The sequence below is a fragment of the Streptomyces sp. NPDC057623 genome, assembly GCF_042800355.1.
Lineage (GTDB): Bacteria > Actinomycetota > Actinomycetes > Streptomycetales > Streptomycetaceae > Streptomyces.
The window spans coordinates 1-56,321 of the sequence record NZ_JBHVGZ010000032.1 but is presented as its reverse complement, the minus strand read 5'-3'; the positions used below and the strand labels follow the sequence as shown (position 1 = coordinate 56,321).

Sequence of the window (56,321 nt, the reverse complement as noted above, 5' to 3'; positions counted from 1 at the left end):
CGCGCCGCCACCTCCAGGTCGGTGCCGTGGGTCGCGAGGGCCAGGTGCCGGGCGCGTTCGATGGGGTCGGAGGCCGCCGTGGACAGCGCGGCGTGCGCGGCCCGGCGCTCCTGCGCGGGCGCCTCCGCGTACAGCGCGGCGGAGATCATCGGGTGCGCGAACCGTACGGCGGGACCCTCGGGCTCGGTGGCCAGCAGCCCGAGCTCGGCGGCCTGGGCGGTCTCGGCCTCGGCGTTGTCCCGGCCGGCCGCGTGCAGCAGCGCCAGCGTGGGACGGGCGCCCGCGCTCGCCACGAGAAGGGTGCGGCGGGCCTCCTCCGACAGCATCTCCAGGCGGTTCAGCACCAGGGCGCGCAGCGAGGTGGGCACCGGCAGCGGCTCGCCGGGGCGGGGCGGGGTCGGGTTCTCGGCCAGGGCGCGGCCCAGTTCGAGGGCGAACAGGGCGTTGCCGCCGCTGGTGCGGTGGATGTCGCGGACCGTGGAGCGGGGCAGGCCGGTGTAGCCGCGGTGGTCGAGCAGCGCCGACAGCTGGGCGCGCGAGAGGGGGCCCAGCCGTACGGCGAGGGTGTCCGGCGGGGACGCGCGTAGATGGCGGTCGTACTCCTGGCCGTCGGTCCGCACCGCGCACAGCATCCGCACCGGGGTGTCGCCGAGGCGGCGGGCGGCGAAGCCGAGGAGCTCGGCGCTGGCCGGATCCAGCCACTGGAGGTCGTCGGCGACGACGAGGACGGGCCCGGTGTCGGCGAGGGCGCGCAGGGCGGACAGTACGGCCAGGCGCAGCGCGAGACCGTCGCGCTGGAGGGTGGATTCGCCGCGCCCGGTGAGCGCCGACTCCAGGGCGGTGCGCTGGGCGGCGGGGAGCCGCTCGGACACCTCGTCCAGGACCAGGCCGAGGAGGTCGGCCAGGGCGAGGAAGGGAAGATGGGATTCGGACTCCGTGGGCGAGCAGCGCAACACGGTGCGCGCGGCCCCGCCGTATTCCCCGGCCAATGCCCGCAGGACCGTCGACTTCCCAATTCCGGCGGGTCCGTGAAGCAGCACGCTGCCGCCCCGCCCGAGCTGCTCACGCGCCGCCGTGAACAGCTCCTCCCTGCCGATGACCTGGTCGGGGCGGCATCTGGCAGGCTCCTTGAAGTCCCGTCGCACGGTCACCGCTCCCCTCCGTGTGTCGTGTCCGGGCCAATATTAGGCAATGGATCTTTGAAATTCGGACTGACGACGTGGTGAGGCAAATAACAGCCGTGGAGGGCTTGCGATCGTCATGGGGAAATTCAAGGCGCGGATGAATGAATGGGCGGTCGTCGCAGTGGGCCGGACCACGGGCCGGGGACCCGCCGCGACTACGGCAGCACACCCGCCCGGCGCGCCGCCACCACCGCCTCACCGCGGGTGTGGGCGCCCAGTTTCCGCATGGCCGACCGCAGATAGCCCTTGACCGTCTCGGCACGCAGTCCCAGCCTCCCCCATAGCCTCAAGGGCATGGGGGGACCCCCACGGCGGCGGCCGCGTTCGTCGAACCGGCGGCCACGCACGTCAGCACGTCCACCTCTCGCGGTGCCAGCCGCGCGCCGTCCCGGCAGCCGTTCGGCGTGGGCACGGGCCCCTGCGCCAGCAGGCCGCAGACCTCCAGGAGCTCCGTGCGCAGGGCGGGATCGGCGATGCGCGGGGCCAGGGCGCGCAGCGCCGCGTGCGCCTCACGGACCTGCTCCCACGCCGCACCCCGGTCGTCGTACGGCGTCGTCCGCGGCCGGGCCGCCTCCAACAGGCCCCGCACCTCCTCCCGCACCACCAGCGACTGCTCCACGTCCCGCGCCGCCTCCACGGCCGCCGTCAGCGTGCGGTCGCCCTGGGGGTGCCCCCATGCCCTTAAGGCATGGGGGAGGCTGGGCCGGCGCAGGGCGCCGTACAGGACACCGCGCACCCGGCGCCGTACGACCACCGGGACCGCCAGCACCGAGCGCAGGCCCTCCGCGGCGACCGCGGCGTCGTACTCGTGGCTGATCTGCCGGGAGACGGAGTAGTCCGTGACCGCGCAGGGGCGGGCGAGGGCGACGGCCTTGCCGCCCAGGCCGTTGCCGTCGGTCACCGCGAGTCTGCACAGGGACTCGGTGGTCGTGCCGTTCAGTTCGCTGATGCGCATCCGCGGATGCCCCGGCTCCACCATGCCGCCGAAGGCGACCGGCAGTCCCGTCGAGCGGCGCAGGCGCACCAGCGCGCTCCCTATGTCCACCGATGCGGCCGCGTCCACTGCCACGTGCTCGCCCTTTCACCCGCTGTCTCCCGAGCGCACACCCCCGTTCGGGGGTAGTGAGACCCACGTCACGGATTACACGATGACAGAGAGCCGCCCGGCAAGGTCCGGTTACTAGGAGGACAGATGACGACGGGGACGGAGCTGTTCCGCAGTGCGCGGAACTTCCTGCTCGACCACCGCGAGGACTATGCGACCGCCTACGAGGGCTTCGACTGGCCCCGGCCGGACCGTTTCAACTGGGCGCTCGACTGGTTCGACGTCATCGCGGCCGGAAACGACCGTCTCGCGCTGCACATCGTCGAGGAGGACGGCAGTGAGGTCCGGCTGACCTTCGCCGAGATGGCCGAGCGGTCCGACCGCGTCGCGGGCTGGCTGCGCGCCCGCGGCGTCCGGGCCGAGGACCGCGTCCTCGTCATGCTCGGCAACCAGGCCGAGCTGTGGGAGACCGCCCTGGCCGCGATGAAGCTGCGCGCCGTCGTCATCCCGGCCACCCCGCTGCTCGGTCCGGCCGACCTGCGCGACCGGGTGGAGCGGGGCCGCGTCCGGCATGTGCTGGTGCGGGCCGAGGACACCGGGAAGTTCGACGAGGTCCCCGGCCGCTACACGCGCGTCAGTGTCGGCGGGGAACGCGAGGGCTGGCAGACGTACGAGGACGCGTACGCCGCCTCCGCAGAGTTCACCCCCGACGGACCGACCGCGTCCGACGACCCGCTGATGCTGTACTTCACCTCCGGCACCACCGCCCGCCCCAAACTGGTCGAGCACACCCACACCTCGTACCCGATCGGGCACCTGGCCACCATGTACTGGATCGGCCTCAAGCCCGGCGACGTGCATCTGAACATCTCCTCGCCCGGCTGGGCCAAGCACGCCTGGTCCAACCTCTTCGCCCCGTGGAACGCCGAGGCGACCGTCTTCATCCACAACTACACGCGCTTCGACGCGGCCCGGCTGATGGCCGAGATGGACCGCGCGGGCGTCACCACGTTCTGCGCCCCGCCCACCGTCTGGCGGATGCTCATCCAGGCCGACCTGAGCGCCCTGCGCACCCGGCCGCGCGAGGTCGTGGCGGCCGGTGAGCCCCTGAACCCCGAGGTCATCGAGCAGGTCCGGCGTGCCTGGGGCGTGACCGTCCGGGACGGCTTCGGGCAGACCGAGACGTCCGTCCAGGTCTCCAACAGCCCCGGCCAGCCCCTGAAGACGGGCTCGATGGGCCGCCCCAGCCCCGGCTTCCGTGTCGAACTCCTCGATCCGGTCTCCGGCGCACCGGGCGCCGACGAGGGCGAGATCGCCCTCGACCTGTCCGCCCGCCCCGTCGGCGTGATGACCGGCTACCACGGTGACGCCGACCGTACGGCGGAGGCGATGGCCGGCGGCTACTACCGGACCGGGGACATCGGTTCGCGGGACGCCGACGGCTACATCACCTACGTCGGCCGCGCGGACGACGTGTTCAAGGCATCCGACTACAAGATCTCCCCGTTCGAGCTGGAGAGCGCCCTGCTGGAGCACGAGGCGGTGGCCGAGGCGGCCGTCGTGCCCGCGCCGGACGAGCTGCGGCTCGCGGTGCCGAAGGCGTACGTCGTCCTGGCGGAGGGCTGGGAGCCGGGACCCGACACGGCCAAGGTGCTGTTCGAGCACTCCCGTGAGGTCCTGGCCGCGTACAAGCGCGTCCGCCGCCTGGAGTTCGCGCCGCTGCCCAAGACCGTCTCCGGCAAGATCCGCCGCATCGAGCTGCGCGAGGCCACGGCCGCCGGGTCGGACGCCGAGTACCGCGAGGAGGACTTCCGGTGACCTCACAGCCGTCGTACACCCACGGGACGAGCGGGACGGTCCTGCTCGGCGACACCATCGGGGCCAACCTGGACCGGGCCGTCGCGGCCTGGCCGGACCGGGAGGCACTGGTCGACGTACCGTCCGGGCGGCGCTGGACGTACGCCCGGTTCTCCGCCGACGTCGACGAGCTGGCGTACGCGCTGCTCGCGAGCGGGATCGCCAAGGGCGACCGGGTGGGCATCTGGGCGGTCAACTGCCCCGAGTGGGTCCTGGTCCAGTACGCCACGGCCCGCATCGGCGCGATCATGGTGAACATCAACCCGGCCTACCGCACCCACGAGGTCGAGTACGTGCTCAACCAGGCCGGGATCTCGCTGCTCTTCGCGTCCGTCAGCCACAGGACGAGCGACTACCGGGCGATGGTCGAGCAGGTGCGCGGCAGGTGCCCGCGGCTGCGGGAGACCGTGTACATCGGCGACCCGAGCTGGGAGGGGCTGATCGCGCGCGGGACCCCGGTTCCGTACGAGGAACTCTCCTGCGACGACCCGATCAACATCCAGTACACGTCGGGCACGACGGGCTTCCCCAAGGGGGCCACCCTCTCGCACCACAACATCCTCAACAACGGCTACTTCGTGGGCGAGATGATCGCCTACGGCGAGCAGGACCGGGTGTGCATCCCCGTGCCCTTCTACCACTGCTTCGGCATGGTCATGGGCAATCTGGCCGCCACCTCCCACGGCGCCTGCATGGTGATCCCGGCCCCCTCCTTCGACCCGAGGGCCACGCTGGAGGCCGTCCAGCAGGAGCGCTGCACCTCCCTGTACGGCGTCCCGACCATGTTCATCGCGGAGCTCGACCTGCCCGACTTCGCGTCGTACGACCTCTCCTCCCTGCGCACCGGGATCATGGCGGGCTCGCCCTGTCCGGTGGAGGTGATGAAGCGGGTCGTCGCCGAGATGCACATGGCGGAGGTCTCCATCTGCTACGGCATGACCGAGACGTCCCCGGTGTCCCTCCAGACGCGGCGGGACGACGACCTGGAGCACCGCACGTCCACCGTCGGCCGTGTCCTGCCGCACATCGAGGTGAAGATCGTCGACCCGGCGACCGGCGTGACCCGGCCGCGCGGCACGGCGGGCGAGCTGTGCACCCGCGGATACAGCGTGATGCTCGGCTACTGGAACGAGCCCGACAAGACCGCCGAGGCCGTCGACGCCGGACGCTGGATGCACACCGGTGACCTCGCCACGATGCGCGAGGACGGCTACGTCGAGATCGTCGGCCGCATCAAGGACATGATCATCCGGGGCGGCGAGAACATCTACCCGCGCGAGATCGAGGAGTTCCTGTACGGCCATCCGAAGATCGCGGACGTCCAGGTCGTCGGGGTCCCGCACGAGCGGTACGGCGAGGAGGTGCTGGCCTGTGTCATCCCGCGCGACACGGCTGATCCGCTGACGCTGGAGGAGCTACGGGCCTTCTGCGACGGGCAGTTGGCGCACTACAAGATCCCCAGCCGGTTGCGGATCCTCGACTCGTTCCCGATGACGGTGTCCGGGAAGGTGCGGAAGGTGGAGCTGCGGGAGAAGTACGCGGCTCCCTCGGCCTAGTCCCCGCCCAGCCCTCTGCCCGGCCCCCCGTCCGGCTGGTCGCGGCGCATGCAGACCCGCGGCCACCGGTCGAGGCCGAGTTCCGCCTCATGGGCGCGGATCCTCCGCAGCCCCGGCGTGAGCTCGGCCTCGGCCAGTACGCGGAAGCCCAGGCGGGCGTAGTACGGCGCGTTCCACGGGACCTCGGTGAAGGTGGTCAGGGTGAGGGCGGTGAGGTCCTGCTCGTGGGCGCGGTCGGCGGCGTACGTGAGGAGGGCGCGGCCCACGCCCCGGCGGGCGGCGTTCGGGTGGACCGAGACCTGCTCGATGTGCAGGGCGCCGTCGACGGGCTCGCAGACCAGATAGCCGACCGGGTGGTCATCCGCCCCGCGGGCGACCCAGGCGCGGCCCGCCCGGCGGTAGCGGTCCAGGGCGTCCAGGGCGGGTGGCTCGTCGTCGGCGATCTCCGCCATGCCGAGCTCGCGGAAGGCGGCGCCGGCGGCGCGCTCGATGTCCTGGAGGGCCGGGAGCTCGTCGGGCGTGGCCGGGCGGATGCGCATGGGCCGAGTGTCCGCCGGCGGGGGCGCCGGGCGCGAGCGGATGAGGACAGGGGCTACCGGGCGCCCGTCGCGTCCAGTTCGTCGGCGAGGCTGTTGACCGGCTGGGGCGTCCCCGTGAGGTCCAGGACGAACAGGGGGACGCCCAGCGAGTCGGCGCGGGCGCGGGCGTCGGGGGCGTATCCGGCGAGGGAGAAGTAGACGCAGGCCGCGGACTCCGTCATGGCGGTCAGCCACAGGCACTCCACGTCGCGCAGGGACGCGGGAGCCACGGTCGGGTCGACCTGGGCGAGCAGCCCGTGCGCGGCGATGCCGATGCCGGTCGGCGGCCGCTGGTCGGCGCGGCGGATGTCCCGGTAGCCGAGCCAGCGCAGATACACGGCGGCCGCCGTGACCGCGTCGCGGGCCGTGCGGATCGTGATCGGCTGGAAGACACGGCGCGGAGCGGGCGCCTTCCGCTGTGCCCGGTCCGCGTCCTCGCCCGCCGCTGTCGCCGCGACCGGAACGCGCAGCACCGCCCCGCAGGGGCAGCCCAGCTCCGGACGGGGCCACTCGTCCTCGCGGCCGCACCCCGCGCAGCGCACGCCGACCCATTCCTCGTCCCAGGAGCGATGGGTGACGACCGTGGCGGTCCCCTGGGGATCGAGCGTCGGCGCGACGGGCGCCCCGCACGCGCACGGGTACACGGGCGCCGCGTACTGATGCTCCCGCCGACAGGCCGGGCAGCGCACCGACACGCTCTCGGACATGGCCCACTCCTGGACGATCTCGCATCGGGACAGCGCTCCCATCGTCCTCCAGGCGGTGGCCGGTTGTCCGCCCCTTGACGGTCTTCACCCACCCACTTACATTGCTTCCAGATAGTAGAAAAGTATTTCCGCAATGCGGAAATACTGTGGAACAGACATCGTCACGGAATTGCTCACCGCGGGGCGCGACGGGAGTGCGAATCCGACAGCCGAAGCAGGAGTACTCAATGGCTCGTATGACCGCTGCCCGAGCGGCAGTCGAGATCCTCAAGCGCGAGGGCGTCAGCAACGCGTTCGGCGTGCCGGGCGCGGCGATCAACCCCTTCTACGCGGCGCTCAAGGCCTCCGGTGGCATCAACCACACCCTCGCCCGCCATGTGGAGGGCGCCTCGCACATGGCCGAGGGCTACACCCGTACCCACCCGGGGAACATCGGCGTCTGCATCGGCACGTCCGGCCCCGCCGGCACCGACATGATCACCGGTCTGTACTCCGCGATCGGCGACTCCATCCCGATCCTGTGCATCACGGGCCAGGCGCCGACCGCCGTGATCCACAAAGAGGACTTCCAGGCCGTCGACATCGCCTCGATCGCCAAGCCGGTCACGAAAATGGCCGTGACCGTCCTGGAGGCCGCCCAGGTCCCCGGCGTCTTCCAGCAGGCCTTCCATCTGATGCGCTCCGGCCGTCCCGGCCCGGTCCTGATCGACCTCCCGATCGACGTCCAGCTGACGGAGATCGAGTTCGACCCGGACACCTACGAGCCCCTCCAGGCGTACAAGCCGGCCGCGACCCGCGCCCAGATCGAGAAGGCGATCGGGATGCTGAACGCGTCCGAGCGACCGCTGATCGTCGCGGGCGGCGGTGTCATCAACGCCGACGCCGCCGAACTCCTCGTCGAGTTCGCCGAGTTGACCGGAACCCCGGTCGTCCCGACCCTGATGGGCTGGGGCCTGCTGCCCGACGACCACGAGCTGAACGCCGGCATGGTGGGCCTGCAGACCTCGCACCGCTACGGCAACGCGACGTTCCTGGAGTCCGACTTCGTCCTCGGCATCGGCAACCGCTGGGCCAACCGTCACACCGGCAGGCTCGACGTCTACACGGCCGGCCGGAAGTTCGTCCACGTCGACATCGAGCCGACCCAGATCGGCAAGATCTTCGCGCCCGACTACGGCGTCACGTCGGACGCCAAGGCCGCTCTGGAGCTGTTCGTCCAGGTGGCACGGGAGTTGAAGGCGGCCGGCAAGCTGCCCGACCGCTCCGCGTGGGCCGCCTCCGCGCAGGAGAAGAGGGCGACCCTCCAGCGCCGTACGCACTTCGACGACATCCCGATCAAGCCGCAGCGCGTCTACGAGGAGATGAACAAGGTCTTCGGACCGGAGACCCGGTACGTCTCCACCATCGGCCTCTCGCAGATCGCCGGCGCGCAGATGCTGCACGTCTTCCGGCCGCGGCACTGGATCAACTGCGGCCAGGCGGGCCCGCTCGGCTGGACCGTCCCGGCCGCGCTGGGCGTGGCGAAGGCGGACCCGCAGGCGCAGGTCGTCGCCCTGTCCGGCGACTACGACTTCCAGTTCATGATCGAGGAACTGGCGGTGGGCGCGCAGCACAAGATCCCGTACGTGCACGTCCTGGTCAACAACGCCTACCTGGGCCTGATCCGCCAGGCGCAGCGGGCGTTCGACATCGACTTCCAGGTCAAGCTGGAGTTCGAGAACATCAACTCGCCCGAACTGGGCGTCTACGGCGTCGACCACGTCAAGGTCGCCGAGGGCCTCGGCTGCAAGGCGATCCGCGTGACCGACCCGGGCGAACTGGGCGCCGCCCTGGAGCAGGCCAAGAAGCTCGCCGCCGAGCACCGGGTGCCGGTCGTCGTCGAGGCGATCCTGGAGCGGGTCACCAACATCTCCATGTCGACCACCAACGACATCAGCAACGTGGTCGAGTTCGAGGAGCTCGCGACGGAGCCGGAGCACGCGCCGACGTCGATCAGGACGCTGAAGGTCTGACGCGACTCGACGTACCGAGGGGCGGTCCAACCATGCGGTTGGGCCGCCCCTTTCGTGCTCCCCCGTGCCGGGGCCCGCCGCCCCCGTGTCGGCGGGCCCCGTGTGATGAGAGTGTTGCCCGCCGCAGGGGGCGGTTGAAGCCCCCTGGCGTGTTTTCAGAGGTTGATTTGAGGGTTCCGCAGCCGGCGCAGGGCCGCCTCGACACTGTCCCGCCGCTGGTGTTGAACGCGATGGCGGCCTGGGGAGCGTGGCGACGGGCGCTCGGCCAAGGACGCGGCGAGGGTGGGCTCGGCGGACTCGTCGAACACGACCGGCGTCATCGTGGCGTCGACGCCGGGTATCGCCTGCGGGTCGTCACCCACGACAAGTACGGAAGGAATGCGGTCAACCCATGGAGCGCCGAAGAGCGCCGGGTACGGGACCGTCCGTACCCGGCGCTCTTCAGCCGGTGAGGTATGCGGTGGTGACCGTCCGACGGTGCGAGGCTGGGCGCGACAGAACGTTCGCGCCGCCGGACGGGGTCTCCATGGCTCGGGACCGCGGCGGCAGCGACGGAACCGGGGCCCCTTCCCTCTGGTCGAGAAGGAGGTCCGGACCTTCACCACCGCACTGGCTCGCACGCCGCCGCGGTCCTCACGTTGCCCGCGCCCCTCTCCGGTCGACCACCCCTCATCCGGGTCGATCGGCGGCGTGGCGCGGGCGGTGCGTCCGCTCATGACCTCCTGTCAGGAGACGGACGCAGCTTCGGGGTTCAGTCCTCGCGCAGGGCGCGGACCGCCTCCTCCACGCGCTTGCCGTACTCGGGGTCGGCGGCGTGGAAGTGGGCCAGGTTCTTCTCGATCACGTCGTCGCGGGAGACCTGGGACAGGCCACCGGCGATGTTCGCGACCAGCCGGGACCTCTCCTCGGCCGACATCAGCCGGTACAGCTCGCCGGCCTGGAAGAAGTGGTCGTCCTTGGTGTGCAGAGGGGCCTCGTGGGTGCCGGTGTGGCCGGTCACCGCCAGCGGGGCCGACAGGGGGCGACCGCTCTCCACCGGGCCGTCGTAGGAGTTCGGCTCGTAGTTCTTCGCCCCGCGGCCCTGGGAGTTGGCCGCCATGAGACCGTCGCGGCCGTAGTTCTGCGCGGTCGTCGCCCTGGGGGCGTTCACCGCGAGCTGCGTGTGGTTGACGCCCAGGCGGTAGCGGTGGGCGTCCGCGTACGCGAACAGGCGGCCCTGGAGCATCTTGTCGGGCGAGGGGCCGATGCCGGGGACGAAGTTGTTCGGGGAGAACGCGGCCTGCTCGACCTCGGCGAAGACGTTGTCCGGGTTGCGGTCCAGGGCCAGTCGGCCCACGCGCCGCAGCGGGTAGTCCTTATGCGGCCAGACCTTGGTGAGGTCGAACGGGTTGAAACGGTAGTCGGCCGCCTCGGCCGCCGGCATGAGCTGGACGTAGAGCGTCCAGGACGGGTGCACGCCCCGCTCGATCGCCTGGAGCAGGTCCGTCTGGTGGGAGTTGGCGTCCTTGCCGGCGAGCTCGGCGCCCTGCTCGGCGCTCAGGCAGCGGACGCCCTGGTTCGTCTTGAAGTGGTACTTGACGAAGAAGGCCTCGCCGTCGGCGTTCGTCCACTGGTAGGTGTGCGAACCGTAGCCGTTCATGTGGCGGTACGACGCCGGGATGCCGCGGTCGCCCATCAGCCAGGTCACCTGGTGCGTGGCCTCGGGGGCGTGCGCCCAGAAGTCCCAGACGTTGTCCGGCTCCTGGCGGCCGGTGAACGGGTCGCGCTTCTGCGAGTGGATGAAGTCCGGGAACTTGATCGGGTCCTTGATGAAGAACACCGGGGTGTTGTTCCCGACGAGGTCGTAGTTGCCCTCTTCGGTATAGAACTTGACCGCGAAGCCGCGCGGGTCACGCACCGCGTCCGCGCCGCCGAGGCTGTCGGCCACGGTGGAGAAGCGCAGGAACACCTCGGTGCGCTTGCCGACCGCGCTCAGGAAGTCGGCGTGGGTGAAGCCGGTGACGTCGTCGGTCACCTCGAAGTGGCCGTACGCGCCGGAACCCCGGGCGTGCACCACGCGCTCCGGAATGCGCTCGCGGTTGAAGCGCGCCAGCTTCTCCAGCAGGTGCTGGTCCTGGAGCAGGAGCGGGCCGCCGACGCCGGCGGAGGCTGAGTTCTGGTTGTCGGCGACCGGGGCGCCGGACTCGGTGGTGAGCACGCGCTTCGACATCGTGGACCTTCCGTGCGGGAGCACTTGCGTGCGGGTGGCAGCGGAAAACTCTTTCCGCTTGATGGAGCCTAGAAGTGGGAGAATCTGAGCGTCAACAGTTTGTTGAAGTTGTTTGCGGTGATTGATTCCGGGCGGCGCCCCGCCTGGGCGCGACAGGACAGGTGTCAGCGAGGACGCCGCCCGGAAGTCTCGGGGTGGGGTCGGACCCGGGTCAGACCTGGGCGCCGGAGAGGCGCTCCACGGCCCGCAGCAGGGCCGAGTGGTCCAGGCCGCCGTCGCCCTGCGCACGCAGGGACGCGACCAGCTGGGCGACCGCGGCGCCGACCGGGAGGGCGGCGCCGACGTTGCGGGCGGCGTCCGTGACGATGCCCATGTCCTTGTGGTGCAGGTCGATCCGGAAGCCCGGCTTGAAGTCGCGGTTCAGGAAGTTGTCCTTCTTCCGCGTCAGCACGGTCGAGCCCGCCAGGCCGCCGTTGAGGACGTCCAGGGCGGCCTGGAGGTCCACGCCGGACTTCTCCAGGAAGACCACGGCCTCGGCGCACGCCTGGATGTTCACGGCGACGATCAGCTGGTTGGCCGCCTTCACGGTCTGGCCCGAGCCGTGCGGACCGCACAGCACGATGGTCTTGCCGAGCGCTTCGAGGATCGGCTTCGCGGTGTCGAAGTCGGCCTGCTCGCCGCCGACCATGATCGACAGTACGGCCTCGATGGCGCCCGCCTCGCCGCCGGACACGGGGGCGTCCAGGACGCGGATGCCCTTGTCCTTCGCCACCTTCGCGAGGTCGACCGAGGTCTGCGGGGTGATCGAGGACATGTCGATCAGCAGCGCGCCGGACCTCGCGTTCTCCAGGATGCCGTCGGGGCCGTAGGAGATGGCCTCGACCTGCGGGGAGGCCGGCACCATCGTGATGACGACGTCGGCGTCCCGCACGGCCTCGGCGATCGAACCGGCGACGGTGCCGCCCGCGGCGGCCAGGCGGTCCAGCTTGTCCTGCTCCAGGGTGAAGCCGGTGACCTGGTAACCCGCCTTGATCAGGTTCTCGGACATGGGGGAGCCCATGATGCCGAGACCTATCCAGGCGATCTTGGGGAGGTTGCTCATGATGGGGGTACCTCTCTGAACTGCTGTGGTGCGTCAGGGAATGGATGCCGGTCAGCGCTGATCAGCCCGTCCGGCGTGTGAGGGCGAGGCTCGTCAGCGGGCGGCGCGCCGCTCCGCGGGCAGCCAGCCGAACGCCTCCGCGCTCGGGCGGTCGCCCGGCTTGTACTCCAGCCCGACCCAGCCCTCGTAGCCCGCCTTCCGCAGCTGGTCCAGCAGGTCCTCCAGCGGCAGCGTCCCCGTGCCCGGCGCGCCGCGGCCCGGGTTGTCGGCGATCTGTACGTGGCCGGTCTTCGACGCGTACCGCTCGATCACCGCCGGCAGGTCCTCGCCGTTCATGGACAGGTGGTACAGGTCCATGAGGAACTTCGCGTTGCCCAGCCCCGTGGCCTCGTTGACCTTGTCCACGATGCCGACGGCGGCCGGCGCGGACACCAGCGGGTACAGCGGCGACTCGGGCTGGTTCAGCGCCTCGACGAGGAGGATCGCGCCGATCCGGTCGGCCGCGCGGGCCGCGAGGGCCAGGTTCTCCAGGGCGAGCGCGTCCTGCTCGGCCGGGTCCACGCCCTCGACGCGGTTGCCGTACAGGGCGTTGAGCGCCTTGCAGCCCAGGGCGGCCGCGAAGTCCGCCGCCACGTCGATGTTGGCGCGGAACCGCTCCGACTCCTCGCCCGGAACGGACAGGGCGCCACGGTCGGGACCGGGCAGCTGACCTGCGTAGAAGTTCAGCCCGGTGAGCTGGACGCCCGCGTCCTCGATCGCCCTCTTCAGGGCGTCGAGCTCGGACTGCTCGGGGGTGGGGGAGTCGATCCAGGGCCACCACAGCTCGACCGCGGTGAAGCCTGCCGCGGCGGCGGCCGCGGGACGCTCCAGGAGCGGGAGTTCCGTGAAGAGGATCGACAGATTGACGTTGAAGCGCTGCTCTGCGGCTGTATCCGATTCAAAGCCTGGCATGTCGCCGGCGCTCCCTTCCGTGTCGAGATTCCATATTGCGGAAGTTAGTTTCTGCGTAATGGAAGATTGCCGTCGGGTGTCCAAGGTTGTCAAGAGGGCTCGGCGGAAGGCGGCGCCGCGCGTTAGGTTGACCGCGTGCGATTGAGAGTGGAGTTCACGACCGAGCCCTTCGACCTCGACGAGGCGCCCGCGCACGCGCTGGCGGCCCGCGAGGTCATCGAGGCCGCCGAGCTCGACGCGGTGGACGTCGGTCCGTTCGGCAACACGGCGGAGGGCGGTGCGGACACCGTGCTCACCGCCGTGGACGCCCTGCTGCGCAGGTCCCTGGAGGCCGGCGCCACCCGGATCTCCCTCCAGATCAACGTGGTCGGGGAGGGTGAAGCGTGACCGGCGCCGGGGACGAGACCTTCATCGCGGCCGTGAAGCCGCTGGTCGACGCCATGGGCGGCGAGATACTCCCGCCGGACGAGGCCGGCCCCGAGGACGTCGTCCTCTCCTGGCAGGGCGCCGACGTCGTCGCCGTACGCCTGCCCCAGCTCGCCGACTCCCTGGACCACATCCTGGCCGCCATGGAGCGCAGGAAGGGCCGGCCGCTGGCCGACCTGGACCGCAAGGCCAAGCAGGAGGTCGTACGGATACTGGAAGCGCGGGGCGCCTTCTCCGTGCGGCACGGCGTGGAGACCGTGGCGAGCGCCCTCGGGGTGAGTCGCTTCACGGTCTACAACTACCTGAACCGGGACAAGAACGCCTGAGGCGGCCCGTCGGGTTTCGACACCGCGAATTTTCAACAAAGTGTTGACGTCTCGTCGTCGTAGGGCGTTAGCTATCGGCACGCCCGTTCAGTACGAAGGCCCTTCGCGGCCACGGAGGCTCCCGTGACGTCGAATTCCACGCCCCCGGGCCTGGCCCGGTTCAACGCCCTGGAGGAGCACGCGGCCCACGCCGCGCTCCACGAGGCGTGCGCCGCCACGGCGTGGGCGAAGCGGCTGCTCGCCGCCCGCCCCTACGCCGCCGTCGACGACCTCTACGCAGCCAGTGACGCCGCCATGGCCGAGCTGACCGCCGAGGACCTCCAGGAGGCGATGGCCGGGCACCCGCCGATCGGCCGCCCCAAGCCGGGCGACCCGGCCTCGGCCCGGGAACAGCGCGGCATGGCCGGCGCCTCCGAGGAGCTCAAGACGGAGATGCTCGAACTCAACCTGGCCTACCAGGACAGGTTCGGCCATGTCTTCCTGATCTGCGCCACCGGCCGGACCGGCGAGCAGATGCGCGACGCGGTCAAGGAACGGATCGGCAACTCGCCGGAGCAGGAGCGGGAGATCGTCCGCACCGAGCTGGGCAAGATCAACCGTATCCGGCTCGCCCGGCTCGTCGACGAAGACTGATCTTCGACGAAGACCGACCTTCCAGGAAGACCGAAGAGGACGCCTGACCATGAGCACCAGCACCACCGCATCCGTGTCCACACACATCCTGGACACCAGCATCGGCCGCCCCGCCGGGGCCGTCGCCGTCCAGCTCTCCGCCCGCTCGGGCCGGGATGCCGACTGGCAGACGCTCGGCGGCTCCGCGACCGACGCGGACGGGCGGTGCAAGGACCTCCCGGCACTGCCGGAGGGGACCACACACGTACGGCTCGACTTCGCGGTGGAGCCGTATTTCGAGAAGAAGCAAGCCGATGCGCAGCAGGACGCCCCCGCGAATCGGGACAGCGGTGCCGTGTTCTTTCCCGAGGTGGCGATCACCTTCGCCGTGAAGCCCGGGGAGCATTACCACGTACCGCTGCTGCTCAACCCGTTCGGCTACTCCGTTTACCGAGGGAGCTAGCAGACATGACACTCAATTCCCGCCCTGCCCGCCCTGTGATGCTGGGACAGAACCAGTACGGCAAGGCCGAGAACCGAGTCGTGAAGATCACGCGGGACGGCGCCACCCACCACATCAAGGACCTGAACGTCTCCGTCGCGCTCTCCGGCGACATGGAGGAGGTCCACTACTCCGGCTCGAACGCCAACGTCCTGCCGACCGACACCACCAAGAACACGGTGTACGCGTTCGCCAAGGAGTACGGCATCGAGTCCGCCGAGCAGTTCGGCATCCACCTCGCCCGCCACTTCGTCACCTCGCAGGAGCCGATCCACCAGGCCCGGATCCGGATCGAGGAGTACGCCTGGGAGCGGATCGCGGCCTCCGACGCCAACTCGCAGTTCATCGGCGCCGACGAGGTCAAGCACTCCTTCGTCCGCAAGGGCCAGGAGACGCGGGTCACGCAGATCACATACGACGGTGAGAAGTGGGAGGTCGTCTCCGGCCTCAAGGACCTCGTCGTGATGAACTCGACCAACTCCGAGTTCTGGGGCTACGTCAAGGACAAGTACACGACGCTCAAGGAGGCGCACGACCGCATCCTGGCCACCCAGGTCTCCAGCCGCTGGCGGTTCAACTGGACCGACGACGAGCAGCGGATGCCCAACTGGGAGAAGTCCTACGAGCAGACCAGGAAGCACATGCTCCAGGCCTTCGCCGAGACCTACTCCCTCTCGCTGCAGCAGACCCTGTACCAAATGGGTTCGCGGATCATCAACAACCGCAGCGAGATCGACGAGGTCCGCTTCTCCCTCCCGAACAAGCACCACTTCCTGGTGGACCTGGAGCCGTTCGGGCTGAAGAACGACAATGAGGTGTACTTCGCCGCCGACCGCCCCTACGGCCTGATCGAGGCCACCGTCCTGCGGGACGGCTGCGAGGCGAAGATCCCGATGGACCTCACCAACCTCTGATCCACCCCCCTTTCGGCACCCGTGACCGGGGAACCCGCCTCCCCGCGGACCCGGCTCCCCGGTCACGGCACTCAAAACTCCCGGGGTCCTGCCGTGCCCTCTCCGATTCAGCACAACTCCCGTGAAAAAGGGGCGAACCATGGCAGCAGCCCAGCGCATCGTCATCGAGAACTGTTCGATCGCGACCGTGGACGCGCAGGACACCGAGTACGCGACCGGGCACGTCGTCATCGCCGACAACCGCATCGAGTCGCTCGGCGCGGGCAAGGCTCCCGAGGGCCTGGACAACGTCGTACGCCGCATCGACGCCACCGGGCACCTGGTCACCCCCGGCCTGGTCAACACCCACCACCACTTCTACCAGTGGATCACCCGGGGCCTGGCCACGGACCACAACCTCTTCGACTGGCTCGTCGCCCTCTACCCGACCTGGGCGCGCATCGACGAGCCGATGGTCCGCTCGGCCGCGCAGGGCTCGCTGGCGATGATGGCCCGCGGTGGCGTGACGACCGCCATGGACCACCACTACGTCTACCCGCAGGGCTCCGGCGACCTTTCCGGCGCCATCATCGGAGCCGCCCGCGACATGGGTGTCCGCTTCACCCTGGCCCGCGGCTCCATGGACCGCAGCGAGAAGGACGGCGGACTGCCGCCGGACTTCGCCGTCGAGACCCTCGAAGGCGCGCTGGCCGGGACCGAGGAGACCGTCAGGCAGCACCACGACGCCTCCTTCGACGCGATGACCCAGGTCGCCGTCGCGCCCTGCTCCCCCTTCTCCATCTCCACCGAACTCCTCAGGCAGGGGGCCGAGCTGGCCCGCCGCCTCGGCGTGCGCATGCACACCCACGGCTCGGAGACCGTGGAGGAGGAGAAGTTCTGCCACGAGCTGTTCGGCATGGGCCCGACCGACTACTTCGAGTCCACCGGCTGGCTCGGCGAGGACGTGTGGATGGCGCACTGCGTCCACATGAACGACTCCGACATCGCCGCCTTCGCCCGCACGAAGACGGGTGTCGCGCACTGCCCGTCCTCCAACGCCCGCCTCGCCGCCGGCATCGCCCGCGTCCCCGACATGCTCGCGGCCGGCGTCCCGGTCGGCCTCGGTGTCGACGGCACCGCCTCCAACGAGTCCGGTGAACTGCACACCGAACTGCGCAACGCGCTGCTCATCAACCGCCTCGGCGCCCACCGCGAAGCCGCCCTGAACGCCCGGCAGGCGCTGCGGCTCGGGACGTACGGCGGTGCCCAGGTCCTCGGCCGCGCCGCCCAGATCGGCTCGCTGGAGCCGGGCAAGCTCGCCGACCTCGTGCTGTGGAAGCTGGACACCCTCGCCCACGCCTCCATCGCCGACCCGGTGACCGCCCTGGTCTTCGGCGCGGCGGCCCCGGTCACGGCTTCCTTCGTCAACGGCCGCCAGATCGTGGAGCACGGACGGCTCCTCACGGTCGACGAGGACGCGATCGCCCGCTCGACGCGGGAAGAAGCCCAGCGCCTGGCGAGGATCGCCGCGCGGGCCTGACCCGGTTGAAGAACTCCGGTCGGGAGGGACGGCTCCCGACCGGTAGCCGTGGACCCGAGCGGGGTCCATGGCGGCCGTCTCCGGGGCGCGCGTGAACGCGTGCGCCCCGGAACGGTCTCCGTTTCCCCCAGAACGGGCCCGTCCCCGGTCCCGCACGACCACTCGCACCACCTCCAAGACACCCACGTCAGAGCCGACGTGTTACCCGACCGGAGGAGAGCCGCAGTGTCCGCCCAGCCCGTTTCGCCCCACCCCGTCGACGAGAAACTCCCCGCCCTGAGAATGGCGACCACCGGTCTGCAACACGTGGCCGCCATGTACGCGGGAGTCGTCGCCCCGCCTCTGATCGTCGGCGCGGCCATCGGCCTGACCGCCACCGACCTGACCTTCCTCACCGGCGCCTGTCTGTTCACCGCGGGCCTCGCCACCTTCCTGCAGACCCTCGGCATCTGGAAGATCGGCGCCCGGCTGCCGTTCGTCAACGGCGTCACCTTCGCCGGTGTCGCGCCCATGACGGCGATCGTCGCCTCCACCGAGGACAAGTCCGACGCCCTGCCGGTCATCTTCGGCGCGGTCATCGTCGCCGGCCTGCTCGGCTTCCTCGCCGCCCCCTTCTTCAGCAAGGCGGTGCGCTTCTTCCCGCCGGTGGTGACGGGCACGGTCATCACACTGATCGGCATCTCGCTGTTGCCCGTCGCCTTCGGCTGGGCGCAGGGCCCCGACCCCGCCGCCCACGACTACGGTTCCGCGACGAACCTGGGCCTTGCGGCCGGGACCCTGCTGATCGTCCTGCTGCTGCGCCGTTTCACCACGGGCTTCGTCAAGCAGATCGCCGTACTCCTCGGCCTGGTCGCGGGGACGCTGATCGCGATCCCCTTCGGCGGCACCGACTTCGGCCCCGTCGCGGACGCGGATGTCATCGGCTTCCCGACCCCGTTCCACTTCGGCGCCCCGCAGTTCCAGCTGGCCGCGATCATCTCGCTGTGCGTGGTGATGGTGGTGTCGATGACCGAGTCGACGGCCGACATGCTGGCGCTGGGCGAGATAGTCGACCGCCCGGCCGACGAGAAGACCATCGCGGCCGGTCTGCGCGCCGACACCCTCGGCTCGGCGATCAGCCCCCTGTTCAACGGCTTCATGTGCAGCGCCTTCGCGCAGAACATCGGCCTGGTCGCGATGACGAAGATCCGCAGCCGGTACGTCGTCGCCGTGGGCGGCGGTTTCCTGGTGCTGATGGGCCTGTGCCCGATGGCCGCCTCGCTCATCGCGGTCGTACCGCGCCCGGTCCTCGGCGGCGCCGGTGTCGTCCTCTTCGGCTCGGTGGCGGCGAGCGGCATCCAGACCCTCGTCCGGGCCGGCCTCGACAAGGACAACAACGTCCTGATCGTCGCCGTCTCGCTGGCCGTCGGCATCGTCCCGATCGCGGCGCCGGAGTTCTACCACGCCTTCCCGGAGACGGCGCGGATCGTGCTCGACTCCGGCATCTCGACAGGGTGTGTGGCGGCGGTCCTGCTCAACCTGGTCTTCAACCACCTGGGCAGGGGCGGCCGGGACGCCCATGACGTCACCCATCCGATGGAGGCGGGGGAGGAGATCACCGGGACGGCGACCCGGGCCCCTGCCACGCCATGAGGTTGGCGAACAACTCGGCCTGCTCGACGGCGTCGTCCAGCGCATGGTGGGTGTGACGGCGCCTCGACAGCAGTTCGCGCGGCATCGTGCCCTTGGCCACGGCCCGCAGCGGCAGCCCGGCCTTGGTGGCGTACAGCGTCTTCATGTCCAGGCAGCCGGAGTGCCCGAAGGGGCTCGCTCCGGTGAAGCGGACCAGGTACCAGTACAGGAACGTCCAGTCGTACGACGCCGGGTAGCCGCACATCACGGGCTGCGCGGTGTCGCTGACCTCGCGTACCCAGCGCGTGAACTGGGCGAGTGCCAGGGCGGGGTCGAGGCCCTCCCGGCCGAGGCGTTCACGGTCGAGTCCGCTGACGGCCAGCGCCTGAGGCACGAACTCCTCGCTGATCGGGCGCAGTTCACGGTAGAAGGTGTGCCTCTGAGGGTCGGCCGCCGTGAACCCGTCGGCGTCCTGCACACCGGCGACCGCCGCGCCGAGGCTCAGCATCGAGTACGGACCGGGGATCGGGCCGTCGGCCTCGATGTCGACGGAGATGTAGAGACTGGGTCTGATACGTCGTGCAGCCATGGAGTGGGAGCTTCCCAGGTGGCCGGGGCCCTCCGCATCCGAATTCCGCTTAGGCTTCTGCTTCGGTCAACTCCAGGTTGACCAGGGGTTCAGGGGTTCAAGGGGTTCAGGGGATGAGGGGGGAAGCGGGCCGATGAGCAACGCTACCGAGGTGTTCCAGCCACTCCAGGCGGACGATCCGCCCGTGGTGGCCGGATACCGCCTCGCCGCCCGGCTGGGCGCGGGCGGCATGGGTCGGGTCTATCTGTCGCACACGCAGGGCGGCCGACCGGTGGCGATCAAGGTGGTACGGCCGGAGCTGGCCGACGACCCGGCCTTCCGGCGCCGGTTCCGCCGGGAGGTGGAGGCGGCCCGACGGGTCCGTGGCGCCTATACCGCCGAGTTGATCGACGTCGACGCGGACGGCGTACCGCCCTGGCTGGCCACGCTGTACGTGCCCGGGCCCTCCCTGACGGAGGCCGTCGCCCGGCGTGGCCCGCTGCCGGTGCCCGCGGTGCTGTGGCTGATGGCGGGGGTGGCCGAAGCACTCCAGGCCGTCCATGGCGCGGGCATCGTGCACCGCGATCTGAAGCCGTCGAACGTGCTGCTGGCCGCCGACGGGCCCCGGGTGATCGACTTCGGCATCTCGCTGGCCGCCGACCTCAGCTCGCACACCGCCACGGGCTCCACCGTCGGTACGCCCCACTTCATGGCCCCCGAGCAGGCGGCCGGGGGCGAGGTCACGGCCGCGACCGACGTCTTCGCGCTGGGCCAGACGGCGGCGTTCGCGGCACTGGGCCGGCCGCTGTACGGGGACGGCTCGGCCGTCGGCGTGCTCTACCGGATCGTGCACGACGAACCCGACCTGTCCGTGCTGCCCGAGCAGCTCCGTCCGCTGTTCGCCCGCTGCCTGGCCGCCGCCCCTCAGGAGCGCGCCACCCTGGCGGAGATCGTCGAGTGGTGCCGGCGACGGCTCGGCGCCGACGCCGAAGCGGGTGCGGGGCCGACCGTCTGGCGGGACGTCATGGGGCCGGAGGTGACGGTTCCGTCCCCGGTGCCCGCCTCCACCCGGGTGCTGCACACGCGGCCCCTGGTCGTCACGCAGCCGCAGCCGCGGCAGGCGGGGCCCGACGAGCGGCGGGCGGGCAGACGGCGTACCGCGCTGATCACGACCGTGGGGGTGGCGGCCGGGGCGCTGCTGCTGACAGGTTTCGCGTGGATGGTCTCGGACGCGGGGGACCGGTTCCGCGACTGGGTCGCGGGTGCGTCCGGCACACCGGGCCCGGGGCAGTCGTCGAGGGCGTCGGGTTCGGGGTCGGCATCCGCGTCCGAGCCGACGTCGGAGAACCGCACGGAGGAGTCGGGAACCGATGGCCGGACGCCGGAGGCGTCGAAGCCCTCCGCGACCGCGTCCGCGTCACCGCGGGTCCTCACCGAGGCCCCTGTGCTGCTGAACACGGACACGTCACTGAGCTTCGAGAAGCCGCTCTGGCGAGAGGACCGCAAGGGGGACATCCGCCTGGACTGCCAGGACGACGGCTGCGCGATGGAGAGCGATACGAGCGTGTTCCTCCAGATGTTCGGCAGTTCGGGGACCACCCTCGACGAATGCCGTCTCATGCTCGGTGGCGCCGACCGCCACCGCTGGACGCTGGCCTCGATCGCGGCCGGCACCGAGATCTGCGTCAAGCACTCCTCCGGGGACATCGCGCTGCTCGTGGTCCAGACGAAGTCGACGGCGCTTCCGGAACTCGGCTTCCTGAGCATGGATATGACGGTCTGGAAGGACGCGGCCTAGCCGCCCCGTGACCACACGCACTCGCCCCGGCGGAACTCCAGGAGTCCTGCCGAGGCGAGTGGTGTCACATGGCGGGTGCCGCTGTGGCGCGGGTCAGCGGGTGAAGGTCACCCGGTTCTCCTTCAGGGAGCCACAGTTGGAGCCCGTCACCTGCACGTACACGTTCTTGATGTGACCGCCCCAGTCGACGCAGTGCCCCTTGCCGTACACGTAGGTCGGTCCGGCGTACGAGGTGTACTGCCCGTAGTCCTCGTCGTACTCCTCGGTGTCGGACACGTAGATCCACGCCGACATGTCAGCGGCGGCCCCCGGGTTGTTGCGGATGGTCGCCACACAGTTCTCGCCGTTGGAGGCGTTGTACGTCAGGTAGATGGTGCCCAGCGAACCGACGGCCGCCGAGTTCACCGTCTTGTAGCCGCTTCCGCAGACCTTCTGCGGGGTGGTGTTGGGCGCGGCGGAGGCGGGCGCCGCCAGGGCGGCCGTGGATCCCACCGTCAGGGCCGCCAACGCGGCAGCGGACAGGACAGAACGCGCGTATCGCATATTTCCCCCTGGTATCCATTGGAGGTGGTTGCTCCTGCATGATGTGACCCACGGGGTATGCGAATGGTTGTGCTCGGTTCTGACGCTTCCTCAAGACCGCCGGTGGCGCGGGAGTCGGCGTGACTACAGCCCGAACAGGCTTGGGTCCATGGCCAGTTCCTTGAAGTAGTCCTGTGGGTTGGCGACCATCCTGCGCTCCTTGAGGTCCAGCAGACCGCCGACCGCCGTGAGTTCGGCGGCCACCGTGCCGTCCGCCTTGCGAACGGTCTGCTCGATACGGAACGTCTTGCCACCGGACCACTCGAAGGCGCAGGTCACGTCGATCTCGTCACCGGCGAGGAGCTCCCGCTTGTAGCGGATGGTCGTCTCCAGCGCGACGGGACCCACGCCCTTGCTCATCAGGCCCGACTGGCTGATGCCCGCGGCCCGGAGCAGCGACCAGCGGGCGTGCTCCGCATAGTTGATGTACACGCTCTGGTTGACGTGCCCCTGTACATCCGTCTCGTAGCCGCGGACGGTGACCCGGACGGAAAACGGCTCGCTCACTGCTTCCCCCTCTCGCCTTCGATGCCCTGGGCACCGATCTTGGCATGTCTGTCACGCACGGCGCGGGGAAGCCAGCAGATATCGCGCTCTTGTGCGAGGCTCGGTGTACTCGCCGACCTGCCACCCCGCCCTTTCCAGTGTGGCGGCGCAGGCCCGCAGACGCGCGCTGTCCGGCTCGTGCACGGCGACCGCCTCCGGCTGAGGGGTGGCCCGCACCCGGTAACCCGCCTCGGAGTCCTGCTCGGCCGGACGCTGCCCGGCAGCCTCCAGGGCGAGCGCGGCGGCCCGCACCAGATGCGTACGCTCCCAGCCGCACGGCCGGTCCGTCGCCCCGTCCGGATTGGTCATCCGGCGCAGCTCCAGCAGCCCCTGCCAGGCGCTGTGCACCTCGCGGACGCGGGCGGGCCCCGGCTTCGGCGGGTCCTCCTCGCCGCCGATCCGCGCGGCGAACGCGCCGCCGGCCGCGGGAACCTCGGCTTGCGCGGGTGCCGGCGGCTGCGCCTCCCGTATCCGATGCCCCGCCGGCGTCAGAAAGTGATCGTGCGGCGGCCGCGGGTGCCGGAAGGCGAGACCCCGCTTCACCAGCGCGGCGAGCTGCGCCTCCGTACCCCTGAGCCGCCCGGTGACGGGATCGGCGGCATCGATGACACGCCGCTGGGCGGCGGTCGGCGGTCGCGTCACGGCGTGCTCCTCCCCGGGCTGCGGGGTCCCGGCCGCACCGACCCCTGCCGGGTGGGCGCGTGTGCCCCGTCTGCCGGGAAGACTACGTCCCGGGTCTGACATTCCAGCCGGCGATCACCGGTCGCCCGTGCTCCGTACCCAGCCGGCACACCGTCCCCGTCGCCAGCTGGAACAGTGCGCCGTCCGCCGCCGGCAGCCCGAGCCGCCGGGCCGTGAGCACCCGCAGGAAGTGTCCGTGCGCCACGAGCACCACGGCGCCCTCCACCCGGGCGAGCGCGGCGTCCGCCTTGGCCAGCATCCGGTCGGCGCGCCGCCCGACCTGCTCCGGACTCTCCCCGGGGTGGTCGGGCGGCCCGGGCGCGACCCCGTCGGTGAACAGGAACCACCCCGGCCGCTCCCGCTGGATCTCGACCGTCGTGACCCCCTCGTACCCGCCGTAGTCCCACTCCCGCATGTCGGTGTCGACCGACACGTCGCGCACGTCGTGCAGCCCGATGAGCTCGGCGGTCTCCCGTGCCCGGCGCAGAGGGCTGACGAAGGCGGCCCCGACGCGGTGCGATCGGATCAGCGGCACCAGCCGCCGCGCCTCCTCGCGTCCGTGCTCGGTCAGCGGCACGTCCGTCCACCCGGTGTGCCGCCCGGACCGTGACCACTCGGTCTCGCCGTGCCGGACCAGAAGGAGATCACCCACGTGCGCGCCCTTCCCGCTCGCCTCCCAGCACCGTGCCACAGCGCTGCCGACGGCCGCAGGGCGGACTGGGCCGGACGGCGCCGTACCCCGGCGCCCGGCTCAGACCCCCGGCAGGCCCTGCACCGACTGTGCGAGCTGTCCGACCGCGACGACGAGCGGGGTCACCGGCTGGACGAACTCGTTCAGCCGGTCGAGGGCGCGCCGCAGGACGGTCGGCTGCGGTTCCTCCTCCTCGAGTTCCTCGCGCAGCCGGCGCAGTTCCCTGCTCGTGGCGTCGGGGTCGGCGAGCGCGGCGCGGTGTTCCTCCAGCAGCCGTTCGACGACGGCCAGGAGCTGGGCGGTACGAGCGGCCTGCTCGGGGTCCTGCGTCTGGAAGGAGACCGCGCCGGAGAACGCCTGGGCGCCGTCCCCCACGGCCTGGTTGCCCACGTACTGGGTGCCGCCGCTGATCATGACGCCCTTGTTGACGGGAGGGTCCTGGCGCCCGTCGTCGTTTCGCATGAGAAGTCTCCTACTTGTCGGAGCCACCCGCGGTGCTGAGCGCGGAGGCGCCGGACTGCTGCGGGAGGTTCTGGTTGGCGGTCGCTCCCGCGCCGATCGCCTGGTTGCCGATGATGCTCGTGCCGCCCTGCTGGATGAGCCCCTGGTTGAGGATCGTCTGCTGCTGGGCGCGGAAGTCGGTGATGTCGTAGCCGCGCGCGTCGAGGAACTCCCGGATGGCGGCCAGGGTGTGGCGTTCCACCAGGGAGATGATCCGGCCGGCGTCCACGACCTGGAAGTAGTTGTGGTAGTTGGGGCTCAGCGCCATCTCCCGGACGCTCACCCGGGCGCCGTAGTCGAAGACCGGGTCCTGCTCCATGGCCTTCAGCTCGTCCACCATGCGCCTGGTGTGCCGGGTCTCGAAGCGGGCGTGGCGCAGCGCCCGCAACGGCGCGGCGAAGAACGCGCCGCCGGTGCGGGCAAGCGAGGCCAGCAGCAGGCCGCGCCTGCCGTCGGCGCCGAGCGGGCCGCGCAGGCGGTCCACGACGTGGTAGTCGGCGGCCACCGGGCCGAGGATGTGGTTGTCGCAGTGCAGATGCAGCGTTCTGCCCGCGGTCGAGAAGTGCAGGAACGCGCTCGGCACCACGTCCCCGCCCCACATCGGGACGTGCACCGCCAGATAGTGGCGGACGGTCCCGGTCGGACGCAGCATGATCTGCTCGACGTCTTCGGCGGACAGCCGGACGGTCGGGGTGATGCTGCGCTCCGCCTCGATGAACCGCTCGTCGTCACCGATGGTCGTGCCGCTCGCGAAGACGCGGTCCTCGATGACGAGGGAGCCGAGCGCCTCCTCGTCGGACTCCGCCGCCCCGACGTCGTCGCCGGCGCCGCGCTCGGCGACCGCGTGCAGTCGTGCGCGGACGTGGTCGACGAGTTCGGCGACGGTGAAGGGCTCCGGCTCGGCGGGGCGCGCGGTCGCGCCGACCCGCTCGTCGGCGGGCAGGAGCGGCACCGCCAGCGACCACTTGGAGCTGGTCTCCGAGTAGCCGACGAACGGGGTGTAGCCGCTGTACACGGTGACGTTGCCGACCTGGGCCTGCTGGATGGCCGCGAGCCGCTCGGCCATCCACCGCTTGCGGGGCACGGTGGGGCGGGGCCGCCGGGCGAAGGTGTCGCGGGTCATGGTGGTGCGCAGCAGCTGGTCGACGTCCCGGTCATGGTCCACGACCGTCAGATGTGCGAACGCCACCGCCGCGATCGATGCCACCACGCCCGGCACCCCGCCCAGATAGGCGCCGAGCAGCCAGCCGGCGAAGCCCGACACGGGCAGCGACGAGATGAGGGAACCGAAGTAGAAGCCGATCAGGGCCACCACCGCGGTCGTGACGGCCCCGGCCACCAGCGCCTTGCTGCCGGGCTGGTGGTGGCCGCGGGTGGCCAGGCTCGGCTGGGCGCCGGGGCGTCGGGTGGTCGACAGCAGCAGCGCGACGTACAGGAGCCACAACGGCGCGAGCAGCGCCACTGCGGCGAACGCCGCCGTCAGCCGCAGATCGCGGTGGTGGCGCAGTTCCTGAGCCGACAGGCAGTGGCGTGCCACCGCCACCAGGTCGACGTCGGGCGAGGGGGCCACGGCGCTGGCCTCGTCGGCCAGGACCTCTTCCACCACCCGGTCGGCGAAACGTTCGTCCACGTAGGCCGCGGCGCACAGATAGCGGGTGACGTCACCCGGTGCGCTCCCGACCGGCATGCGGACCTGGGGCGTCGTCATGCCGAGCCCTCCCTTTCTCCTCCTGGCCGGTGGCGTCCGCCGGGCGGCGGATCCCGGGGCGCGCGTGCGGGGCAGCCCCACGGTGAGCAGCGCGAGCAGCACGCCGACCGCCAGGCCGAAGACGAGGGCCGAGAGCATGAGGTCCTTCAGCAGGGTGCCGGCCGGTGCGAGTTCCTCGTCGGAGAGGAACGTCTGGAGCAGGCCGAACCGCAGCAGGGACGCGAACGCGGGCGCCAGTACACCTGCCGCGAGGCAGCGGAACCAGCCCGTCCGGTGGCGGAGGAGACGCCCTGCGAAGAAGGCGAGCCCGGCGAGCAGCACCGCGACGCAGACGTCGTCGATGACCAGGAAGGTCACGCTGCCGTAGTCGCCGGTGGAGTACTGCCAGCCGGGCACGAACGCCGCTTCGAGGAGCCTGCGCAGAGTCTCGTCCCCGGAGTTCTCCATGTAGAACTTCTCGACGTAGAAGTCCCAGACCGATTGCTGCGCCCACGGGGTGCCCGCGGCGAGAACCAGCAGGACCAGCAGGCCCGTTCGGAAGCGTAAGTGCGATGGCGCGCCGGATTCATCTCGACCGGATTCACCGCGAAGCGACAAGAACACCTGCCGGTTCCCCCATCCCTGATCCCGGAGATCAGTGGCCGCACTCTATGGCATCCCCGTTCTCTCTGATCGTGAATCAGCGAACATCGACAAGCCCGGCTCAACCGCCCCGCGGGCTACTGCCGGTACCCGCTGAGGAACCGCCCGATCCGTCCGATCGCCGCCTCCAGGTCGTCCGCGTAGGGCAGGGTCAGGATCCGGAAGTGGTCCGGGGTCGGCCAGTTGAAGCCCGTGCCCTGCACGACCTGGATCTTCTCCCTCAGCAGCAGGTCCAGGACGAACTTCTCGTCGTCATGGATCTTGTACACCTCGGGGTCGAGGCGCGGGAACGCGTACAGCGAGCCCTTCGGCTTCACGCACGACACACCGGGGATCTCGTTGAGCTTCTCCCAGGCCACGTTGCGCTGTTCGTACAGCCGGCCGCCCGCGGTGGTCAGATCGCGGATGGACTGGCGGCCGCCGAGGGCGGCCTGGATGGCGTACTGGGCGGGCGCGTTGGCGCACAGGCGCATGGAGGCCAGCATCGTCATGCCCTCCAGGTAGTCCTTGGCGTGCTGCCGCGGGCCGGTGACGACCATCCAGCCGGAGCGGAAGCCCGCCACCCGGTACGTCTTCGACAGGCCGCAGAAGGTGAGGACCACCAGGTCGGGGGCGAGGGCCGCGACCGAGTGGTGCACGGCGTCGTCGTACAGGATCTGGTCGTAGATCTCGTCGGCGAAGACCATGAGGCCGTGGCGGCGGGCGAGGTCGAGGATGCCCTCGAGGATCTCCTTGGGGTAGACCGCGCCGGTCGGGTTGTTCGGGTTGATGATGACCACGGCACGCGTGCGGTCCGTGATCTTCGACGCCATGTCGTCCAGGTCCGGGTACCAGTCGGCCTGCTCGTCGCAGAGGTAGTGGACCGCCTTGCCGCCGGCGAGGGTCGTCACCGCCGTCCAGAGGGGGAAGTCCGGGGCGGGGATGAGGATCTCGTCGCCGTCCTCGACCAGGGCCTGTACGGCCATGGAGACCAGCTCGGACACGCCGTTGCCGAGGAAGACGTCGTCGACGCCGACCTCCAGGCCGAGCGTCTGGTAGCGCTGGGCCACGGCCCGGCGGGCGGAGAGGACACCGCGCGAGTCCGTGTAGCCGTGCGCCTGGGGGAGCATCCGGATCATGTCCTGGAGGATCTCCTCCGGCGCCTCGAAGCCGAAGAGCGCGGGGTTGCCCGTGTTCAGGCGCAGCACGCTGTGGCCCGCCTCCTCCAGCGCGTTCGCGTGCTCGATCACCGGGCCGCGGATCTCGTAACAGACTTCGCTCAGCTTGCTCGACTGCCGGAACTCCATGCGCGCTCGCCTCTCCGGTTTCGTGTGTTACTTGGTTTTACCAAGTTCGAGCTTGGAAAGTCCAACAACATGTCTAGACTGCGCCACATGTCACCTCGCCGAAGCTACGACCAGTACTGCTCCGCCGCGCGGGCGCTCGACCTCGTCGGCGACCGCTGGACCCTGCTGATCGTCCGGGAGCTGCTGGCCGGCCCGCGGCGCTACACCGACCTGCACGCCGATCTTCCGGGCGTCAGCACGGACGTGCTCGCGTCGCGGCTGAAGGACATGGAACGGGACGGCGTCAGCACGCGCCGCCGGCTGCCGCCACCCGGCGCGGCCTACGTCTACGAACTCACCGCGCGCGGGCGGGAGTTGCTGCCCGTCCTCCAGGCGCTGGGGGAGTGGGGGCAGGCCGAGCTGGGCGAGCGGCGACCGACCGACGCCGTGCGCGCGCACTGGTTCGCGCTGCCGCTGACGCGGGCGCTGGACGGGGAGGGCCTGGTCGAGGTCCGGCTGGAGGAAGGGGACTTCCATCTGTACGTCGGCGCGCAGGACGGGCCGGTCTACGGCGACGGACCCGCTCCCGGTGAGCCCGACGCGCGACTGGTCCTGGACTCCGTCACGAGCGAGGCCGTCGCGCGCGGGGAGCTGAGCGTGACCGACGCCGTACGGGGCGGGCGTGTCGAGGTGACCGGCGAGGGCACGCTCGCGAAGGCGCTCAGGGAGGCGTGAACGGCGAAGGGGCCCACCGCCCTCGCGGTGAGCCCCTTGTGTGGGAGTGTCAGGCGCCCGGCGGCACCCGAGACGGCCGTCCAGTCCCACGGGTCAGCGCGTAACCGCCGATGCCCGCGAGCGCGGCCAGCACACCGCCGATCGCGGTCCACACCCAGCGATCCGACCACCATCCGGAGGCCCAGCCGTCGTCGGGCTCGATGCTGGAGAGCACCGCCGAGGCCGACGAACTCTCCTCGTCCTCCTGCGACTTCACGGCCACACCCGGCACGAGCGGCTCCGCCAGCGACCCGTCCACGGCGGCCGAACCGCCGATGTCCTCGGAGTCGACGCGGATCTCGGCGCCGACCGGCAGACCCAGGTCGGAGGCGGGCACGTCCACGGCGGTCAGCCGGATGTAGTAGGTGCCCGGCAGCGGGTCGTCGGCCCACTGCTCCGACCAGGCCCGCACGGTGCGCAGCACGCAGGTCAGCTCGACCGAGGCGCTGTTGGCCGCGGCGGTGCGCGTCTGGGCGCCGTACTGGCAGGCCTGACGGCGGCGCAGACCGTCGTACACGTCGATCTGCCAGGTCTCGGCGGCGTGCGTGTCCGGCAGCTTCACCGTCGCCTTGACGGTGGGGCGCTGTCCGGCGTCCGCCGGGAACGACCAGTACAGGTAGTCACCGGTGGAGGCGCTCGCCGTGGCCGTCTGCCCCTGCCCGACCTCGGTCGCCGTACGGAAGGAGGTGCCCGCCGTGGTCGGCGCGCCGCCCTCCTCCGAGGCGCTCGGCGACGGCGAGGAGTCGGCCGCCGCGGGACCCGCCGCCAGCCCCAGCGCCAGCAGGGCGCCGCTCAACACTCGTGTGATCCGCATCAGTTGGTCCTCCAGACCGCGAACCGCCAGCGCGACAGCCAGCCCCAGACGAGACCGGCGAGGAAGCCGGTGAGGATCAGCGCGCCCAGCAGCCACCAGCCGCGCCCGAGGCCGAAGGAGGCCACGTCGCTCGACGTCGACGGCCCGTCCACGACGTCGACCGTCAGCTCCAGCGGCAGACCGGGCGTGGCCTGCACGCCGGAACCCGCGGAGAAGGACTGGGTGACCTGGAGGCACACGGTCTCGGCGGGCGCGGAGTCCTCGTCGTCGCCGTCGGCCTCCGCCTTCGGGTAGCGCAGACCGGTCGACACGACGTCGGTGCGGCCGTTGCCCGCGGCCTCGCCGCGCACGATCTCCCGGCCGCGCTCGGTCACAGCCCGCAGCAGCACCCCGTAGGAGGGGTTCACGGCGCGGTCGGCCGACACGCTCACGGACGTGCGCAGCTCCTGGCCGGGCTCGACGTCCACGCGATACCAGCGCTGCTGCCCGAACTCCTCACGGTCGGTGTACAGGCCGGACTTCAGCGTCGGCGCCTTCGCGCACTGGGCCGCGCCCGTCGTCGCGACCGGCGTCACCACCGGATCGGCCGCCCGGTCCACCAACTGGTTGACCTTGTCGGCGAGTTCGTCGGTGTGCTCGACCGAGGTGAAGGTGCCGCCGGTCGCCTCGGCGATGCAGCTGAGCTGCTGGCGCAGCTTGGTGTTCGGGACCAGGCCGAGCGTGTCGATGGTCAGGCCGATGCCCTTGGCGGCGATCTCCCGGGCCACCTCGCAGGGGTCGAGCGGGGCGCAGGTGTCCTCGCCGTCGCTGATCAGCACGATGCGCTTGGAGCCCTCGCCGCCGTCCAGGTCCTCGGCCGCCTTCAGCAGGGCGGGACCGATCGGCGTCCAGCCGGTGGGCGTCAGGGTCGCCACCGCGGTCTTGGCCTCGGTGCGGTCCAGCGGGCCGACCGGGTAGAGCTGCGCGGTGTCCTTGCAGCCCGTCCTGCGGTCGTCGCCCGGGTAGTTGGCGCCAAGGGTGCGGATGCCGAGCTGGACCTCTTCGGGCGTCGCGTCCAGCACCTCGTTGAAGGCCTGCTTCGCCGCGGCCATCCGCGACTGGCCGTCGATGTCCTTCGCCCGCATCGAGCCGCTGACGTCGATCACGAGATCGACTTTCGGAGCGGTTGCGGTGGTCTCGTCGGCGCTCGCCCCGGCCGGGAAGGCTATCCCGGCCGTGAGCGCGGCGAGCAGGGCGCAGACCCCGGCCGCCAGCCGTTGTGTTCTGATCATCGGCGGATCCTATTGATCAGAGGTGTCCGGCTCCAAACGAGGTCGGACCGCCTGCCGGACCGCCCGCCGGACCACTGGTCAGAACGCCTCCGCGACCAGCGGGTTGGGCAGCTCGGCCCACTGGTCCCCGGGCGTCCCCGGCGACAACCGCATCAGCGTCAACGCCTTCGTGGGCAGCGCCTCCCCGCGCAGCGCGGCCAGGTCCACGGTCTCCGGCAGATCCCGTACGGCTGCCTCCAGCGCCCCGCGCAACGCCGTGCCCGAGCCCGCCGTGCCCGCCAGCGACCCCGCCACCAGTGAGCCGAACAGCTTGCGGCGCAGGGTCGGCACGTCGTCCGTGACGATCCGGCCCGTCAGCTCCGGCACCGGGATGCCGTGCCGGGCCAGCCGCGCCGGGCTGACCCGGATGTCGGCGAGGTCGCGGTAGACCAGCCGGACCGGGGCGCCGTCCGCCGACAGCACCACGAGCAGGTTCTGGCCGTGGGCCTCCAGCGCCACCCCCAGCTCCAGCAGCCGCAGCCCCACGGTGAGCGCCAGCCGCGTGAACCCGGCCGACCACGCCGGGGATCGGGGCAGCTCGGTCGTGGCGAGCGCGGCCACCGGCACGACCCGCTCTCCCGGTCCCGCGTACTCCTGCGGTGACTCGCGCAACACCGCCGCCAAATCGGGGGAGTTGGCCGTCGCGGCGCCCAGCGTGCGGGTGACGTGCAGCAGCCCGCCCAGGCGTGCCGCCAGTTCCTCGGCGAAGTCCGACAGCGTGGCCGAAAGGCCGATGGAGTACACCGAGATGTCCCGCACCGAGGACGTCAGCCGGGCGCTCAACGCCGTTTTGACGTGGGGACCGCCCGGGAGGGCGAGCGTCCGCAGGGACATCAGCGGGTGCGCGGCGATCCCGTCGCCGGCCGGGTCGCAGGGACGCTTGAGCACATGCTCGGCCTGCCACGGATGCACCGGGATCAGCAGCCGCTCCCCGTCCCGCGTCCGGTCCCGCATCGCCTCCGGCCACCGGCCCGTCACCAGGCATTCGTCCGCCCGCACCGGCACCACCCCCAGCGTCACCACCGGCCGGTGCTCGGGGCTGTACGCCAGCTGCTCGGCGGCCGAGAAGCCGGGCCGCGAACGGCAGTTGGGATGGAACGGGTGCCCGTCGACCACCCGCTGCTCCCACTCCCAGTCCCTCGCCGGCCACCCCTCCGGGTGAGCCCCCTGCCCGGCCCGCGACAGCGCCAACGAGGCGACGCTGTGGGCGAGTTCGGTGGCGAAGGCCGAGCCGTGCGGTACCCGGAGGTCGGTCAGCAGCCGGGCCGGATCGCCGTACGACGTCCGGTCGAGTCGTACGGCGGTGGTGTACGGGTCGGTGGCGTACGGGTCGGCGTGCGGGCCGTGCAGCCGGCGGCCGTCCGAAAGGCGCAGGGTGAGGCCCTCCCGGCCGGGATCGCGCCGGGCGATCCAGGGGAGGGGCTCGTGCGCGAGGGCACGCCACAGCCGGGTCAGAACGGCCGCTCGCGCGGCGGGGAGCTCGGCGGCGTACCGCGACGCGAGTTCGGGGCGTGCGTCGGCCAGTTCGGCGGCGACCTCGGCCTCGGCGCTGGAGGGACGGTGCACGGGCGGGCTCCTCGGGTACGAGTAGGACGTCGGGCCAGGCGCCGACGACAGACATACTGATCGTCTTCCCGTCTGAACGGCCTGTAGAGACCGTCGTGAACGGACAAGTCGAGACCGTCCGGAACGGGACCGTGGTGACTGTCCCGAACGGACCGTAGAGAACGAGTGGATCGCGTGCACCTCAACCCTCCACCCGCCGCCGACGTCGCGGAACGCGCCGACGCCCACGCGGTCGCGCCCCTGCTGAACTGCCTGCTGCGTGAGGTGGCCGAACCGCACGGGCAGTCCGGCGGGCGGCGGGTGTACCGGCTGCCCGGCTCGGAGCGGCTGCTGCGGGTCCTCGGTGAACGGCGGCCCGCCGAGCCCGAGGTGCGCACGGACGGCACCTGGCGGCGCGTCGGGCACACCGAGCTCGTCAAGCTGGTGGCCGACGAACTGCGCCGGCACACCGGACTGTCCAACCACGAACTGCCCGCCGAGATGATCGACAGCCGGGACGCCGTGGCCGCGTTGCTCACCGCACGCGCGCGTGCGACGCCGCCGGACGACCGCTACCTCCGCTCCGAGCAGTGCCTCCTCACCGGCCACCCCCACCACCCCGCCCCCAAGGCGCGGGGCGGCGGTCCGGTCGGGGCCTGGCTGCCGTACGCCCCCGAGGCGCACGCCCGCTTCCCGCTGACGCTGCTCGGCCTGCGCGAGGACGTGGTCGTCGAGGAGGGCGACACCTCCGCCCTGGACGCTCTCGGCGAGGCCCCGCCCGGCTACCGGCTGCTGCCCGCGCACCCCTGGCAGCTCGACCTCGTCGGCCGGGAGCTCGCAGAGGCGTTCGCGGACGGCAGGCTCGTGCGACTGGGCACGACCGGCTTCGACGCCTGGCCGACGGCCGCGATCCGCACGCTGTACGCCCCCGAGCGCGATCTCTTCCTGAAGTTCAGCCTCGATGTGCGCATCACCAACGACATCCGCCGGCTGTGGCGCCACGACCTGCTGAAACTGCGCCGCACCGACGCCGCGGCCACGGCGGCCTTCGCCACCGGCCCCGCGGCCTGGCTGAGCGACCGCGGCTACCGCACCGCCGGCTTCGCCTTCGAGGAACTCGCGGTCCTGGTCCGCGACGGGCTGCGGGGCAGCCTGCCGCCGGGCGCGACGCCGCTGCTAGCCGCCGGGCTCGTCGAGGGCTTCGAGGGCAGCCCGCTCGCCGACGCCGCGGACCCGGCGGCCTGGTGGGAGGCGTATCTGGCCCAGGTGGTCCCGCCCGCCCTCGCGGCCTTCGCCGAGCACGGCGTCGTACTCGAAGCGCACCTGCAGAACACGCTGGTCGCCGTCGACCGCGACGGCCTCCCCGCGCAGGCCCTGTTCCGGGACGCCGAGGGCGTGAAGCTGCTGCCGGACGTGTCCCGGGCGGCGGGCTGGGAGCGGCTGGTGTACTGCCTGGTCGTCAACCACCTCGTCGAGATCGCCGGCGCCCTCGTCGAACACCACCCGACCCTGGACCCCTGGCCCGCCGCACGCCGCGAGCTGACCCGCCACGACCTCCCCGAGATCCCGGCCCTGCTGTCCGCCCCCACCCTCCCCGGCAAGACCAATCTGCTGCTGCGCTGGACGGGCGCGGACGGCGCCGCCGCCCGCTATCTGCCGCTACCGAACTCCCTGGCGGGCAGAGGGAACGAGAGGTGACGCCTCCTTTGATGGAGTGTCAGGTCGCTTTCCGGATGGGGTGGAACCCTTCGAGGCGGCGCACGGCGTATCCGTCGAGTGCAACCCTCGGCGTTACGGGTTAGAAGCCGAGCAACAGTGGATAAAGCGGAGTAAAATGGGTACGGTCCGGCTGAGTTGCCGATCACGCACGGTGTGTCAATGCCCATGTGCCGCAACTGAAAATCCCCGAGGCAATAGCGATGAACCCGTCCGTCGACCCACCCGGCGGCGAATCACGTGGCCGCCCGCCCGTTCCGCCGCCGCCCCCGCCGCCCGCGTGGCAGATCCGGCCCGAGCCCGATACAGAGGGCCCACCGGTTCCCCTTCCGCCCATGCCGCAGTCGCCCCCGCCGGGAGCACCCCCTCACTTCTCCTATGACGTCACCCGGTACCTGTGCGCGGCGATGCATACCGATATCGGGCTCGCGCGCAAGGCCGTGGCCCGAATCGTGCACGAGCCGCGGCGTGCGGCGGCTTCCTCGCCCGGCGTGGACCTCGGTTGCGTGTTGCGACACGCTCTGGCCGCCCGTACCCGCCAGGGGCGGCGGGACGTCGTACTCCTCCTCCTGCTGATCCTCATAGTGATCACCATGCCCTTCACCGGAGGTGTGTCCCTCTTCCTGGGGCTGCTCGTGGCCTGGGCCATCGTGGCCGCCGAATTGCTGTCCGTGTACTACGGCGTCGTCTCCCGGAAGTTGAAACGGGAGAACTTCGACCCGAGGCAGTCCCCCCGGCCACCGACGGCCAAGGACGCCGCACGACTTGAGACGATCGAACTCCGGGACAGGGGCAATGTCGTGGTCTCCTCCCGCTTCGAGCCCTTCGTCGGGCACGGCGAGACCTACAGAACCTGGTCGTTCGCTCTGAACACCGGACGTGCCGATGCCGGCAGGCAGGTCATCCCGTTCACCATCCATGACCTCAACGCCCATATCTCCGCCCGGGTCCAGGCGCTCGAGCTGCCGGGCATGGACGTCGCCGACGTGCTCTTGGTCAACGGGGCCGACCTGCTGATCGGAATCGACGACCGAACCCGTGCCGAGGTGCTGCGCAACCTGGCCGGACCGCCCGGAGCACAGGTTTCGGACGCCCTCCTGCGTGAGCTGCGCGAGGACGGCAAGGGCCGCGCGCGGCCCTATCTCGCGGTCCGGGTCACCGGGTGGAGCGGCGAACTGGTCATCACCTTGTTCCTGAGGTGCGCGCTGCTGTCCGGTCGTGACATCGCGTTCATCGAGGGAAGCAACTGTCTGCTCCCGCCTGTGCGGGAGAAGTACCGGACGGTGGACAGGCTGCTGGACGCGCCTACCTTCCGGCAGTGGTGCCGACTGGTCGGTGAGGCGGGTGCACGCACCCCGATCCTGCTGGTCCGCGCGCCCTTCACGCTCCTGAGAGACCTCTTCGCACCGCTCGAGAGGCACCGCGCACAACGCAGGCAGGAGCGCTCGATCCGCATGCGCACCTTCGACTACGGCTCGAAGTTCAGCCTTCGGGAGCAGGCGAGCGATCGGTTCTTCCACCGGTACTTCCAGTCACTGGACCGGGAGTTGTACGCCAAGACGATCGAGCACCGTGTTCTGGACGCCCTGGTGCAGTTTCTCGAGGACCACAACATCGACTCCAGCGACCTGATCCAGCGCCAGACCACCATCTACAACTCCGGTCTGTTCGCGGGGCGTGACATCTCCATCAAGCGTTCCAGCGTGCGCGCCGGAGGCGGCGGCCTGTTGCGGAACCCGCAGCCCACAAGGCAGAGGTGACGTGATGTCGAATCGCGGGGCACATGAGTCAGCGAGTCACGTCAGCGGTATTCAGGCCGGGCGGGACGTGCGCATCGAGCGGAGCACGCTCGCCTTGGGTCACGCCACGGTGACCGGAACTCCGACGCCGGCAGAGCATGCGGCGGCCGTCGCGGAACTGCGCACCGCGGTCGGTGTTCTGCTGGACGAACTCCGCCGCAACCAGGATCAGTACGAGGACGGGGCGGAACTGGTCGAGGCCGCCGAGCAGGTGCAGGCGGAACTCGCCCGCGACGAGCCGCGCCGCAACACCCTCCTGCGCTGGCTCGGTTTCATCGCCCCCGGCGTCCACGCGATCGCCGCGGTCGCGGCGGACGTGACCGCGATCCAGCAAGGCGTGGATGCCTTGTTCTAGACCGGCCGCCGTCACGCTTGGTTACTATGTCATTTCATGCCGGACGCCGGAGGCAGGGGCCTGGGAGCTGGTCGTGGAATATAAGGCAGACGACGTGTGGGGCCTTGGAAGATGTTGAGAAAGGTCACCGCCACCCGCTATATCGAGCCACTGCGGTCCGGCGGCTCCGTGCCCGGAGTCGTGGAGGCCGACGACCTGGGCACCTATGTCGTGAAGTTCACCGGGTCCGCGCAGGGCCGCAAGGCGCTGGTCGCCGAGGTGATCGTCGGGGAGCTGGCCCGCGCTCTCGGGCTGCGCTTCCCCGAGCTGGTCCTGGTCCACTTCGACCCCGCGATCGCCGCGAGCGAGCAGCACCAGGAGGTACGGGAACTGCACGCGGCCAGCGCGGGAGTCAACCTCGGTATGGACTTTCTGCCGGGCGCGAAGGACTTCACCCCGGAGGTCGCCAGGGCCTTCCGCGTGGATCCGCTGGAGGCCGGACGGATCGTCTGGCTGGACGCCCTGACCGCGAACGTCGACCGTACGGTCCACAGCTCCAACCTCATGGTCTGGCCCACGCTGGGGACCGTTCCGCCCCGCCTGTGGCTCATCGACCACGGCGCCGCGCTCGTCTTCCACCACCGCTGGGACGGCTCGGATCCGGAGAAGGCGTACGACTTCCGTCACCACGCCCTCGGCCACTACGCCCCCGACGTGCGCGCGGCCGACGCCGAGCTGGCGCCGAAGGTCACCGAGGCACTGCTGCGGGAGGTCGTGGCAGAGGTCCCGGACGCGTGGCTGAGCGCCGAACCGGGCTTCATGAGCCCTGGAGAGGTCCGCGACGCCTACATCGCCCACCTCCACGCGCGCGTACAGGCATCCTCGGCCTGGCTCCCCACCGACTTCCCCACCCGGGAGGAACTCGCCGCCGAGGAGGCCCTCCGGGCGGCGAGGACACAGCAAGGCCGGCCGAACTGGCTGAAGCGGGTGCCCGACCTGCACGGCAAACCGGCCGCGGAACAGGATTGGTCGGTGCACCTCGGATGAGTGGCCGTGTCGAGATCGAGTACTGCACCCAGTGCCGTTGGCTGCCGCGCGCGGCCTGGCTGGCGCAGGAACTGCTCACGACCTTCGAGGCGGAGCTGACCGAGCTGGCGCTGAAGCCCGGCAAGGGCGGCGTCTTCGTCGTCCGCGTCGACGACGACGTCGTGTGGGACCGCCGCGAGCAGGGCTTCCCCGAGCCGACGGCGGTCAAGAGGGTCGTACGCGACCGAGTGGCCCCGGGGAAGTCCCTGGGCCACTCGGACACACCGGCTTCCTGAGGGCTCAGCCCTTGAGCTGCTCGTACGCCGGCAGCGTCAGGAAGTCCGCGTAGTTGTCGTCGAGGGAGACCTCCAGGAGCAGGTCGTGTGCCTGCTGCCAGTGGCCGGCCGCGAAGGTCTCCTCGCCGATCTCGGCGCGGATGTTCGCCAGTTCCTCGGCGGCGACCTTGCGGGCCAGCTCCGGGGTGGCCTGCTCGCCGTTCTCGAACTCGACGCCCGCGTTGATCCACTGCCAGATCTGGGAGCGGGAGATCTCGGCGGTGGCCGCGTCCTCCATGAGGTTGAAGATGGCGACCGCGCCGAGGCCGCGCAGCCAGGCCTCGATGTAGCGGATGCCGACCTGGACGGCGTTGACCAGGCCCGGGTACGTGGGCTTGGCGTCCAGCGAGTCGACGGCGATCAGGTCGGCCGCCCGGACGGAGACGTCCTCGCGGAGGCGGTCCTTCTGGTTGGGCTTCTCGCCGAGGACCTTGTCGAAGGACTCCATGGCGATCGGGACCAGGTCGGGGTGGGCGACCCAGGAGCCGTCGAAGCCGTCGCCGGCCTCGCGGTCCTTGTCGGCGCGGACCTTCTCGAAGGCGACCTTGTTGACCTCGGCGTCCCGGCGGGACGGGATGAACGCCGCCATGCCGCCGATCGCGTGCGCGCCGCGCTTGTGGCAGGTGCGGACGAGGAGTTCGGTGTACGCGCGCATGAACGGGGCGGTCATCGTCACCGCGTTGCGGTCCGGCAGGACGAACTTGGCGCCGCCGTCACGGAAGTTCTTGACGATCGAGAACAGGTAGTCCCAGCGGCCGGCGTTCAGCCCGGAGGCGTGGTCGCGCAGTTCGTAGAGGATCTCCTCCATCTCGTACGCCGCCGTGATCGTCTCGATCAGGACGGTCGCGCGGACGGTGCCCTGCGGGATGCCGACGTAGTCCTGCGCGAAGACGAACACGTCGTTCCAGAGGCGGGCCTCCAGGTGCGACTCCGTCTTCGGGAGGTAGAAGTACGGGCCCTTGCCGAGGTCGAGCAGACGCTGGGCGTTGTGGAAGAAGTACAGGCCGAAGTCGACGAAGGCGCCCGGCACCGGCCGGCCGTCGACCTGGAGGTGACGTTCGTCGAGGTGCCAGCCGCGCGGGCGCATGACGACCGTGGCGAGCTCCTCGTCGGCCTTCAGCGCGTACGACTTGCCGGACCTCGGGTCCGTGAAGTCGATGTTGCGGGTGTAGGCGTCGGCCAGGTTGACCTGACCCAGGACGACGTTCTCCCAGGTCGGCGCGGAGGCGTCCTCGAAGTCCGCGAGCCAGATCTTCGCGCCCGAGTTGAGCGCGTTGATGGTCATCTTGCGGTCGGTGGGGCCGGTGATCTCGACCCGGCGGTCCTGGAGCGCGGGCGGGCACGGGGCCACCCGCCAGGAGTCGTCCGCGCGGATCGCGGCGGTCTCCGGGAGGAAGTCGAGCGTGGAGGTGCGGGCGATCTCGGCGCGGCGCTCCGCACGGCGGGCGAGGAGTTCGTCACGCCGGGGCGTGAACCGGCGGTGCAGCTCGGCCACGAAGGCCAGGGCCGCGTCGTTCAGGACCTCCTCCTGCCGGGGCAGGGGCTCGGCGTCGACGATGGCCAGCGGGGACGGCGCTGGTGCGGACATGAGCTGTCACTTCCTTCAGCGAGCTACGAAGACGAGCGGTCGAGCTGTCTGGCACCGGGTGCCAGTCTTCCCGGGTACGGCTGGGAACGCCCGTGGAGCAGACGGGTGCTTCTGAACAGTGGATACTAGTTTCCTCATGGTGGAAGTTCAATCGTTTGTTGATGTCGAGATTCTCTGAGTCGAGGCAACGTGGCTCTGGGTGCCACCGCACTCACTCAAGGTGGGTGAGATCGGCCTCCGTGTCGATGTCGTACGGCCGGGCCACGTCCCCGCACTCGACGAGCCTGATCGCCTCCTCCCGCTCCTTCAGATAGGCGCGTGCCCCTCGATCGCCGGTCGCAGTCGCCGCGACGCCCGCCCAGTGGGCGGCGCCGAAGAGCACGGGATGGCCGCGTACGCCGTCGTAGGCGGCCGAGACGAGCGACGTCTCGCCCTCGTACGCGGCGAGCACGCGCGCCACCGCCTCCGGTCCGATACCGGGCTGGTCGACGAGCGAGACGAGCGCCGCCCTCGCCTCCGTGCCGGCGAGCGAGTCGAGTCCGGCGCGCAGGGAGGAGCCCATCCCCTCGGACCAGTCCGGGTTCTCCACCAGGACGCAAGTGCCGAGCTCCGCCTGCTCCCGTACGGCGGCGGCCCGCGCGCCCAGCACCACGTGCACGCGGGCGCAGCCGGCCGCGCGCAGCACCGCGACGGCGTGCTCGACGAGGGGGCGGCCGCGATGCCGGAGCAGCGCCTTGGGGCGTCCGCCGAGCCGTCGGCCACCTCCGGCGGCGAGCAGCAGACCGGCGACGAGGGGGGCTTGTTTCTCCGTCATACGTCCTGCATACCTGACGCCGGCGGAGCCGCCGCGCCACCTTGGGCTGAATTTCGGTCCGCACGGTGGCGCGCCCGGCGACGGTGGCGTTTACTGACCCGCGTCCCCGGCGCCCGACCACCGTCAGGGGGGCTCGACGGGGGATGCGTACCGCTGGCGCACAACGGCGTGCGAGGGGGAGTGCTTTGTTGCGGAGCTTGGGGCAGAGGCCGGTGACGGGCAGCGACGAGGATCTGAGGGTGGTGGAACTGCGGACGGCGGTGTCCCGCCTGCGCCGCGAACTCGCCGCGCATCCGGCCGAGTTCTCCGACCGCGGTATCGCCGAGGACGAACTCGCCGCGCTCGCCGCGATGACGATCGACGGCGCCCCCGAGATCCCGCGTCTGCGCCGGTCGTTGCTGTTGATCGCCGGGGCGATCGGGTCGGTGAGCGCGCTCGCCAGGGGGCTGTCGGACGTACGTGACGCGGTGGACCTGTTCGGGGAGCCACCGCGCCGCTGACCCGCCGTCGGGGCCTGCTCAGATGTCGACGACCAGTTCGTACCCGCCGCTCTGCATGTCCTCGCACAGGGCGTGGACGACGTCGAAGCGCTTGCCGAACTCGGCGGAGCCCTGCCAGGCCCGCAGCGAATCGAGATCCTTCCAGGCGGCGAAGGACACGAAGGAGTTCGGGTTCCGCAGGTCCCGGATCAGACGGGCTCCGAGGAACCCCTCGTTCGTCTCCTTGGTCCAGGTGAGGAACTCCCGCCAACGGTCGACGAACTCGTCGGCGTTCCCCTCTTTGACCTGCCACTTCCCCGAGGACCAGTGCTTGCTCTCCTGCAGCATGGTGGACACCTCGCTCCGCTGCCGGTCCCCCTGCTTCCAGGCTAGCCCCGGGTCCGCCCCGCGTCCGGTGCGGACCCGGGGCTGAGCCTCGCCGGGGCTAAACCGTCGGCCCGGAGCTCGCCAGTGCCTCCGACAGCTCCGACGCCACCTGCTGGAGCACGGGCACGATCTTGTCCGTCGCGGCCTCCGTGACCCGTCCCGCGGGCCCCGAGATCGAGATGGCGGCGGCGGTGGGGGAGTCGGGCACGGAGACGGCGAGGCAGCGGACGCCGATCTCCTGCTCGTTGTCGTCGACCGCGTAGCCGGCCCGGCGTACGTCCGCCAGGGCGGCCAGGAAGCCCTCCGGCGTGGTGATCGTCTTCTCCGTCGCGGCGGGCATGCCGGTACGGGACAGCAGCGCGCGCACCTCGTGGTCCGGGGTGTTCGCGAGCAGCGCCTTGCCCACCCCCGTGGAGTGCGGGAGCACGCGCCGGCCCACCTCGGTGAACATGCGCATCGAGTGCTTGGACGGCACCTGGGCGACATAGACGATCTCGTCGCCGTCGAGCAGAGCCATGTTGGCGGTCTCGCCGGTCTCCTCGACCAGCCGGGCCAGGTAGGGCCGGGCCCAGGTGCCCAGCAGCCGGGACGCGGACTCGCCGAGGCGGATCAGACGCGGGCCGAGGGCGTAGCGGCGGTTGGGCTGCTGGCGGACGTATCCGCACGCCACGAGCGTGCGCATGAGGCGGTGGATGGTGGGCAGCGGCAGCCCGCTGCTGGCGGACAGCTCGCTCAGGCCGACCTCGCCGCCGGCGTCCGCCATCCGCTCCAGCAGGTCGAAGGCGCGCTCGAGGGACTGGACGCCGCCACTGTTGTTGGCTTTGGCGGCGTCGGTGGTGCTGGCGTTGGACGTCGGCACGGCGCGTTCCTTTCGGGACCGGTGGGAAGGGCAGAAGCCTACCCGCCAGTCGGTTGACTCCCCGCTTGTGCGTAGCTACGTTCTGCTTGGCGAAATTGTAATTCCACTTTGTGGAAACGTACAGAGAGTGCGAGACGGGTGCACTGTGGAGAAGTGTGCCCTTGACGGCGCGGGAACGGGAGTGAAGACTCCTTCAACAGAAAGTTGAATTCCACTCCACGGAAGTCAACGGCGGCAGAGAGGGGTCCGGGTGTCCGACGCTGAACTGGTGCTGCGCTCGACGCGGGTCATCACCCCGGAGGGGACACGGGCCGCCTCGGTCCTGGTCGCCGCCGGCAAGATCACGGCCGTACTCGGGTACGACGCCGAAGTCCCGTCCGGTGCCCGGCTGGAGGACCTCGGCGACGACGTCCTGCTGCCCGGCCTGGTCGACACGCATGTGCACGTCAACGACCCGGGCCGTACCGAGTGGGAGGGCTTCTGGACCGCCACCCGCGCCGCGGCGGCCGGCGGTATCACCACCCTCGTCGACATGCCGCTCAACTCCCTCCCGCCGACCACGACGGTCGACAACCTGCGCACCAAGCAGGACGTGGCCCGCGCGAAGGCACACATCGACGTCGGCTTCTGGGGCGGCGCCCTGCCCGACAACGTCAAGGACCTGCGCCCGCTGCACGAGTCCGGCGTCTTCGGCTTCAAGGCCTTCCTGTCGCCCTCCGGCGTGGACGAGTTCCCGCACCTCGACCAGGACCGGCTGGCCCAGTCCCTGGCGGAGATCACCTCCTTCGGCGGCCTGCTGATCGTGCACGCCGAGGACCCCCACCACCTCGACGCCGCCCCGCAGCAGGGCGGCCCCAGGTATGCCGACTTCCTGGCCTCGCGCCCGCGCGACGCGGAGGACACGGCGATCGCCCAGCTGATCGCCCAGGCGAAACGCCTCCACGCGCGCGTGCACGTCCTGCACCTGTCGTCCAGCGACGCGCTGCCGCTGATCGCCGAGGCCAAGCGGGAGGGCGTACGGATCACCGTCGAGACCTGCCCGCACTACCTCACCCTCACCGCCGAGGAAGTCCCCGACGGCGCCAGCGAGTTCAAGTGCTGCCCGCCGATCCGCGAGTCGGCCAACCAGGACCTGCTGTGGCAGGCGCTGGCCGACGGCATGATCGACTGCGTGGTGACCGACCACTCGCCGTCCACGGCCGACCTGAAGACCGACGACTTCGCCACGGCCTGGGGCGGCATCTCCGGACTCCAGCTCAGCCTGGCGGCCGTGTGGACGGAGGCCCGCAGGCGCGGTCACGGCCTGGAGGACGTGGTCCGCTGGATGTCCGCGCGGACGGCCGAACTGGTCGGGCTCGACGACCGCAAGGGCGCCATCGCGGCGGGCCGGGACGCCGACTTCGCCGTCCTCGCGCCCGACGAGACGTTCACCGTGGACCCGGCCGCCCTCCAGCACCGCAACCGCGTGACGGCGTACGCGGGCAAGACCCTGCACGGCGTCGTGAAGTCCACCTGGCTGCGCGGCGAACGCATCGTCGCGGCCGGCGAGTTCACCGACCCGAAGGGGCAGCTCCTCACCCGCGCCGCCCACTGACCTCCCGCATCCGCACCGGCCGACTCCAGAAAGGCAGACCCACCACCGTGACGGCGATACCCAGCTTCACCGGCGACGCGAACCCCTACGGAGGCGGCGACCCGTACGCGGACTACCGCACCGCCGACTTCCCGTTCACCCAGTACGCCAACCTCGCCGACCGCCGACTGGGCGCCGGTGTCATCGCCGCCAACGACGAGTTCTTCGCCCAGCGCGAGAACCTGCTGGTGCCCGAGCCGGCCGAGTTCGACCCCGAGCACTTCGGCCACAAGGGCAAGATCATGGACGGCTGGGAGACCCGCCGGCGGCGCGGCGCCTCCGCCGAGCACCCGTGGCCGACCGCCGAGGACCACGACTGGGCGCTGGTCCGCCTCGGCGCGCCCGGCGTGATCCGCGGGATCGTCGTCGACACGGCCCACTTCCGCGGCAACTACCCGCAGGCCGTGTCCGTCGAGGGCACCTCCGTGCCCGGCTCGCCGTCGCCGCAGGAACTGCTGGCGGACGACGTGAAGTGGACGACGCTGGTGCCGCGCACGCCGGTCGGCGGGCACGCGGCGAACGGTTTCGCCATCGCCGTCGAGCAGCGCTTCACCCACCTGCGGGTCAACCAGCACCCCGACGGAGGCATCGCGCGCCTGCGCGTGTACGGCCAGGTCGTACCCGACCCCGCGTGGCTGTCGGTGCTGGGCACCTTCGACGTGGTCGCCCTGGAGAACGGCGGACAGGCCGAGGACGCCTCCAACCTGTTCTACTCGCCCGCCTCGAACACCATCCAGCCGGGCCGCTCCCGCAAGATGGACGACGGCTGGGAGACGCGTCGACGCCGCGACCAGGGCAACGACTGGATCCGCTACCAGCTGGTGGCGCAGTCCCAGATCCGGGCGATCGAGATCGACACGGCATACCTGAAGGGCAACAGCGCCGGCTGGGCCTCCGTCTCGGTGAAGGACGCCGACGACAGCGGGGCCGGTGAGTGGACGGAGATCCTGCCGCGCACCCGCCTCCAGCCCGACACCAACCACCGCTTCGTCCTGCCGACCCCGGCGGTGGGCACGCACGCGCGCGTGGACATCTTCCCGGACGGCGGCATCTCCCGCCTGCGGCTGCACGGCTCGCTGACGGAGCAGGGAGCGGCGGGCCTGGCGGCCCGGCACCAGGAGCTGGGCGGCTGACGGGCCCGGCCCGCTGAACCCGTGGGGCGCGCCGGCCGGAAAGCACCGGCGCGCCCCACGTCCTGTCACGCGGCGTGCCCGCCGTCCACCGCGAACTCGGTGCCCGTCACGTAGTCCGCCCCGGCCAGGTAAGCGACCGTCGACGCCACCTCGTCGGCGGTGCCGAAGCGGCCCAGCGCGGTCATCGCCGCCTGGCCGGCCGCGTACGGGCCGTCCGCCGGGTTCATGTCGGTGTCGATGGGACCGGGGTGGACGATGTTCGCCGTGATGCCGCGCGACCCCAGCTCGCGCGCCAGGGCCTTCGTCAGGCCGATCAGGGCCGACTTGCTGGTCGCGTAGAGGGTCCCGCCGGGGCCTGGCACCCGCTGGGCCATACAGCTGCCGATCGTGATGATCCGGCCCCCGGCGGTCATGCGGGCGGCCGCCGCCTGGGAGGCCAGGAAGACGCCCCGGATGTTCACCGCGAGGACCCGGTCCACATCGGTGAGCGCCAGCCCTTCCAGCGGGCCCAGCACGCCGAGGCCGGCGTTGTTCACCAGCACGTCCAGGCCGCCCAGCGCCTCAGCGGTACGCTCCACCGCGCCCGCCGCCTCGTCCGCGTCGGCGGAGTCCGCCCGCAGGGCCACGGCCCGCCGGCCCAGCGCCTCCACCGCCCGTACGACCTCCTCGGCCGCCTCCTTGCCGTTCACGTAGGTCACGGCGACGTCCGCGCCCTCCCGCGCGAGCCGCAGGGCCGTCGCCGCGCCGATGCCGCGACTGCCGCCGGTGACCAGGGCCACCTTGCCGCGCAGGGTTCCGTGAGTGTCTGTCGTGGTCGCGTAGGTCGTTGTCATGTGTCCATCCCAGCGCCGCGCGAGCGCGAGTGCTGGCGGTGAACGGACGCCGAGGTCCGGGGGCGAAACCCGGTGGAGCTCCCGGCGACGAGTTGCGGGTGCCGGTGGGGTCTGAGGTGATGACAGCAGACCTCACCCCGGAAAAGAGGCACCTCTCATGGGCAAGCTCGTTTCCACCCTCTTCGTCACGCTCGACGGTGTCTACCAGGCGCCCGGCGGTCCGCAGGAGGACACCCGCGGCGGCTTCGAGCACGGCGGCTGGAGCTTTCGGTACGCCGACGACGACTTCGGCGGGTTCATGAACGACGTCTTCGGGCGCCCGGGCGCCTTCCTCCTCGGACGCCGTACGTACGACATCTTCGCGGCGTACTGGCCCAAGGTGACCGATCCCGCGGACCCGGTCGCCACCAAGCTGAACGCGCTGCCGAAGTACGTGCCCTCCGCGACCCTGGCGGACCCCGGGTGGGCCGGCACCACCGTGATCGGCGGTGATCTGACCAAGGAGGTCACCGCCCTCAAGGAGCGCACCGACGGCGAGCTCCAGGTGCACGGCAGCGGCGCCCTCGTCAGGTCACTGCTGGACCTCGGCCTCGTCGACACCCTGCATCTGCTGACGTTCCCGGTCGTGCTCGGCACGGGCCACCGGCTGTTCACCGAGGGGGCGGTGCCCACCGCGTTCCGGCACACCGGCGGCAGCGTCACGAGTACCGGCGTCGCCATCAACTCGTACGACCGGGCGGGCCGCCCCGAGTACGGCTCGTTCGCACTGCCGGAGGATGCCTGACCCGCCGTACCTCGCCTCACCCCGCGTCCGACATCTGTGGGGGGTACGCGGGGCGAGGAGCCGGGTGTCCGGGAGACCGCCGACGGAGGCTGGAGGTCCGGCTGAACGCGGACCGGACCTCCAGCTGATCGCGCGGTTCCGTGGTGCGACCTCGGGTCAGGGGCTCAGCAGCCGTAGTTGACCAGGTCGAAGGACTCGTAGTGGTCGGCCGTGTAGTAGTCCTCCTGGTTCTCCTCGCCGGTGACGATGCGGCGAGCTCCGCGCGTGGAGGAGCCAGGAGTGATGACGGTGTACTCGTGGTAGTACCCGGCCGACTGGCTGGGCAGGATGCCTTCCCGGTTCTGGAAGACCGTGCCGTCCTGCGAGTACGGGTAGGGGCCACCCTGCTCGATCAGGTCGAGCGTGTCGTGTGCCTGGGAGGGCAGGTCGCTGTAGCAGATGCTGCCGACCGCGGCGGCCGCCGGCGTGGCGGTGACGGTGCCGCCGACGAGCAGGGCGGACAGGACGGCGGCCGCGGCGCCGATGCGGGTGATTCGTGGGGGGAATCTCATGCCCCCATGATGACGCGCGTAGACGCTGGCATGTCAATGACAACCTCGTAGATTTTCCCGTCAAGTCCGATGAGTTTTCGGGAAGTTAACCTGGCGCCCGACAGCTCCATGAGGCCTGCACGACCGGGGTGACCACGGCAGGCCCCACTGCCCCGCCCCTAGAGCGGGTTGATGCTGTACAGCGGAAAATACGAGCTGATCCTCCCCTGCGCGTAGTCCTCGGCCAGCTGCGGCACCTGGTCGAAGTCGTACAGCGCGGTCGAACCCTTCGGGGCCATCCAGCCGCTGGACTCCTGGAAGTCCCGGATCTCCGGGGAGTCGGGCAAACGCCAGACATGGGTGTTGACGTGGATGTGGCGGCTGATGCACTCGGCGCCGCGCAGGTGGGACAGGCGCATGCCCGCCTTCCAGCCGCAGGTGGTGATGACGCCCTCACGGGCGAGGGACTTCACCGTCGCCTCGTACAGCGGCTCGCCGATGTTGTCCACGAAGATCGCGACCCCGCGGCCGTCGCTGAGCTCGTCGGTCAGTTCCAGAAAGTCGGCCAGGGAGCGGCGGTGGCGGGCGAGACGCTCGCGGTCCGCGCCCGCCTGCCGCGGGGACAGGGACAGGTCGGGGAAGAGACGGCGGTCCACCGCCTCGATGCCGTTCTCCCGCAGGAACGCGAGGCGCTCGTCGGAGCCCGCGGTCATCGCCACCCGGAACCCCGCCCGCCTGGCCAGCAGCAGCTCGGCGAACGCCACGCCCCCGCCCCAGCCGAACACCAGATGCTCGGCGGGATCGTCGTCGCCCACCTGGGTCCGCCAGCAGCCGAGCGCTTTGTGCCAGTTGTCCCAGGCCGTGAAGTACCTGCCGTACGTGGCCCACTGGGGCAGCGTGTAGGACGTGTCCGCCGGGATCGGCAGCAGCAGACGCATGTCCATCTTCGACCGCTTCGCCAGCAGCCCGATGGTGTGCGGGGCGTCATAGGCGTACGCCAGCTCGGCGTAGCCGTAGCGGTCGAGCAGACCGAACGGCAGGAGCAGGCACAGGTCGCCCTCGCGGACCGTGGCCTCACGGCCGCCGGCGTTGACCTGGAGGACGCGCACCACGCCCAGGTTGCCGAGGACCACGGCGTCCTCGCCGCGGCTGCCGCACACGTCGATGGGCGAACGGGCCAGCGCGTGGTCGATGTTGGCCTCCCAGGAGCCGAGGATCGGCTCCACCAGGGCCTCACCCTCCTCCAGCGGGCCGAAGGTGAACGGGCCACGGCGCAGTGCGTCCGCCTGGCCGGCCTGTGTGCCGGCCACCGAACCAGAGTGAAGCACCCAGGCTTCTGGCGAGTAGATGACAACCTCCTGTGGTCATGTGCGATCTCGCTGTACGGCTGTCGCCCGGTCAGGCGGCGGTCGGTATCCGGTAGCTCACCGAGACCCCGCCCCACGCCTCGCCGGCGCCATAGGCGACGGCTCCCAGACGGCCCTCGGCGGGCAGCGACCCCGTGCCCAGCTCGTCGGCGAGGGCCAGCGGGATCGAGGCGGACGAGGTGTTGCCGAAATGCTCGATCCGGTTCACGAAGGGCACCCCGAGCTCCGAGGTGAAGGTCCGGATCTGCTCCAGGATGCGTCCGTTCGCCTGATGGCCGACCAGGACGGAAGGCGCCGGGTCATGGGCGAACAGCTGCCGCGCCGTGTCCGTCATACGGCGCACCGCGCGGTCGTACACCTGGGCCCCGTCGAGACGAATGCCCCCGGCGCCGGTCTCCCGCATGAGCTGCTCCTGGGCGCCGTCGCCCCCGGCGACGTGCACGAACCGGGGGAACCGCGCGCGGTCCTCCAGCAGGACCGCGGCGGCGCCGTCCGCGAACAGGCACGCGGTCTGCCGGTCCGAGCGGTCCACCATCCTCGACATGGCCTCGACCGTGCACACCAGGGCGGACCTCGTCTGCCCGGCGTCGATCAGGGACAGCCCGTTGACGAGCCCGTAGACGAAGCCGCAGCAGGCCGCGTTCATGTCGAACGCCAGCACCGAGGACGGCAGCCCGGCGCGTTCCGCCACCTTCTGGGCGATGGCCGGGACGCGCTGCCGCACGGAGGTGCTGACGACGATCAGGGCACCGATGGCCGAGGGGTCAGCGGCCCGGCCGACCAGCGGCGCGCACGCCTCGGCCGCCACGTCGGCGAGCTCCACCCCGTCCGGGAACCAGGTACGCGAGGCGATACCGCTGCGCCGCCTGATCCACTCGTCGGTGAGGCCGATCGACTCGAAGTGCGCATTCTCCACCACATCGTCCGACTTGGCGGCGTGGAGGTCGACGATGCCCGCGCTCATGCCTTCGCCAGGGTGACGAAGTAGGAGCTGAACTCGTACAGGAAGGCGAAGCCCGCCGTCTCCTTCAGGTCGGCCTTGACCCGCAGTTCCCGCTCCAGCAACTGGGTCAGCTCGACGACGTCCAGCGAGTCGAGGTCGAGGTCGGCCACCGGCCGGTCGAGGTCCTCGTGGGTCAGGGACGGGTCACGCACCTGGAGCTTGGCCAGCATGACGTCCGTGATGCGGCGTTCGATGTCGTTCATGTCTCTCTTCCTGGTACTTCCCGGAACCGGGGTGGCTTGCGAAGGGTGCGCGGACGGACCTAAGCGGCCGTCAACCGGTACAGCACGTCACCGGACTTGAGGATCGTGCCGGCGGCCGCCGACTGCTCGGCGATACGACCGCCGCGCTCGGCCACGATCTCCGTGCTCGCCTTGTCCGTCTCGACAATGGCGATCACGTCTCCCCGTTCGACCCGGTCACCGACACCGGCGACCCACTCGACGAGCAACGCCTCACCGAGCCCGTGTCCGAAGGAGGGGACGTGCATGTCCACGTGCTCGGCGCTCATTTCGTCATCTCCAGAACCTCGTTCATGATCTGTCGCACGCTGATCAGGTAGTCGTCCTCGAAGTCGGCCGGCGGATAGGCGCGGCGGTCCGGGGCCAGCCGCCGGACCGGGCCCTTGAGCAGGTGGAATCCGTCCTCGGCCACCGACGCCGCCACCTCGCCCCCGATGCCCGCGTACTTCGCCGCCTCGTGCACGATCAGCAGCCGGCCGGTGCGGGCGACGGACCTCAGCACCGTGTCCAGATCGACGGGAGCCACCCAGCGCAGGTCCACCACCTCGACGTCCACGTCGGGGCTGAGCGCCCGCGCGGCCTCCAGCACCTCGTTGGTGACCGCCCCGAAGGTGGCCACGGTCACGTCCGAGCCCCGCCGGACGACCCGGGCCGCGGTCGGCGCCGACGCCGGCTCGGCGCTCCTCTCGGGCAGGTTCCGCCGCCAGTACAGCCGGATGGGCTCGTACATCACCACGGGCGAACCGAGCCCCGTCGCGTGCCGCAGGATCTGGTCCGCGTCCTCGCCCGTGGAGGGGCAGGCGACCGAGATGCCCGGCGCCCTGGCGAACAGCGCCTCGTTGGACTCGCTGTGGTGCTCGACCCCGCGGATCCCGCCGCCGGACGGAATCCGCACCACCAGACTCGGTTCGACCTGTCCGTTCCAGCGCTGGCCGATCCGGGCCGCCTGCGTCACCAACTGGTTGACCGCCGGGTAGACGAAGCCGTCGAACTGGATCTCGCAGACGGGAACCAGACCGCTGATGGCCATGCCGACGGCCTGGCCGACGATGGTGGACTCCGCCAGCACGGAGTCGCGCACCCGGTCCCCGCCGAAGCGCTGCCGCAGGCCCCGGGTGACCCGGAACACGCCTCCCAGACGCCCGATGTCCTCCCCGATCAGGACCACTCTCGGGTCGTGCTCCAGCAGGTCGGCAAGGGTCGCGTTGATCGTCTCCGCAAGACTCGCGGGCCGTCCCGGGCTCATCACGTGTACCTCTTCATCAGCTGCTGCCGTATCTCCCGCACATCCGCCTCGACGGTGCGAAGCCACTCGGAATCCACCACGCCCGCCCCGGTCAGCCGTGCCACGTAGGACTCCACCGGGTCGGCCGCCGCCGTCCGCTCGATGTCCTCGCGGTCGCGGTACAACTCCTGGGCGTCCGACGTCGAATGGCCGTTGACGCGCCCCACCTTCATCTCGATCAGGTACGGCGCTTTCGCCTCGCGCACCCGGGCGGCCGCCCGAGCGCACTCGGCGTAGACCAGGTCGGGGTCCTGGCCCTGGATCAGCGACGACTCGATGCCGAAGCCCCGGGCCCGCTCGGCCACCGACGTGCGCATCTGCTCGGCGGCGGGCTTGGAGATCGCCCAGCCGTTGTTCTGGCAGACGAACAGCACGGAGGCGGACTCGACGGCGGCCAGGTTCATGGCCTCCGACATGTCGCCCTCACTGGTCGCGCCGTCGCCGACGTACACGACGACGAAGTCGTCCCGCCCCCGCAGCCGCCGGCCGATCGAGTAGCCGACGCCGTGCAGCGTCTGGGCCGCCAGCACCAACGTGTACGGGAAGAACCCCCGCAGCCACGGATCCCAGCCGCAGTACGTCCGGCCGGCCCACTGGGCGAGCAGTTCCTCCGGTGCCACGCCCCGGACCAGGGCGACGGCGTGCTCACGGTAACTGGGGAAGATCGCGGGACCGGAGCCCACCGCGAGGGCGGACCCCACCTGCGCCGCCTCCTGGCCCTGGCACGACAGCCACAGATCGAGCGCGCCCTGCTTCTGGAGCTGACGCGCCTCCTCGTCGACCCCTCTGGCCACCAGCATGTGGCGCAGCAGAGACCGTTTCGTGTCGTCGGTGACTTCCTGCTCCGACTCCGTCTTCGGCATGTGTTCGCCCCCGTTTCCCTTCGTACGTTGCGAGTTGTTGCGGTGCTCGATGACGACGGGCCCCGCGGCCGGGTCGGTTCGGGGAACCGGCGGCGGGTGCCCGCGGTAGGCGTCGGCCAGCGCGAACGCCACGTCGAGACAGCGGGCGGGGCCGACGGCGCCGACGTCGACACGGACGCCGCCCGGGTGGGTGCCCAGCGCCCGATGGACCTCCACGAAGCCGCTCACCTCGGCGCGCACCCGTGAGCGCGGCTCCGGACGGCCGCCGTCGACCAGCGGGTCACTCACCCAGCAGACGTCCCCGCCCTCGGCCACGACCCTCTCCACCAGCGCCGGCAGGGTGTCGAGGATCAGGTCGGCGCCCGACCGCACCACCAACGTCAGCCGTCCGGGCTCACGACGGGGGTCGAGGCGGTCCAGCAGCACCGGCACCCGGCCGAGATCGGCGACCGGATCGACCGCGACCACCAGCGAGTTGTCGACCCGCGCGAGACGCCCGTCCGGCACTCCGCCCGCCCACAGCAGATGCCCGTCGGCCGCGTACGAACGACCCGGGCGGCCGGCCGGGGAACAGGACGCCGCGCGCTCCGGAACACCGGCCTCGTACGCCACGAAGCACTCGCCCGCGCCGAGCCCACGGGTGTCGACCCCGCACGCCCCCAGGAAGGCGAGCGAACGCCCGATCTCGGCCGCCAGCGCACGCAGCGCCCCGTCCCCCGGCCCGGCCGCGACCTCTCGCAGCCAGGCCCGCACTTGGTGCGCGTCGGTGAACCCGCCCGCGGAGAAGGCGCGTACGAGATTCATCGCCACCGCCACCCGCTCGTGGCCCGCCCGCACACCGCGCCCGCCCGGGCCGCCCTCGGACCGGGCCCGGCCCGCCGAACCCCCCGCCGAACTCCCCACCGTCCAGCCGACCTTGACGACCGGCAGTCCGGCGGCGTAGCCCAGCACCAGCGCCATCCGTGACAACACGGTCAGCCGGTCGGTGACCGACGCCTCGGTCAGGGGCTCCGGGGCGTGGCCGCCCGCCAGGACCAGGAGCTCCTCGCCGCGGGCCACGGCCGCCGTACGGCGACGCAGCGACTCGCACTCCGCGGCGACGACGGTCGGCGCTGCCCCGTCCTCCCGTACGGCGTCGCGGGCGTGCGGGAACGGCCGGACCGGCGGCCCCGCCAGGCCCCTCACCGGCTCCGCGTCGACGGATGCGTTCATCACTCCCGAATCCCCTGCCCTCGTCCGTGCCGGCTCCCGGTTACGGCCGCTCGATGGAGAGCGCGTGCGAGAAGACGTTCCGCGGATCCCAGTGCGCCTTGATCCGCTGCAACCGGCCGTAGTTGTCGCCGTAGTAGAGGGTCGACCAGGGCACACCGGAGGTGTTCAGGGCCGGGTCGGCGAGATCGGGGTCGGGCCAGTTGATGTACGACCCGTCGGTCCACTCGTCGGACACCGGCACCCCGCCCGTCCCCGCGAACAGGTCGGCGTAGAACGCCCGGATCCACGCCAGGTGCTTGTCGTCCTCCGCCGGGTCGTTCCAGGACGTGACGGCCGACATCTGCATCACGGAGTCCCGCTGCGGGAGCGCGGTGTCCGAGGGGTCCGGCACGTTCATCCGGCCACCCCAGGTGGTGATCATGATCCCGGAGGCGGGATGGCCGTACGACCCGTCCGTCAGGCACCGGAAGACCGTCTTCAGCTGCTCGTCACGCAACGACCTGCGCAGATACGCGGCCTTGATCTTCGTGCGCAGCTTCGACGGCTCCAGGCCGAACGCCTCGGCGGCGTCCGGCACGTTCACCACCTTGTACAGCCAGGGCTCGTCCTGCCTGACCGAGAACGACGGCTCCGGCAGACCGGCCGTGACCTCGCTCAGGTAAGCCTCCAGCACCTCCTCGCTGCCGGGCACCGAGGGGTCCAGACGGCCCATCAGGATCATCGTCCCGGCCGACTGCTGAAGCACCGCGATCTCCCCGTGCAGCGCGGCCGTCGGCGTGCCCGGAGCGCTGTTGCGCTCGCACCAGCCCATGAAGTTCCGCAGGAACAGCGAGAAGGACTCCTCGTCGAACTTCGACCACTCCCACCCCACCTGGGCGGCCACATAGCGGGTCGGCCGCCGCGGCAGCAGCGTCGCGGGGTCGTCGCCCCCGGCGTCCGGGTCACGGAACCAGAACCGGGTGACGACGCCGAAGTTCCCTCCGCCGCCCCCGGTGTGCGCCCACCACAGATCGCGGTGCGGATCGTCCTCCTCCCGCGTCGCGATCACGGACCGGGCCGTACCGTCCTCGTCCACCACCACGACCTCGACGGCGAACAGATGGTCGGAGATATGGCCGTACAGCCGGGACAGCACACCGTTGCCACCGCCTGTCACATGGCCGCCCAGGCCCACCTCCGGGCAGGTGCCACCGGGCAGGGTGACCCCCCAGCCCAGGTCCAGGACCTCGTACAGCCGGCCCAGGGTCACCCCGGCCTCCGCCGCGAAGGCCCGCATCCGCGGGTCGTAGTACACCGCGTCCAGCCGTGAGAGGTCGATGACGACCTGGACCTCCGGATCGTCGACGAGGCCCTCCGCGCAGTGCCCCCCGCTGCGCACCGCGATACGCCGGCCGTCCCGGACCGCGGCCGACACGACGTCCGCGACCTGCCCGGTGTCGTGCACGACGACCACGCTCTCGGGCGCGCCGATGAAACGACGGTTGTAGCCGCGCATCCGGAAGTCGGCGTAGCGCGGATCACTGGCGGTCACCTCGACCGGACCCGGCTTCGGCACCGAAGGGACGGCCGGCGGTATGCCGGACCCGTCCTGGACGACCGAGCCGCGCGAAGACTGAACCATTTCCCTGAAGCCCCTAATCTGATGGTCGTAACTGATCAAACCTGGTTAAAACGAGCCAAACCCGGTTGCAGCGAGGAACCGGCAGCCCGGCCGGTGCCGGGCACGCCCCACTCAGCCCCAGTGCTCGGCGACGAGCTTCTCCAGCTCCGCCGGGTCACGGACCAGGCTCGGACGCTCCACGCCGTCCTCGATGGTCACGACGTAGTTGGCGGTGAGCATGATCTGGCCGCGGTCCGTGACCCGCCTGCGACGGCGGACCAGGACGTCCTGGTGAATGGTGTTGAGTTCGGAGAGCCTGCCCCAGGCCGACATCTCGTGGACCCGCATCGTGAACCGGTACGCGATCCGCCAGTCCTTGTTCCGCGTCCGGTACTGGAGGATGTGGTACTCGCCCTCCTGGATCAGCCGGAACCCGATCCCCTCCTGCACCGCGGGCTCCGCCGAGAAGGGCAACGGGTCCAGGATGCAGACGCCGCCGTTGCCGACGTCCACCAGCCAGTCCTCGCCGTCCAGGGTCACCACCATCACCGCGTGCTCGACATCGGGCCCCCACTTGCCCGACGGCAGCAGGATGCCCGCGGCCAGCAGCTTCACCTCGAAGCCCAGCTCCCTCAGCAACCGGTCGAAAAGGAAGTTCAGATCGGTGCAGATACCGCCCCGCCGCCCCACGACGATCGTCTCGAACAGCGCGTCCAGGTCGAAGTCCAGGAAGTTCGTCGTCTGGACGTAACCGTTGTCGTAGTACAGCGTCAACTGGTGCTTGCGGTGCAGCTCCCGCAGGGTCGCCAGGGAGGCGTCGGGGGTACCGCTGAACCCGATGAGCTCCAGATACCGCTCTTTGTCGAACACGTTCGCTCTCCTTCTTCTCTGTTCCGGTCCACCGGGGCGGACCACACGGACCTCAGGCGGCGGCGGTCGAGGTTCCGTCCATGAGGGCGCACAGCTCCTCGACGATCAGCTGCGGAGTGGGGTACTCGAAGACGAACCCCGGCGGGATACGCAGCCCGGTCAGCGCCGACAGCCGGTTCCTCAGCTCCACCGCGGTCAGCGAGTCGTACCCGATGTCGAACAGCACGGTCTCCGGGCCCACTTCGTCGCCCTCGGCGAAGCCCAGCACCGCCGCGGCGTCACGCAGCACGAGATCGAGCAGGGTCCGCTCCCGCTCCTCGGCGGACATGGCCGCCAGATCCTCCATGAGCCGGCTCGCACCGTCCTTCCCGCCATGGGCGGACGGCCGGGCCACCCGCAGCAGTCCGCGGAACATCAGCGGCATGTGCCCGGGCTCCAACTGCGCCCGCATCGCCTCGAAGTCGAACTTCGCCGGAGCCAGCACCGACTCCTTCGCCCCCAGCGCCACATCGAACAGCTCCATGCCCTCCTGCGGGGTGAAGGCCAGGATGCCCAGCCGGTCGATCCGCTGGAGATCGGCGTCGCCCAGATGCTGCGTCATTTCGGAGTTCTGTCCCCACCAGCCCCAGGCGAGGGAGGTGGCGGGTTGGTGGTGGGTGTGGCGGTGGTGGGCGAGGGCGTCGAGGAAGGCGTTGGCGGCGGCGTAGTTGGCTTGGCCGGGGTTGCCGAGGATGCCGGAGGCGGAGGAGAAGAGGATGAAGTGGGTGAGGTCGTGGTCGTGGGTGAGGTGGTGGAGGTTGAGGGCGGCGTCGATCTTGGGTCGGTAGACGGTGGTGAGGCGTTCGGGGGTGAGGGCGGTGATGATGCCGTCGTCGACGACGCCGGCGGTGTGGATGACGGCGGTGAGGGGATGCGCGTTGGGGATGGTGGTGAGGAGGTGGGCGAGGGCGTCGTGGTCGGCGGCGTCGCAGGCGGTGATGCGGACGTTGGCGCCGAGGGCGGTGAGTTCGGTGTGGAGGGTGTCGGCGTCTGGTGCGTCGGGTCCGCGGCGGCTGGTGAGGAGGAGGTGGCGGGCGCCGTGGTGGGTGATGAG

The 56,321-nt window shown here is 71.0% G+C and carries 54 protein-coding genes and 1 pseudogene (1 of these 55 running past the window's edge); 21 read left to right on the top strand and 34 right to left on the bottom strand.

Translation table 11 applies throughout. From position 1 onward, the window contains the following. Positions 1-1,151, bottom strand: partial view of an AAA family ATPase gene (locus ACFU95_RS28425; protein ID WP_383832758.1) — the beginning only. Its footprint begins 1,672 nt before the window's first position; the window shows 1,151 of its 2,823 coding nt (coding positions 1-1,151); it begins with the start codon at positions 1,149-1,151; its stop codon lies beyond the left edge, outside the window. A 188-nt stretch (positions 1,152-1,339) separates the two neighbouring features. Beyond that, positions 1,340-2,253: pseudogene (locus ACFU95_RS28420) on the bottom strand (GAF domain-containing protein). A 123-nt stretch (positions 2,254-2,376) separates the two neighbouring features. Between ACFU95_RS28420 and ACFU95_RS28415 the strand changes: the two are divergent. After that, positions 2,377-4,047, top strand: coding sequence for an AMP-binding protein (locus ACFU95_RS28415; RefSeq protein ID WP_383832756.1), 1,671 nt, complete (start codon positions 2,377-2,379; stop codon positions 4,045-4,047). Then, on the top strand, positions 4,044-5,642 hold the full coding sequence (locus tag ACFU95_RS28410; protein WP_383832754.1) for an AMP-binding protein: 1,599 nt from the start codon (positions 4,044-4,046) through the stop codon (positions 5,640-5,642). The genes ACFU95_RS28415 and ACFU95_RS28410 overlap by 4 nt, the downstream gene beginning before the upstream one ends. Here the strand turns inward: ACFU95_RS28410 and ACFU95_RS28405 are convergent. Continuing rightward, positions 5,639-6,181: a GNAT family N-acetyltransferase gene (locus ACFU95_RS28405; protein WP_383832752.1), complete on the bottom strand. Its 543-nt coding sequence runs from the start codon at positions 6,179-6,181 to the stop codon at positions 5,639-5,641. The genes ACFU95_RS28410 and ACFU95_RS28405 overlap by 4 nt on opposite strands. 53 nt (positions 6,182-6,234) lie before the next feature. Next, positions 6,235-6,927: a hypothetical protein gene (locus tag ACFU95_RS28400; protein WP_383832750.1), complete on the bottom strand. Its 693-nt coding sequence runs from the start codon at positions 6,925-6,927 to the stop codon at positions 6,235-6,237. Positions 6,928-7,154: 227 nt separating this feature from the next. Between ACFU95_RS28400 and gcl the strand changes: the two genes are divergently transcribed. Next, complete coding sequence (gene gcl / locus ACFU95_RS28395; protein ID WP_383832748.1) at positions 7,155-8,939, top strand: glyoxylate carboligase; 1,785 nt, start codon at positions 7,155-7,157, stop codon at positions 8,937-8,939. Positions 8,940-9,094: 155 nt separating this feature from the next. Here gcl and ACFU95_RS28390 read toward each other — a convergent pair whose 3' ends face one another. The 4 genes from ACFU95_RS28390 to ACFU95_RS28375 all read right to left on the bottom strand — a co-directional run bounded on the left by ACFU95_RS28390 (position 9,095) and on the right by ACFU95_RS28375 (position 13,201). Beyond that, complete coding sequence (locus tag ACFU95_RS28390; RefSeq protein WP_383832746.1) at positions 9,095-9,301, bottom strand: hypothetical protein; 207 nt, start codon at positions 9,299-9,301, stop codon at positions 9,095-9,097. Positions 9,302-9,690: 389 nt separating this feature from the next. After that, a complete protein-coding gene (locus ACFU95_RS28385; protein ID WP_383832744.1) occupies positions 9,691-11,148 on the bottom strand; it encodes a catalase in 1,458 nt (485 codons plus the stop codon). 211 nt (positions 11,149-11,359) lie between these two features. After that, positions 11,360-12,250: a 2-hydroxy-3-oxopropionate reductase gene (locus tag ACFU95_RS28380; RefSeq protein WP_383832742.1), complete on the bottom strand. Its 891-nt coding sequence runs from the start codon at positions 12,248-12,250 to the stop codon at positions 11,360-11,362. 93 nt (positions 12,251-12,343) lie between these two features. Further along, positions 12,344-13,201 (bottom strand): TIM barrel protein, encoded by an 858-nt coding sequence (locus ACFU95_RS28375; RefSeq protein WP_383832740.1) that lies wholly within the window; start codon positions 13,199-13,201, stop codon positions 12,344-12,346. 135 nt (positions 13,202-13,336) lie between these two features. On the opposite strand from ACFU95_RS28375, the gene ACFU95_RS28370 reads away from it, so the two are divergent. The 7 genes from ACFU95_RS28370 (at position 13,337) to ACFU95_RS28340 (ending at position 19,132) form a co-directional block, all read left to right on the top strand. Further along, positions 13,337-13,588 carry a hypothetical protein gene (locus tag ACFU95_RS28370; RefSeq protein WP_383832738.1) on the top strand — a complete coding sequence of 84 codons (252 nt, stop codon included), beginning with the start codon at positions 13,337-13,339 and terminating at the stop codon, positions 13,586-13,588. Beyond that, positions 13,585-13,953, top strand: coding sequence for a helix-turn-helix domain-containing protein (locus ACFU95_RS28365; RefSeq protein WP_383832736.1), 369 nt, complete (start codon positions 13,585-13,587; stop codon positions 13,951-13,953). The genes ACFU95_RS28370 and ACFU95_RS28365 overlap by 4 nt, the downstream gene beginning before the upstream one ends. A 123-nt stretch (positions 13,954-14,076) precedes the next feature. Continuing rightward, positions 14,077-14,586, top strand: coding sequence for a 2-oxo-4-hydroxy-4-carboxy-5-ureidoimidazoline decarboxylase (gene uraD / locus ACFU95_RS28360; protein WP_383832734.1), 510 nt, complete (start codon positions 14,077-14,079; stop codon positions 14,584-14,586). 49 nt (positions 14,587-14,635) lie between these two features. Next, complete coding sequence (gene uraH, locus ACFU95_RS28355; protein WP_383832732.1) at positions 14,636-15,028, top strand: hydroxyisourate hydrolase; 393 nt, start codon at positions 14,636-14,638, stop codon at positions 15,026-15,028. A gap of 5 nt (positions 15,029-15,033) precedes the next feature. Next, on the top strand, positions 15,034-15,981 hold the full coding sequence (pucL, locus tag ACFU95_RS28350) for a factor-independent urate hydroxylase (RefSeq protein WP_383832730.1): 948 nt from the start codon (positions 15,034-15,036) through the stop codon (positions 15,979-15,981). Between the two features lie 139 nt (positions 15,982-16,120). Next, positions 16,121-17,500 carry an 8-oxoguanine deaminase gene (locus ACFU95_RS28345; protein WP_383832728.1) on the top strand — a complete coding sequence of 460 codons (1,380 nt, stop codon included), beginning with the start codon at positions 16,121-16,123 and terminating at the stop codon, positions 17,498-17,500. Between the two features lie 282 nt (positions 17,501-17,782). Then, positions 17,783-19,132: a nucleobase:cation symporter-2 family protein gene (locus ACFU95_RS28340; protein WP_383832849.1), complete on the top strand. Its 1,350-nt coding sequence runs from the start codon at positions 17,783-17,785 to the stop codon at positions 19,130-19,132. Here ACFU95_RS28340 and ACFU95_RS28335 read toward each other — a convergent pair. Further along, positions 19,095-19,700 carry a 3'-5' exoribonuclease domain-containing protein gene (locus tag ACFU95_RS28335; RefSeq protein ID WP_383832726.1) on the bottom strand — a complete coding sequence of 202 codons (606 nt, stop codon included), beginning with the start codon at positions 19,698-19,700 and terminating at the stop codon, positions 19,095-19,097. The genes ACFU95_RS28340 and ACFU95_RS28335 overlap by 38 nt on opposite strands. Before the next feature lie 133 nt (positions 19,701-19,833). Between ACFU95_RS28335 and ACFU95_RS28330 the strand changes: the two genes are divergently transcribed. Then, entirely contained in the window at positions 19,834-21,477 is a 1,644-nt protein-coding gene (locus ACFU95_RS28330; RefSeq protein WP_383832724.1) for a serine/threonine-protein kinase, read from the top strand. Positions 21,478-21,570: 93 nt separating this feature from the next. Here ACFU95_RS28330 and ACFU95_RS28325 read toward each other — a convergent pair whose 3' ends face one another. The 7 genes from ACFU95_RS28325 to ACFU95_RS28295 all read right to left on the bottom strand — a co-directional run bounded on the left by ACFU95_RS28325 (position 21,571) and on the right by ACFU95_RS28295 (position 28,114). Continuing rightward, a complete protein-coding gene (locus ACFU95_RS28325) occupies positions 21,571-22,020 on the bottom strand; it encodes a spore-associated protein (RefSeq protein WP_383832722.1) in 450 nt (149 codons plus the stop codon). Positions 22,021-22,143: 123 nt separating this feature from the next. Then, positions 22,144-22,566 carry an acyl-CoA thioesterase gene (locus tag ACFU95_RS28320; protein WP_383832720.1) on the bottom strand — a complete coding sequence of 141 codons (423 nt, stop codon included), beginning with the start codon at positions 22,564-22,566 and terminating at the stop codon, positions 22,144-22,146. Positions 22,567-22,617: 51 nt separating this feature from the next. Further along, the gene (locus ACFU95_RS28315; RefSeq protein WP_383832718.1) at positions 22,618-23,247 is read right to left on the bottom strand and encodes a hypothetical protein; all 630 of its coding nucleotides are present in this window, start codon (positions 23,245-23,247) and stop codon (positions 22,618-22,620) included. An 82-nt stretch (positions 23,248-23,329) separates the two neighbouring features. Beyond that, positions 23,330-23,938 (bottom strand): histidine phosphatase family protein, encoded by a 609-nt coding sequence (locus ACFU95_RS28310; protein ID WP_383832716.1) that lies wholly within the window; start codon positions 23,936-23,938, stop codon positions 23,330-23,332. Between the two features lie 99 nt (positions 23,939-24,037). Then, positions 24,038-24,439 (bottom strand): DUF5955 family protein, encoded by a 402-nt coding sequence (locus tag ACFU95_RS28305; protein ID WP_383832714.1) that lies wholly within the window; start codon positions 24,437-24,439, stop codon positions 24,038-24,040. 10 nt (positions 24,440-24,449) lie between these two features. Continuing rightward, positions 24,450-26,633, bottom strand: a complete 2,184-nt coding sequence (locus tag ACFU95_RS28300; RefSeq protein ID WP_383832712.1) for a hypothetical protein — start codon at positions 26,631-26,633, stop codon at positions 24,450-24,452. A 272-nt stretch (positions 26,634-26,905) separates the two neighbouring features. Next, on the bottom strand, positions 26,906-28,114 hold the full coding sequence (locus ACFU95_RS28295; RefSeq protein ID WP_383832710.1) for a pyridoxal phosphate-dependent aminotransferase: 1,209 nt from the start codon (positions 28,112-28,114) through the stop codon (positions 26,906-26,908). Between the two features lie 87 nt (positions 28,115-28,201). On the opposite strand from ACFU95_RS28295, the gene ACFU95_RS28290 reads away from it, so the two are divergent. Further along, positions 28,202-28,828 carry a winged helix-turn-helix transcriptional regulator gene (locus ACFU95_RS28290; protein ID WP_383832708.1) on the top strand — a complete coding sequence of 209 codons (627 nt, stop codon included), beginning with the start codon at positions 28,202-28,204 and terminating at the stop codon, positions 28,826-28,828. A 49-nt stretch (positions 28,829-28,877) separates the two neighbouring features. On the opposite strand, the gene ACFU95_RS28285 is transcribed toward ACFU95_RS28290, so the two are convergent. The 3 genes from ACFU95_RS28285 to ACFU95_RS28275 all read right to left on the bottom strand — a co-directional run bounded on the left by ACFU95_RS28285 (position 28,878) and on the right by ACFU95_RS28275 (position 32,557). Next, positions 28,878-29,681, bottom strand: coding sequence for a hypothetical protein (locus ACFU95_RS28285; protein ID WP_383832706.1), 804 nt, complete (start codon positions 29,679-29,681; stop codon positions 28,878-28,880). Then, the gene (locus ACFU95_RS28280) at positions 29,681-30,952 is read right to left on the bottom strand and encodes a VWA domain-containing protein (protein ID WP_383832704.1); all 1,272 of its coding nucleotides are present in this window, start codon (positions 30,950-30,952) and stop codon (positions 29,681-29,683) included. The genes ACFU95_RS28285 and ACFU95_RS28280 overlap by 1 nt, the downstream gene beginning before the upstream one ends. 78 nt (positions 30,953-31,030) lie before the next feature. Next, on the bottom strand, positions 31,031-32,557 hold the full coding sequence (locus ACFU95_RS28275; RefSeq protein ID WP_383832702.1) for an IucA/IucC family protein: 1,527 nt from the start codon (positions 32,555-32,557) through the stop codon (positions 31,031-31,033). A gap of 174 nt (positions 32,558-32,731) precedes the next feature. On the opposite strand from ACFU95_RS28275, the gene ACFU95_RS28270 reads away from it, so the two are divergent. From ACFU95_RS28270 to ACFU95_RS28250, 5 genes are all read left to right on the top strand, one after another. Beyond that, positions 32,732-34,234 (top strand): IucA/IucC family protein, encoded by a 1,503-nt coding sequence (locus ACFU95_RS28270; protein WP_383832700.1) that lies wholly within the window; start codon positions 32,732-32,734, stop codon positions 34,232-34,234. Between the two features lie 353 nt (positions 34,235-34,587). Beyond that, complete coding sequence (locus ACFU95_RS28265; protein WP_383832698.1) at positions 34,588-36,012, top strand: hypothetical protein; 1,425 nt, start codon at positions 34,588-34,590, stop codon at positions 36,010-36,012. 4 nt (positions 36,013-36,016) lie between these two features. After that, positions 36,017-36,406, top strand: coding sequence for a hypothetical protein (locus ACFU95_RS28260; protein ID WP_383832696.1), 390 nt, complete (start codon positions 36,017-36,019; stop codon positions 36,404-36,406). A 111-nt stretch (positions 36,407-36,517) separates the two neighbouring features. Further along, positions 36,518-37,432 (top strand): HipA family kinase, encoded by a 915-nt coding sequence (locus ACFU95_RS28255; protein ID WP_383832694.1) that lies wholly within the window; start codon positions 36,518-36,520, stop codon positions 37,430-37,432. Next, a complete protein-coding gene (locus ACFU95_RS28250; protein WP_383832692.1) occupies positions 37,429-37,707 on the top strand; it encodes a SelT/SelW/SelH family protein in 279 nt (92 codons plus the stop codon). Before ACFU95_RS28255 ends, ACFU95_RS28250 begins: the two co-directional genes overlap by 4 nt. A 4-nt stretch (positions 37,708-37,711) precedes the next feature. On the opposite strand, the gene aceB is transcribed toward ACFU95_RS28250, so the two are convergent. Together aceB and ACFU95_RS28240 are read right to left on the bottom strand one after the other, a co-directional pair. After that, on the bottom strand, positions 37,712-39,334 hold the full coding sequence (aceB, locus tag ACFU95_RS28245; protein ID WP_383832690.1) for a malate synthase A: 1,623 nt from the start codon (positions 39,332-39,334) through the stop codon (positions 37,712-37,714). 211 nt (positions 39,335-39,545) lie between these two features. Then, a complete protein-coding gene (locus ACFU95_RS28240) occupies positions 39,546-40,148 on the bottom strand; it encodes an NTP transferase domain-containing protein (protein ID WP_383832688.1) in 603 nt (200 codons plus the stop codon). 212 nt (positions 40,149-40,360) lie between these two features. Here ACFU95_RS28240 and ACFU95_RS28235 point away from each other — a divergent pair, with 212 nt between their 5' ends. Next, complete coding sequence (locus ACFU95_RS28235; RefSeq protein WP_383832686.1) at positions 40,361-40,648, top strand: DUF5955 family protein; 288 nt, start codon at positions 40,361-40,363, stop codon at positions 40,646-40,648. Between the two features lie 18 nt (positions 40,649-40,666). Here the strand turns inward: ACFU95_RS28235 and ACFU95_RS28230 are convergent, their stop codons facing one another. Both ACFU95_RS28230 and ACFU95_RS28225 read right to left on the bottom strand, forming a co-directional pair. Then, positions 40,667-40,975, bottom strand: coding sequence for an antibiotic biosynthesis monooxygenase family protein (locus ACFU95_RS28230; RefSeq protein ID WP_383832684.1), 309 nt, complete (start codon positions 40,973-40,975; stop codon positions 40,667-40,669). Positions 40,976-41,072: 97 nt separating this feature from the next. Further along, complete coding sequence (locus ACFU95_RS28225) at positions 41,073-41,873, bottom strand: IclR family transcriptional regulator (RefSeq protein WP_383832682.1); 801 nt, start codon at positions 41,871-41,873, stop codon at positions 41,073-41,075. Between the two features lie 250 nt (positions 41,874-42,123). On the opposite strand from ACFU95_RS28225, the gene allB reads away from it, so the two are divergent. Beyond that, entirely contained in the window at positions 42,124-43,467 is a 1,344-nt protein-coding gene (gene allB, locus ACFU95_RS28220) for an allantoinase AllB (RefSeq protein WP_383832680.1), read from the top strand. A 47-nt stretch (positions 43,468-43,514) separates the two neighbouring features. After that, a complete protein-coding gene (gene alc, locus ACFU95_RS28215; protein ID WP_383832678.1) occupies positions 43,515-44,639 on the top strand; it encodes an allantoicase in 1,125 nt (374 codons plus the stop codon). 65 nt (positions 44,640-44,704) lie between these two features. Here alc and ACFU95_RS28210 read toward each other — a convergent pair whose 3' ends face one another. Next, positions 44,705-45,472, bottom strand: a complete 768-nt coding sequence (locus tag ACFU95_RS28210; RefSeq protein WP_383832676.1) for an SDR family oxidoreductase — start codon at positions 45,470-45,472, stop codon at positions 44,705-44,707. Between the two features lie 157 nt (positions 45,473-45,629). Between ACFU95_RS28210 and ACFU95_RS28205 the strand changes: the two genes are divergently transcribed. Further along, positions 45,630-46,256 carry a dihydrofolate reductase family protein gene (locus tag ACFU95_RS28205; RefSeq protein ID WP_383832674.1) on the top strand — a complete coding sequence of 209 codons (627 nt, stop codon included), beginning with the start codon at positions 45,630-45,632 and terminating at the stop codon, positions 46,254-46,256. Between the two features lie 164 nt (positions 46,257-46,420). Here ACFU95_RS28205 and ACFU95_RS28200 read toward each other — a convergent pair whose 3' ends face one another. The 10 genes from ACFU95_RS28200 to ACFU95_RS28155 form a co-directional block, all read right to left on the bottom strand. Beyond that, complete coding sequence (locus ACFU95_RS28200; protein ID WP_383832672.1) at positions 46,421-46,807, bottom strand: ribonuclease domain-containing protein; 387 nt, start codon at positions 46,805-46,807, stop codon at positions 46,421-46,423. A 158-nt stretch (positions 46,808-46,965) separates the two neighbouring features. Further along, on the bottom strand, positions 46,966-48,096 hold the full coding sequence (locus ACFU95_RS28195) for a zinc-binding alcohol dehydrogenase family protein (protein WP_383832669.1): 1,131 nt from the start codon (positions 48,094-48,096) through the stop codon (positions 46,966-46,968). An 88-nt stretch (positions 48,097-48,184) separates the two neighbouring features. After that, a complete protein-coding gene (locus ACFU95_RS28190) occupies positions 48,185-49,117 on the bottom strand; it encodes a ketoacyl-ACP synthase III (RefSeq protein ID WP_383832667.1) in 933 nt (310 codons plus the stop codon). Beyond that, complete coding sequence (locus tag ACFU95_RS28185) at positions 49,114-49,359, bottom strand: phosphopantetheine-binding protein (RefSeq protein WP_383832665.1); 246 nt, start codon at positions 49,357-49,359, stop codon at positions 49,114-49,116. The genes ACFU95_RS28190 and ACFU95_RS28185 overlap by 4 nt, the downstream gene beginning before the upstream one ends. Positions 49,360-49,418: 59 nt before the next feature. Then, positions 49,419-49,667, bottom strand: coding sequence for a lipoyl domain-containing protein (locus ACFU95_RS28180; RefSeq protein WP_383832663.1), 249 nt, complete (start codon positions 49,665-49,667; stop codon positions 49,419-49,421). Next, positions 49,664-50,644 (bottom strand): alpha-ketoacid dehydrogenase subunit beta, encoded by a 981-nt coding sequence (locus tag ACFU95_RS28175; protein ID WP_383832661.1) that lies wholly within the window; start codon positions 50,642-50,644, stop codon positions 49,664-49,666. The genes ACFU95_RS28180 and ACFU95_RS28175 overlap by 4 nt, the downstream gene beginning before the upstream one ends. After that, positions 50,644-52,758, bottom strand: coding sequence for a thiamine pyrophosphate-dependent enzyme (locus tag ACFU95_RS28170; protein ID WP_383832659.1), 2,115 nt, complete (start codon positions 52,756-52,758; stop codon positions 50,644-50,646). The genes ACFU95_RS28175 and ACFU95_RS28170 overlap by 1 nt, the downstream gene beginning before the upstream one ends. 40 nt (positions 52,759-52,798) lie before the next feature. Next, on the bottom strand, positions 52,799-54,379 hold the full coding sequence (locus ACFU95_RS28165; protein ID WP_383832657.1) for an FAD-binding oxidoreductase: 1,581 nt from the start codon (positions 54,377-54,379) through the stop codon (positions 52,799-52,801). A gap of 111 nt (positions 54,380-54,490) precedes the next feature. Beyond that, entirely contained in the window at positions 54,491-55,228 is a 738-nt protein-coding gene (locus ACFU95_RS28160; protein ID WP_383832655.1) for an arylamine N-acetyltransferase, read from the bottom strand. A 52-nt stretch (positions 55,229-55,280) separates the two neighbouring features. Then, the coding region (locus ACFU95_RS28155; RefSeq protein ID WP_383832653.1) for a beta-ketoacyl reductase at positions 55,281-56,321 on the bottom strand (1,041 nt) is incomplete at its 5' end.

What these genes read in the sequence shown, in the direction of transcription:
- ACFU95_RS28285 (WP_383832706.1), bottom strand. Translation starts at nt 29,681, where the DNA reads ATGCGGATCACACGAGTGTTGAGCGGCGCCCTGCTGGCGCTGGGGCTG.
- ACFU95_RS28205 (WP_383832674.1), top strand. Translation starts at nt 45,630, where the DNA reads ATGGGCAAGCTCGTTTCCACCCTCTTCGTCACGCTCGACGGTGTCTAC.
- ACFU95_RS28210 (WP_383832676.1), bottom strand. Translation starts at nt 45,472, where the DNA reads ATGACAACGACCTACGCGACCACGACAGACACTCACGGAACCCTGCGC.
- ACFU95_RS28180 (WP_383832663.1), bottom strand. Translation starts at nt 49,667, where the DNA reads ATGAGCGCCGAGCACGTGGACATGCACGTCCCCTCCTTCGGACACGGG.
- ACFU95_RS28305 (WP_383832714.1), bottom strand. Translation starts at nt 24,439, where the DNA reads ATGCGAAACGACGACGGGCGCCAGGACCCTCCCGTCAACAAGGGCGTC.
- pucL (WP_383832730.1), top strand. Translation starts at nt 15,034, where the DNA reads ATGACACTCAATTCCCGCCCTGCCCGCCCTGTGATGCTGGGACAGAAC.
- ACFU95_RS28280 (WP_383832704.1), bottom strand. Translation starts at nt 30,952, where the DNA reads ATGATCAGAACACAACGGCTGGCGGCCGGGGTCTGCGCCCTGCTCGCC.
- ACFU95_RS28415 (WP_383832756.1), top strand. Translation starts at nt 2,377, where the DNA reads ATGACGACGGGGACGGAGCTGTTCCGCAGTGCGCGGAACTTCCTGCTC.
- aceB (WP_383832690.1), bottom strand. Translation starts at nt 39,334, where the DNA reads ATGTCCGCACCAGCGCCGTCCCCGCTGGCCATCGTCGACGCCGAGCCC.
- ACFU95_RS28330 (WP_383832724.1), top strand. Translation starts at nt 19,834, where the DNA reads ATGAGCAACGCTACCGAGGTGTTCCAGCCACTCCAGGCGGACGATCCG.
- ACFU95_RS28325 (WP_383832722.1), bottom strand. Translation starts at nt 22,020, where the DNA reads ATGCGATACGCGCGTTCTGTCCTGTCCGCTGCCGCGTTGGCGGCCCTG.
- ACFU95_RS28380 (WP_383832742.1), bottom strand. Translation starts at nt 12,250, where the DNA reads ATGAGCAACCTCCCCAAGATCGCCTGGATAGGTCTCGGCATCATGGGC.
- ACFU95_RS28250 (WP_383832692.1), top strand. Translation starts at nt 37,429, where the DNA reads ATGAGTGGCCGTGTCGAGATCGAGTACTGCACCCAGTGCCGTTGGCTG.
- gcl (WP_383832748.1), top strand. Translation starts at nt 7,155, where the DNA reads ATGGCTCGTATGACCGCTGCCCGAGCGGCAGTCGAGATCCTCAAGCGC.
- ACFU95_RS28170 (WP_383832659.1), bottom strand. Translation starts at nt 52,758, where the DNA reads ATGAACGCATCCGTCGACGCGGAGCCGGTGAGGGGCCTGGCGGGGCCG.
- uraH (WP_383832732.1), top strand. Translation starts at nt 14,636, where the DNA reads ATGAGCACCAGCACCACCGCATCCGTGTCCACACACATCCTGGACACC.
- ACFU95_RS28230 (WP_383832684.1), bottom strand. Translation starts at nt 40,975, where the DNA reads ATGCTGCAGGAGAGCAAGCACTGGTCCTCGGGGAAGTGGCAGGTCAAA.
- ACFU95_RS28340 (WP_383832849.1), top strand. Translation starts at nt 17,783, where the DNA reads ATGGCGACCACCGGTCTGCAACACGTGGCCGCCATGTACGCGGGAGTC.
- ACFU95_RS28175 (WP_383832661.1), bottom strand. Translation starts at nt 50,644, where the DNA reads ATGAGCCCGGGACGGCCCGCGAGTCTTGCGGAGACGATCAACGCGACC.
- ACFU95_RS28405 (WP_383832752.1), bottom strand. Translation starts at nt 6,181, where the DNA reads ATGCGCATCCGCCCGGCCACGCCCGACGAGCTCCCGGCCCTCCAGGAC.
- ACFU95_RS28255 (WP_383832694.1), top strand. Translation starts at nt 36,518, where the DNA reads ATGTTGAGAAAGGTCACCGCCACCCGCTATATCGAGCCACTGCGGTCC.
- ACFU95_RS28300 (WP_383832712.1), bottom strand. Translation starts at nt 26,633, where the DNA reads ATGGAGAACTCCGGGGACGAGACTCTGCGCAGGCTCCTCGAAGCGGCG.
- ACFU95_RS28165 (WP_383832657.1), bottom strand. Translation starts at nt 54,379, where the DNA reads ATGGTTCAGTCTTCGCGCGGCTCGGTCGTCCAGGACGGGTCCGGCATA.
- ACFU95_RS28290 (WP_383832708.1), top strand. Translation starts at nt 28,202, where the DNA reads ATGTCACCTCGCCGAAGCTACGACCAGTACTGCTCCGCCGCGCGGGCG.
- ACFU95_RS28190 (WP_383832667.1), bottom strand. Translation starts at nt 49,117, where the DNA reads ATGAGCGCGGGCATCGTCGACCTCCACGCCGCCAAGTCGGACGATGTG.
- ACFU95_RS28240 (WP_383832688.1), bottom strand. Translation starts at nt 40,148, where the DNA reads ATGACGGAGAAACAAGCCCCCCTCGTCGCCGGTCTGCTGCTCGCCGCC.
- ACFU95_RS28335 (WP_383832726.1), bottom strand. Translation starts at nt 19,700, where the DNA reads ATGGCTGCACGACGTATCAGACCCAGTCTCTACATCTCCGTCGACATC.
- ACFU95_RS28265 (WP_383832698.1), top strand. Translation starts at nt 34,588, where the DNA reads ATGCCGCAGTCGCCCCCGCCGGGAGCACCCCCTCACTTCTCCTATGAC.
- ACFU95_RS28385 (WP_383832744.1), bottom strand. Translation starts at nt 11,148, where the DNA reads ATGTCGAAGCGCGTGCTCACCACCGAGTCCGGCGCCCCGGTCGCCGAC.
- ACFU95_RS28185 (WP_383832665.1), bottom strand. Translation starts at nt 49,359, where the DNA reads ATGAACGACATCGAACGCCGCATCACGGACGTCATGCTGGCCAAGCTC.
- ACFU95_RS28200 (WP_383832672.1), bottom strand. Translation starts at nt 46,807, where the DNA reads ATGAGATTCCCCCCACGAATCACCCGCATCGGCGCCGCGGCCGCCGTC.
- ACFU95_RS28260 (WP_383832696.1), top strand. Translation starts at nt 36,017, where the DNA reads ATGTCGAATCGCGGGGCACATGAGTCAGCGAGTCACGTCAGCGGTATT.
- ACFU95_RS28295 (WP_383832710.1), bottom strand. Translation starts at nt 28,114, where the DNA reads ATGGAGTTCCGGCAGTCGAGCAAGCTGAGCGAAGTCTGTTACGAGATC.
- ACFU95_RS28345 (WP_383832728.1), top strand. Translation starts at nt 16,121, where the DNA reads ATGGCAGCAGCCCAGCGCATCGTCATCGAGAACTGTTCGATCGCGACC.
- ACFU95_RS28400 (WP_383832750.1), bottom strand. Translation starts at nt 6,927, where the DNA reads ATGTCCGAGAGCGTGTCGGTGCGCTGCCCGGCCTGTCGGCGGGAGCAT.
- ACFU95_RS28375 (WP_383832740.1), bottom strand. Translation starts at nt 13,201, where the DNA reads ATGCCAGGCTTTGAATCGGATACAGCCGCAGAGCAGCGCTTCAACGTC.